Raw genomic sequence first — 55,086 nt, 5'->3', positions numbered from 1 at the left:
GGCGCCCATGGCATGCTGATCCTCAGCCCGCGCGCCGTCGAGCGGCTCGAGACCTACAAGCCCGCATGGCCGCTGCCGAAGATCTTCCGCATGACCAAGGGCGGCAAGCTCATCGACGGCATCTTCGTCGGCGAGACGATCAACACACCGTCCATGCTGGCGGTCGAGGATTATCTCGACGCGCTCACCTGGGCGAAGTCTCTGGGCGGCTGGAAGGCCCTGCAGGCCCGCGCCGACGCCAACCTCAAGGTCCTGGCCGACTGGGTCGAGAAGACCAGCTGGATCGACTTCCTGCCGGTCGTCGAGAACACGCGTTCGAACACGTCGGTTTGCCTGATCATCACCGATCCGGCCATCAAGGCGCTCGACGACAAGGCGCAGGCCGCCTTCGCCAAGGCCGTCTCGACCGCGCTCGACAAGGCCGGCGTCGCCTATGACATCGGTTCCTACCGCGATGCGCCCGCCGGCCTTCGCATCTGGGCCGGCGCGACGATCGAGGCTTCCGATCTCTCCATCGTCACCGAGTGGCTCGACTGGGCTTTTGCCTCGCAGAAGGCCGCCCTCCAGGCCGCCTGATCCAACGCGCTTCCTGGCCGGGGTTCGCCCCGGCCGACATTCCCATTCCCCGTTTGATGCGCCAGCTTGTCCCGTTGGCGTCATCCCCGCGAAGGCGGGGATCCGTTCCGCCCAAGGCTTCGGCTGGATGGATCCCGGATCTCCGCTTCGCTTCGTCCGGGATGACGACTGATGGTGACGGCGGCGAACCCAAAGGAACCATTCACTATGGCACCGCGCGTTCTCATTTCCGACAAGCTCTCCAAGACCGCCGTCCAGATCTTCAAAGATCGCGGCGTCGAGGTCGACTATCTGCCCGACCTCGGCAAGGACAAGGAGAAGCTGCTCGAGATCATCGGCAATTATGATGGCCTCGCCATCCGCTCCAATACTAAGGTGACCGAGAAGGTCATCGCCGCCGCGAAGAACCTTCGCGTCATCGGCCGCGCCGGTATCGGCGTCGACAATGTCGACATCCCGGCCGCGACCGCCAAGGGCATCATCGTGATGAACACGCCCTTCGGCAATTCGATCACCACTGCCGAACACGCCATCGCGATGATCTTCGCGACCGCGCGCCAGATCCCCGAAGCCAATGCCTCGACCCAGGCCGGCAAGTGGGAGAAGAACCGCTTCATGGGCGTCGAAGTGACGGGCAAGACGCTCGGCATCATCGGCTGCGGCAATATCGGCTCGATCGTCGCCGAGCGCGGCGTCGGCCTCAAGATGCGCGTCATCGCCTTCGATCCGTTCCTGTCGCCGGAGCGCGCGATCGATCTCGGTGTCGAGAAGGTCGAGCTGGAGGAACTGTTCCGCCGGGCCGACTTCATCACCCTGCACACGCCGCTGATCGACAAGACCCGCGGCATCATCGACGCCAAGGCGATCGCGATGATGAAGGACGGCGTCCGCATCATCAATTGCGCGCGTGGCGGTCTCGTCGTCGAGAAGGATCTCGCCGAGGCGCTGAAGTCCGGCAAGGTCGCCGGCGCCGGCTTCGATGTGTTCGAGGAAGAGCCCGCGACCGAGAACGTGCTGTTCGGCCTGCCCAACGTCGTCGCCACGCCGCATCTCGGCGCCTCGACCACGGAAGCGCAGGAGAACGTCGCGCTGCAGGTCGCCGAGCAGATGGCCGACTACCTGGTCAAGGGCGCCGTCTCCAACGCGCTCAACATGCCGTCGATCACCGCCGAGGAAGCGCCGCGCCTGACGCCGTTCGTCAAGCTCGCCGAACAGCTCGGTTCGTTCGCCGGCCAGTTGACCGAGACGGGCATCACGGCGATCAAGCTCGAATATGAAGGCGCCGTCGCGGAGATGAATGTCCGCGCGCTGACCGCCGCGGCGCTCGCCGCCGTGCTGCGGCCGCAGCTGCAGACCATCAACATGGTCTCGGCCCCGGCCATCGCCAAGGAACGCGGCATCGCCGTGGAAGAAGTCCGTCGCGAGCAGCAGGGCGCCTATGAGAACTACATCCGCCTGACGGTGACGACGGAGCGCCAGGAGCGTTCGGTCGCCGGCACGGTGTTCGGCGACGTCAAGCCGCGCATCATCCAGATCAAGGGCATCAACATGGAGGCCGAGCTCGGTCCCCACATGCTCTACGTCACCAACAAGGACAAGCCGGGCTTCATCGGCCGCTTTGCCAGCTTGCTCGGCGCCGAGGGCATCAACATCGCCACCTTCAACCTCGGCCGCAAGGCTGCCGGTGAGGATGCCATCGCGCTGATCGAAGTCGACGAGGCGATCTCGGACAGCGTCATCGATCGCGTCAGCGCGCTTGAAGGCGTCGTCCAGGCCAAGCGCCTGACGTTCTGAGACTGGGCTTCATTGCCGGAATGAAGAGGGGCGACGGGCAACCGTCGCCCCTTTTTTTCTTTGCTTTCTGCCGGGGCGGTTGTGGTGGGGATGTGCGGCAGGCGCCGGCGGCTCGACCCGACGCCGCCGTCATCCTCGCGAAGGCGAGGATCCATGCAGCCGTGCCATTGGGAGCTTCATGCATTCGCCAACCCGGCTGAATGGATCCCGGGTCTGCGCCCGGGATGACGGCGAGGGTGGGGAGGAGGGCGAGACAGCTGGAAAGACAGGAAATGAAGGCTACCGCCCGAACGAGCGAATCCTGGCGAGGCTCAGCTGCGCCAGGGCTATGCCGCCGAGGATCAGCGCGTAGCCGGCGCCGTGATACCAGCGCGGCTGTTCGCCGAGGAACAGGATGGCGATGATCGAGCCGAACACCGGCAGCAGGTGGAAGAAGGGCCCGGCGCGGTTGGGGCCGATCAGGGCGACGCCGCGATTGAAGAACATGTAGGCGACGACCGACGGGATCACGACGACATAGGCAAGCACGGCGAAGGTCAGCGGCGTCGCGTGCATGACCTTGCCGGAGACGATCTCCCAGACGCAGAAAGGCAGGATCATCGCGGCCCCGGCTGGGATCGTGAAGCCAAGCATCGACAGGTAATGGATGCGCGGCCCCTTCTTCAGCAGCGCCGAATAGAAGCCATAGCAGCTGATCGCCACCAGCATGATGATGTCGCCGATATTGAGCGTCATATGCAGCAGCACGGCCGGATCGCCGCGGCAGATGATCAGGATGACGCCGCAGAGCGACAGGCAGACGCCGGTGATCTGCGCCGCCGTCATGCGGTCGCGGAACAGGATCAGCGACCAGACGCCAATGACCAGCGGCGCGATCGACTGCATCAGCAGGCCGTTGATCGCCTCGGTATATTGCAGCCCGTAATAGGCAAGCGTGTTGTAGGCGCCGATGCCGGAGGCGGCGAGCAGAAGCATCACGGCGAGGCTGCCGCGGATCGCCGGCCAGTCGCGTTTCAGATGCGGCCAGGCGAAGGGCAGGATGATGACCGAAGCGCCGGCCCAGCGCACCTGCGCCAGCGCAACCGGCGGGATGCTACCCGCGACATAGCGCCCGAGCACGATGTTGATCGCCCAGAACAGGAAGGTGAGGGCGAGCAGCAGATAGGGCCGGTTGAACAACCAGGCGAAGGCCCGCGAAAGCAATGACATGAACTGGCCTCGGACAGCGGAACGTCTGGATAGCGCTGTCGGGTGGTCGCTGCCAAGCGCCAACGCCTCGCCGCGCGGCTGCGATGGTTGTTTACCGGTTTGCAGCGGCGCGGCGGCATGGCTATGCCTTCGCGCTGATGAGGATGGAGAGACGGTTCATGGCAGTTCCGACCAGCAAGGCTGAGCTTCTCGAGGCGATCGAAACCAGCTTCGCCAAGCTGATGCAGGACCTTTCGACCGTGCCGGCCAGTCGGACCGCCGAAAAGACCCTGGAAGGGCATGTGCGGGATACGCGGATCAGCGTGCACGACCTCGTCGCCTATCTGACGGGATGGAACGAGCTCGTGCTGAAATGGCATGCGCGGCGCGATGCCGGCCTGCCTGTCTATTTTCCCGAGACCGGCTACGCATGGAACCAGCTCGGCCCGCTGGCGCAGAAATTCTACGCCGATTATGAGGACGTGCCCTTCGACGCCTTGCTGAGGCGCTTCGCCGATGCCAAGGGCCGCATCGTCGAACGGATCGAGAGCCAGGACGATGCCGCGCTTTATGGCGAACCCTGGTACGGCGCCTACACGATGGGCCGGATGATCCAGTTCAATACATCCTCGCCCTATGCCAACGCACGAGGACGATTGCGCAAATGGAAAAAGGAAAACGGCATCGCCTGAACCGCTGACGTGCCGCTTTTCATGGAATTCGCGCAATTGTGGCGCGGCGATACCACAATCGCGCGTTATGCGGCAGGAAGCGCGCCGGCGGTTCCATGGGTGGCGGCGCTTCATCATGCAGGGGAAGCCCGATGGCCAAGACAATCCTCGCTCTGACGCTGGCGGTGCTGGCCGCCTCCAGTGCGAATGTGCACGCCGCCGACCTGCCGCTCGGCAGCCGGATCACCGCCGTGACCGTGCATCCGCAAGGGGCGGCCGTGCTTCGCGAGGCGGCGTTCTCGGTGCCGCCCGGCGTCAGTGTGCTGGTAGCGGATGACCTGCCGGCCGATATGGTCGCCGACAGCCTGCGGGTCGAGGGCCTAGCGGCGGGCGGCGTCACCATCCGCTCGGTCGAGACGCGCGGCGCCAAGGCGGATGCGGACGCCGATCCCGCCCGCGCTGCTATCCTGGCCGAGATCGAGGTGCTGCGGGATCGGCTCGGCGCGCTCGACGACAAGCGGGCGGCGCTGGATCTGCGCGCAAAGTTCATCGACCAGTTGGCCGAGAGCGTGCCGCAGGGTCTGGCCAAGGGCATGGCGGAGGGCAAGTCGATCGGCGACTGGGTCCAGACTGCCGAAGGCCTCGGCCTCGAGAGGGAGAAGATCGACCAGCAGCGCGCGCAGATCGCCATCGACCGGCGCGGCATCGAGAAGACGCTTGCGACCCGGCAGTCCGCGCTGGACGACTTGCCGGTTGCGGCGCCAAAGCTGGAGGCGCGGATCGAGCTTCTGGCCAATCAGGCAGCGACCGGCAAGCTGACCCTCGGCTATCGCACGCAATCGGCGGGATGGAGCCCGGCCTATGACATCTCGCTCGCGCTCGGCGAAGCATTGGCAGAGCCGAAGCTGGAACTGGTCCGACGGGCCGAGCTGCACCAGGAGACGGGCGAGGATTGGGCCGGCGTGGCGCTTTCGCTTTCCACCAGCCGTCCTGCCGAAGGCACCCAGGCGCCGGAACTCGGCGAAAGCGTCGTGCGCTTCGCGCCGCGTTTCGCCCAGGACGAGGCCAGCGAATCGATGGCGCTGGTGCGCCCGGCGCCCGCGCCCCCGGCGCGCTACAAGATGGAGGCTGCCGGCGGCGGCGCGGATGCGATCGCACAGGCCGAGGCGGTTGCCGATTTCGGCGATTTCCGCGCCGAGTACCGGATTGCGGATCCGGTCTCGGTCTCCTCGGGGGAGGGCAGCCGGTCGGTGCGGATCGCGACGGAAAATCTGGCGCCGACGCTGGAGGTGCGCGCCGTACCGGCGGTCAGCGACGCCGCCTATCTGACGGCGCGCTTCCGCAACACGTCCGGCGCGCCCTATGTCGGCGGAAATGCGGTGCTCTATCGCGACGGGGCTTTCGCGGGGACCGTGCCGCTTGCTTTCACCGCGCCCAATGCGGAACTGACGCTCGGCTTCGGCATCGACGACAAGGTCGCCGTCACCCGCATCACGCTGGAGCGCAAGACCGGCGAGCGCGGGCTGATCTCGTCCGAGAAGACCGACGAGCGGCGCTATCGCATCAAGATCGAGAATCGGCACGCCCGGCCGATCTCGATCGTCGTGCTGGACCAGCTTCCCGTCTCCGAGGCGAAGACCATAACCGTGCAGGCTTTGCCGGAGGCGACGCCGCCGACCGCGAGCGCCGTGGACGGCAGACGCGGGGTGGTCGCGTGGGGCTATGATTATGCCGCCGGCGAAACAAAGGAGATCACCCACGCCTTTGCCGTCAGCTGGCCGGCCGATCAGGACGTATTCTGGGAGAATTGAGGGTCTGACATGCTCCGGCGGGGGTCGCGCCGGGCAGTTGGAGTCTATATAGTCCGCGCGCTTCGTCCTGGCAGCCTGCCGGGACGAAGCCTATCGCGCGCCGCGCATTGCGGCACAAGCAGTGGCTGGACGTCGAAAAAGGAAGTCTCAATGGCGAATGTAGTCGTCGTCGGATCGCAATGGGGCGACGAAGGCAAGGGCAAGATTGTCGACTGGCTCTCCGAGCGCGCCGACATCGTCGTGCGCTTCCAGGGCGGACATAACGCCGGCCACACGCTCGTCATCGACGGCGTTTCCTACAAGCTCAGCCTGCTGCCGTCCGGCGTCGTGCGTCCGGGCAAGATGGGCGTCATCGGCAATGGCGTCGTCGTCGACCCGCATGCGCTGGTGGCCGAGATCGGCCGCCTGGCCGCGCAGGGCGTCGCCGTCTCGCCCGACAATCTCCGCATCGCCGAGAACGCCGCGCTGATCCTGTCGCTGCATCGCGACCTCGACGCGTTCCGCGAGAACAGCAATTCCGGCACGCGCATCGGCACCACCAAGCGCGGCATCGGCCCGGCCTATGAGGACAAGGTCGGCCGTCGCGCCATCCGCGTCATGGACCTCGCCGACCTGCCCGCGCTGCGCGACAAGATCGAGCGCCTGCTGGCGCACCACAATGCGCTGCGCCGCGGTCTTGGCCAGGAAGAGATCCTCGCCGAAACGCTCTATGAAGAGCTCGCCTCGGTCGCCGACAAGGTCCTGCCCTTCATGGATTCGGTCTGGCAGCTGCTCGACCGCGAGCGCCGCGCCGGCAAGCGCATCCTGTTCGAAGGCGCGCAGGGCGCTCTGCTCGACATCGACCACGGCACCTATCCCTTCGTGACCTCGTCCAACACCGTCGCCGGCCAGGCATCGACGGGTTCGGGCGTCGGTCCGGGCGCGGTCGGCTATGTGCTCGGCATCACCAAGGCCTATACGACCCGCGTCGGCGAAGGTCCTTTCCCGACCGAGCAGACCGGCGAGATCGGCGATTTCCTCGGCACGCGCGGCCATGAATTCGGCACGGTCACGGGCCGCAAGCGCCGTTGCGGCTGGTTCGACGCGGTGCTGGTGCGCCAGACGATCCGCACGTCCGGCATTACCGGAATCGCGCTGACGAAGCTCGATGTTCTCGACGGCCTTGAAGAAATCAAGATTTGCGTTGGATATAGGCTGGATGGTCGCGAAATCGACTATCTTCCGGCTTCGCAGGCCGCGCAGGCCCGGGTCGAGCCGATCTACGAGACGCTGGAAGGTTGGAAGGATACGACCGCCGGTGCCCGTAGCTGGAACGATTTGCCGGCGCAGGCCGTAAAGTATGTCCGTCACGTCGAGGAATTGATCGGTGCGCCCGTCGCGCTCCTGTCGACCAGTCCGGAACGGGACGATACAATTCTGGTTCAGGATCCGTTTCAGGACTGAGGTTGTCGATCACAGGCGCCGGTTCGGACGTGTAGTTAGTAGAATGGGACGATGACCGACTATTACGCGGTATTGAAAAAGGCGGTTTCCGGGTTCGAGAGCGAATCCGGCGACGCGCGTCGTTCAGTTTACGACAAGGCGCGCACGGCGCTGATCGGACAGCTGAAGTCCATCGACCCACCTCTGACGACCTCCGAGATCTCGCGCCAGCGCCTGGAATTGGAAGAGGCGATCCGCAAGGTCGAACGCGAGGCCAGCGCCGCGCGTCCGGCCCCGGCTCGTGTCAGCGCCGCGGCGGCCGTCGCCGAAGCGCTTGCGGTTCCCGACGAGCCCGTCTCGCTGGACGAATCCGAATATGCCGAGGAGCTCGAGCACGAGCTGGAAGAGACGGTAGCGCCTCCGCCACCGCCCGCGCCGACTCCGCCGCCGGTTGCACCGCGACCCCGACCGGCCGCGCCGCCGACGCCGCGCGCGCCCGTTGTCGCGCCGACCCCGGCGCCGCCGCCGCGTCCGCCGCAGGATGTCTATCCCGACATCGGCAGCGACGACGAGCACGAGCATCAGCCCGAGCACGAGCCGGAACCCGACTGGCACGAGCCGGAGCCGCCCGCGCCCGTGCGGCAGCCGCCGCCGGTGCAGCCGCAATGGCCGCAGGTTTCGCCCACCAAGCCGAGCGCCTATGACCGCGCCGCGCCGCAGGGCCGCCGCGAGCCGCCCATGGTTGCGCCCGATCCGATCGACGAGCCGCGCTTCGATGTCGATGCGGATCACGATGACGGTCGTCATTTCAGCGCCGATGCCGATTGGGCGCCGGAGCCGATGCGCGTAACGCCCATGGGCAATGACGGCGTCGAGGAGCCGCGGGAGCGCCGGGCGTCGCGCCGCGAGCGCAACCGGGATGCCGAGCGTCCGCCCGTCTATGTCGAACGCACCAAGCCGTCGCGCTGGCCGACCCTTATCCTGCTGGTGCTGATCGGCCTGATGCTGGGCGGCATTGCCGCGCTCGCATGGTCGCAGCGCGGCGTGGTCAAGGACGTCATCGGCGACCTGATCTCCTCGGCCGACACCAGCGCCAAGCCGACGCTGGGCGAGGATCCGATCCCAACCGCATCGGCTCCCGTCAGCAGCAAGAATGCGGATCGCCTGGGTGGCGCTCCGGAAGAGGCGTCGCCCAAGGCGGTGCGCACCGTTGAGGCGCAGCCTGCCACGGACGGCGAAGAGGCGGATCCGCTCGCCGGCGTCATGACGCCGGATGGTACGGGTCCCGTCGCCGCGGCACCGGCGGCGGCAGAGCCCGCGGCCAGCGAGCCTGCTCCGGCTGAAGCTCCCAGCGCGCCGGCCGCCGGCAGCGCCGATGAGTCGCTCGTCGCACAGAAGGCCATTCTGTACGAACAGCCGACCGACGGCAGCCAGAACGTCAAGATCGTGAATGCCAACGTCACGTGGAAGTTCAACGCGAACTCGCCGAACGGTCCGGAGATCCAGGCCAATCTCGACGTTCCCGAAAAGAACATGAAGGTGACGCTGAACATCCGGAAGAACAACGACCCGGCGCTTCCGGCCAGCCATCTCGTCGAGATCGTCGTCGATACGCCGGCCAATTTCGCGGGCGGCGGCATCAAGTCGGTGCCGGCGCTGGTGATGAAGCCGACGGAGGAATCGCGCGGCCAGCCGCTCGATGGCGCCGCGGCGAAGGTTGCCGACGGCTTCTTCTGGATCGCCTTCTCCAACGACGCCGGCCCGCTCGCCCAGAACGTCGCGCTCATGCGCGAGCGCAACTGGATCGACCTGCCGATCGTCTACAACAACGATCAGCGCGCGATCCTGACCTTCGAGAAGGGCACGCCCGGCCAGCGGGTCTTCGACAAGGCCATGACCGCCTGGGGCAACAAGTAATCTCCCACCCGGCAGGATGAACCATGAAGATCCGGCTCATCCTGCATGGCAAGGCGGCGCGGGATCCTCGCGTCCGCGAGGCGGTCGGCGCGGTTCGCGCCGATGGCCATGTCGTTGAGGTCCGCGTCACCTGGGAGGCGGGCGACGCTGGACGTTTCGCCCGCGACGCCGTTGCCGACGCCCATCGCGGCGCGATCGATTGCATCGTGGCTGGCGGTGGTGACGGCACGGTCAACGAGGTCTTCGCCTCGGCGCTTGGCGCGGAGCCGCCGGAGTCCTGCACGTTCGGCATCCTGCCGCTCGGCACCGCCAACGATTTCGCGCATTCCACCAACATTCCCGTCGATGATTTGACCGCGGCGCTTCGGCTGGTCGTCGAGGCGCCGGCCTCGCGCATCGATGTCGGCAGCCTGAACGGTCGGGTTTTCGTCAATCTCGTCTCGGGCGGCTTCGGCTCGCGCGTCACGGTCGAGACCGATCCCGACCTGAAGCGACGCCTCGGCGGGCTCGCCTATGTCGTGACCGGCGTGACGCGGTTTCGCGAGCTCTCCGCCAGTCAGGGCCGCTTCCGCGCCGAGGGCTTCGAGTGGGAAGGCAGCTTCCTGGCGCTCGCCATCGGCAATGGCCGCCAGGCCGGCGGCGGCATCGTGCTGTGCCCCGAGGCCCGCCTCGACGACGGCCTGCTCGATCTCGCCATCCTGCCGGAACTGGCGGGCGACGCCCGCCTCGATGCCTTCACGCAGCTCTTGCTGCAGGGCGCGGCGGCGGTAGAAAGCCTGCAGGTCAAGACGCGAAGTTCCTGGATCGAATTCGATTCGCACGAGGCTCTGCACATCAACCTCGACGGCGAACCCGTGAAGACGCGGCACTTCCGCGTCGAATGCCGTCCCGCTTCCCTTCGCGTCCATCTCGGCCCGACCCCGCTCAACGGCACCGCATAGAAGCTGGTCAGCGAGGGGTCTTGCACCGCGCCGCGTCCTCGGCCATGCTCCGGCCATTCCGAGGGGTGTTCGCGGACGCGAGCTGAGATGGCCTAGGGCCGAACCCTTCGAACCTGATCCGGGTCATGCCGGCGAAGGGACGGGAAGCTGGTTCACGACGTCTGCTCGTCCCCATCGCTATAGGCATGGCCTCGTCCGTATTCCGGAGGAGCGGCTTCGCCATGGTGGCAAGGGCTGAGTTTGAGGCGGGAGACAAGCGGCGCGGCTGGATGGCCGGCGTCCTGCGGGCCCTTATCGTCGCCGTGGCGCTGGTCGCCATCTGGCAGGCGGTGATCCTCGTCTTCGCGCCGCCGCCCTTCATGCTGCCGCCGCCCTCTCGCGTCTGGCGCGCGCTGGTCGAGCGCCCCGATCTCTGGCGGCGCGATGCCGTCACCACCCTCATCGAGACCGTATCCGGGCTGATCACCGGCGCGCTGGCAGGCATCATGCTGGCGCTGGTCATGACCTTCGTGCCGACGATCCGCCGCATCCTGATGCCGCTGCTGATCGTCACCCAGGCCTTTCCGGTCTTCGCCATCGCGCCGCTGCTCGTCCTCTGGTTCGGCTTCGGCATCGGCTCGAAGATCGTCATGGCCACGATCGCCATCTTCTTCCCCGTGGCCTCGGCCTTTCATGACGGTCTGGCCCGCACCGAGGCCGGGCTCATCGACCTGAGCCGGCTCTATCGCGCCAGGCGCTGGCAGGAGATTCTCTATCTACGCGTGCCCGACGCCTTGCCGGCGCTGGCCTCCGGCCTGCGGGTTGCCGCCGTCTATGCGCCGGTCGGCGCGCTGATCGGCGAGTGGGTCGGCGCCTCGTCCGGGCTCGGCTACGCCATGCTGATGGCGAACGGCCGCGCGCAGACCGACGTCGTCTTCGCCGCGCTGGTCATCCTCGCGGCCATGGCCGTGCTGGTCCGCGCCGTGGTCGAGATCGCCACCCGCCATATCGCCCCCTGGGCGCCAGAAACCCTCCGCTAACGTTCTGCATCTGCAAAGGAAAACGCATGAAACCCTTCATCCGGCTCGCGGCGCTCGGTCTGGCAGCGGCTCTGACGATCGGACCGGTCCAGGCGGCCGACAAGCTCACCGTGCTGCTCGACTGGTTCTATAATCCCGATCACGCCCCGCTGGTGATCGCCGAGGAAGCCGGCTTCTTCGAAAAGCATGGCCTCGACGTCGAGATGATCGCGCCGGCCGACGCCTCGGCGCCGCCCAGGCTGGTCGCCGCCGGGCAGGCCGACATCGCCATCACCTATCAGCCCGACCTGATGCTTCAGGTGAAGGAAGGCCTGCCGCTCACCCGCATCGGCACGCTCATCGAGACGCCGCTCAACGCGCTGATCGTGCTCAAGGACGGGCCGATCCGGTCGCTTGCCGATCTCAAGGGCAAGAAGGTCGGCTATTCCGTCGCCAGCCTGCAGAACGCCTATATCGGCGCGATCCTCAACTCGGTCGGCCTGAGCGAGAAGGACGTCGAGATGGTCAACGTCAACTTCAACCTCTCGACCTCGCTGATGTCCGGCCAGGTCGATGCGGTCATCGACGGCTATCGCAATGTCGAGCTGATCCAGCTTGGCATCGAGGGCAAGCCGGGCGTCGCCTTCTTCCCGGAAGAGCATGGCGTGCCGGCATATGATGAACTGATCTATGTGACGCGCAACGAACTGCGCGGCGACCCGCGCATGGCCCGCTTCCTTGCCGCCGTCGAGGACGCGACGATCTTCCTGACCAATCATCCGGACGAGGCGCTGGCGATGTTCGTCAAGTCGCACAAGGAACTGGATGACAAGCTGAACCGCGAGTCGTTCGCGGCGACCCTGCCGCGCTTCGCCAAGCGTCCGGCCGCGCTCGACATCGGCCGCTATGACCGCTTCGCCGCGTTCATGAAGGCGAGGGGGCTGCTGGACACGGTCCCGCCGATCGACAGCTACGCGATCGCACCGCGCTAATCGTTTCAGACGAAACCTTGACCCAGCCCTCAGTCCCAGCAGCGGAGGGCTGGGTTGATCGGCTCGCGGCGCCTAATCGGGAAGGCCCGCCATCTGCAGGCCTTCCATGTATCGGTCGAGCGCCGGGCCGGCGAGGTTCTGGATGCCTGCGCGCACGCCGGCCAGGGTCAGCGCCGGGTTCTCGGCCAGCAGCCGGCGCACGGCATGCCGCGCCAGGCTCGTCTGGCCGGCAAGGGCTGCCGAGGTCGCGAGCAGGCGATAGGCCCAGACCATGCCGGGGCGGCCATGCAGTGCCTGCGCTGCCCAATGCGCCGCCTCGGCATAATGCCCGAGCAAGAAGTGGCAGGTGGCCATGCCGGCGAAGGCATTGAACTGGATCGGATCTTCCGGGCTCAGCGCGATGGCTTTCTCGAAGCTCTCTATGCCCAGTTCCGGTCGCTCCGAATAGGCCTGCGCGTAACCCAGCCGGGTCCAGGCCCAGGCGAAGGTGCTGTCCAGCGCGATCGCCCGCTCGATGAAGAGCAGTGCCCGCGACTGGTCGGTTTGCAGGATGGAGAAGGTGGCGCCGATCGCGGTCATGACGAGCGGGTCCGGCTCCGCCAGTTCCGCGGCCAGTTCGGCGAGCTCGATGGCCTCGGCGCGATCCCGGATGGGATCCTCGGACCAGAGATAGGTGATCTGCTGGCTGAGGCACCAGCCCTTCAGGCTGAGCGCGCCGCTGGAGCGGGGATCGATCGCCAGCGCCTTCTCCAGCAGCGCCAGGGCGGCGGCGTTGTCCTCGCGCCGATGGGCCCAGAAATGCGGCATGGCCTGCAGGATCAGGTCGTGCGTCTTCAGCGTCTCGGCGGTCTTGCGCTTGGCCCGTTCGATCTCGGCCGTCCGGATCGCGGGGCGGAGCGCGCCGGCGACCAGCGTCGCGACATCGTCCTGCAGCGTCAGCGGGTCGTGGATGGTGCCGTCCTTGCGGCCGGACCAGAGATGCGCGCCCGTTTCGGCCTCGACCAGCTGGGCGGTGACGCGCAGCACCTCGCCGGACTGGCGCACGCTGCCCTCGATCACGTAGCGCACGCCGAGATCGCGGCCGAGCGAGCGCACGTCGGTCGGCTTGCCCTTGTAGGTGAAGGCGGAATTGCGGGCGACGACGCGGATGTCGCGCACGCGCGACAGCGTCGCGGTCATTTCCTCGACCACGCCATCGGCGAAGGATTCATGATCGGCGCGCGGCGACAGGTCGTCGAAAGGCAGCACCACCGTGAGCGGGCGGAGATCCGGCGCCTCCGCCGGTTTCAGGGCGGGAACCGCCAGGCTGCCAGGGGTCAGCGTCTGCCCCGCCGTCGGCACCAGGCGCGGCATAGGCTTGCCCTCGGGCATCCAGAACCAGGCTTCGACGGGGTAGGGGATGCTGCGCAGGGACAGGAAACCAGCCGGCTTGAACGCGGCGGCGGGCTCGCCCAGCAGCTGCCAGCGCACGGAATGGGTGATGGCGATGCCGCCCGGCGGGGCGGCCGTCTGCAGCCGCATGGCAAAGCCGATCGCGGCGCCGAAGCGGTCGTCGTCGGTCAGGATGAGGTCGGCCAGGACGATTGCCGCCCGGACTTCGATCGGCGGGCGATCACGCGCCGCATTGCGGGCGGCCATGCCGTTCTGGAAAGCCATCGTCCACTCGACGGCGTCGAGAACGCTGGCGAATTCGATCAGGCCGCCATCGCCCATCGTCTTGATGATATGGGCGCCAAAGCGGGCAATCGTCGGACGCACGAGGTTGCGATAAATCGAGCGGACTTCGCGGATCGCGCCGAGCTCATCCCGCTGGATCAGCTCCGAGTAGCCGACCATATCCAGCGCAGCAATGACGGTCAGTCGACGACGCGCGCGCGCCATGATGGTTCCCCGACACCGAATTGTATGAGCAATGTGGCCCGCCTAAGCTTACGCTGGGGCACGTCCCTATCAGCCGCATACAACATCGCCGTCGCTTTCGCAACGGTTTCGTTTGTCAGGAAAGTCGAAAGTGTCTCGCGTTGGCAGAAATGTCGCCCAACGCGGCAGGACCGGCGCCTGAGCCTCAGGCGTCGGTCGCGGCGAGCTCGTCCTCGCCATGGTTGCGCTCGAGATCCCGAGCGCCCCTTTTGACGGCCTTCTGCACCTTTTCGAAGGCGCGGACCTCGATCTGGCGAACGCGTTCGCGGCTGACGCCGAACTCGGACGAGAGTTCCTCGAGGGTCATCGGGTCCTCGGCGAGGCGGCGTGCCTCAAAGATCCGGCGTTCGCGGTCGTTCAGGACGCCCATCGCGTCGCGCAGGAGCTGGCGACGATTGTCGGCCTCTTCCTGGTTGGCGAGGATGGTTTCCTGGTTGTCGCTGTCGTCGACGAGCCAATCCTGCCACTCGCCGCCTTCGGTGTCGGCGCGGAGCGGCGCGTTCAGCGAGGCATCGCCGCCAAGGCGACGGTTCATCGAGATGACGTCCTCGGTGGTGACGCCGAGCTTGGTGGCGATCTGCTCGACCTGGTGCGGCTTCAGATCGCCTTCCTCAAGCGCCTGGATCTGGCTCTTCATCTTGCGCAGATTGAAGAACAGGCGCTTCTGGTTGGCCGTCGTGCCCATCTTGACCAAGCTCCACGACCGCAGGATGTACTCCTGGATCGAGGCCTTGATCCACCACATGGCATAGGTCGCGAGGCGGAAGCCCTTTTCAGGCTCGAACCGCTTCACGGCCTGCATCAGGCCGACATTGCCCTCGGAGATCACCTCGCCGATCGGCAGGCCGTAGCCGCGATAGCCCATGGCAATCTTGGCGACGAGACGCAGATGGCTCGTCACCAGACGGTGCGCGGCGCTGCGGTCGTCATGTTCCTTGTAGGCCTTGGCCAACATATATTCTTCATCCGGCGCCAGCATGGGAAAGCGGCGGATGTCGTCGAGATAGCGTGAGAGTCCGGCTTCGCCGGACGCGATGACAGGAAGACTTGCTCTGGCAGCCATATGTGCCCCCTCCGTTCTTGCCGGCGTTCCCCGAAAGCCAACACCGGTCGCGGCCATGTTGGCCCGCATGGAGATATATAGGCACGAAATACAAGTTTAACAGGACTCATCGGTCCCAAAGCATCACAGTCCGGTGAAAGCCTCGATCAGATTGGCCAGATCCTCGGGCGGTTCGCTTTCGAAATGCAGGGTTTCGCCGGTTGTCGGATGCTCGAAACCGAGCAGCCAGGCATGCAGTGCCTGGCGGTGGAATGAGGCGATCGCCGAGCGCGCCGGCTCCGGGATCAGGCTCATCTTGGTCAGGAAGCCCTTGCCATATTCCTGGTCGCCGATCAGCGGATGCGCCATGGCCGCCATGTGGACGCGGATCTGGTGCGTGCGGCCGGTTTCCAGCCGCAGGTCGATCAGGCTGGCGATCGGGTTCTTCGGGTCGCCGAAGCGGTCCTGCACCGTATAGTGGGTGATCGCTTCCTTGCCGCCGGTCTTCAGCACGGCCATCTTCAGCCGGCTGGTCGGCGAACGTCCGATCGGCGCGTCGACGAGACCATAGGGCAGGGACGGCACGCCCCAGACGATGGCGCGATAGCCGCGCTCGAGCGGGCCGGTGCGGCCATGGTCGGCGAACTGGTTGGCGAGGCGCTTGTGGGCGCGGTCGTTCTTGGCCACCACCATCAGCCCGGTCGTGTCCTTGTCGAGCCGGTGCACGATGCCCGGCCGGCGCACGCCGCCAATGCCGGAAAGGCTGTCGCCGCAATGGGCGATCAGCGCGTTGACCAGCGTGCCCGACCAATTGCCGGCGGCCGGATGGACCACGAGGCCTGCCTGCTTGTCGATGACGAGCAGGTCGCTGTCCTCATAGACGACGTTGAGCGGGATCGGCTCGCCTTCCGGCTCCGGTGCGACGGCCGGCGGCACGGCGACGCGGATGACGTCGCCCGCGTTGACCGCCTTTTTGGCCTCCACTATGGTCGCGCCGCCGATAGAGACGTGGCCGGCCTCGATCAACACCTTGAGGCGGCTGCGGGAAAGCTCGGCGATCGCGGTGGCCAGATAGGCGTCGAGGCGACGGCCTGCCGCGTCCGGTTCGACCACGAGGTCGACGATTTCCTCGCCGTCATCCGGAAACTGATCCATGGTCAACTCTACTTCCTCTTCGAACCAGCCCGGCGCGCAGCAGCCCGGCGGCGATACGCCCCTCGATCCCGCCGTCGAGCGCGTCCGGCTGAAGCTGAGACGTCTGATCCTGGTATCGAGTTTGACGGTGGTGCTCGGCTTCGTCGCCGTGCTGTTCGCCGTCATCTATCGGATCGGCCCCGGCGGAAGCAAGTCCGGTCTCACGCCATCGTCGGCCGAGCTTCGCATCGAGCAAGCGATTCCGGCCGGGTCGCGGGTCATTTCCTCGTCGCTGAACGGCGACCAACTGGCCCTGACGCTGGATGCCGCCGGCGACACCCGCGTCGTGATCCTCAACATCAATACGGGCAAGGTCCTGCGCAACATCACGCTGGGCGTCACGCCGTAGGATTTCCGCCATTTGGCCTCCCTGCGGCGAAGTTCTGCACAGGGAGATGCGAAGAACCTTGGCGAGATGGCTTGCCAAGGTTCCGATCACCCGGTATATCGCCGTCATCCGCAGCAAACGGATCCGCGCCCATCGTCTAGCGGTCAGGACGTCGCCCTCTCACGGCGAAAGCAGGGGTTCGATTCCCCTTGGGCGTACCAAAATTTGCACCTCCCCCTGAAATGACTGATCTCTGAGTGTTTGTGGCCTCGCACTGTCTTGCGGGCTCTTTCCGTACGCCGATCGCGTGTCAGCCTGCCAGCGGCCTGCCGGCGACGTAGTTGCTGAGCCCCGCGACCAGATGATCGAAGACCAGCCGCATCCGCCGCACCGTGCCGAGATCCTCATGCATCGCGACCCAGCATTCGAGCGGGTAGGCGAATTCTTCCGGCACGAGATGCACCAGATCGGGATCAAGCGCCGCGAGACGGCTCTGGCAGCCGCCAATCCCGAGGCCGGCGCGGATCGCGGCGAGTTGCGTCGTGTCACTGTCGGTGCGCAGGCTGAACATGTCTCGCGTCAGCGGCAGGCCGAGCTTCTGCAGGGCGCGGATGGCCGGGGAATCGCGGTCATAGCCGATCAACGCATGGCCGGAGAGCTCGGCCAGCGTCTTCGGCGTGCCTCGCTGCGCGAGATAGCGCCGATGCGCATGCAGGCCGATATCGACCGCGCCGATGCGCCGCGCCAGCAGTGCCCCCTGGGTCGGCCGCGCCATGCGGACGGCGATGTCGGCCTCGCGCCGCATCAGGTCCTCGTTGCGGTTGGATACCACCAGCTCGATGGCGATATGCGGATGCCGCTCGAGGAAGGGCCGCAGGATGGCCGGCAGGATCTCGGTGCCGACCACCTCGCTCGCCGTCAGCCGGACCGTGCCGCGATCCTCGCGCGCTTCGCCCGAGGCGGCGCGGACAAGGGCATCGGCCGCGGCCGCCATGGTTGCCGCATGCGGTTCCAGCTCCAGTGCCGCTTCGGTTGGCGTCAGGCCAGTGCGGGAGCGCGTGAACAGCACGACGCCCAGCGATTGCTCCAGTTCATCGATGTGACGGCCGATCGTTGGCTGGGTCAGGCGCAAACCGCGCGCGGCCTTCGAAAGGCTGCCATCGCCGAGCACGGCAAGGAACGAGCGGAAATGATCCCATGATGGCGTCATCATTCAAGAATGTATGACTGCTATCCGAAGTTCAACAATTTAGAATAGGAGCTCGGCGCGCGATCTTCTCGTCATCGGAACGACAGGAGATGATCATGACGGATAGCAGGATTGCGTTGGTAGTAGGTGCAACGGGCGGCGTTGGCGGCGCAGTGGCGCGCGTGCTGCTCGTCCGTGGCTGGAAGGTGCGCGGGCTGAACCGGGACCCGGCCGCGGCCAGCCGCAAGCCGGGCGGCGAGGGCATCGAATGGGTACGGGGCGACGCCATGAACGCCGCCGACGTGATCGCCGCCGCGAAGGGCGCCGAGGTGATCTTCCATGGTGCCAATCCGCCCGGCTATCGCAACTGGAAGGGTCTGGCGCTGCCGATGCTGGAAAGCACGATCGCCGCGGCCAAGGCGGTCGGCGCGCGCATCGTCTTCCCGGGCACGGTCTATAATTTCGGCCCGGATGCACGGCCCCTGGTCGACGAGACCGCATCGCAGCGGCCCACCACCCGCAAGGGCAAGATCCGCGTCGCCATGGAGCAGCGTCTGCGCGAGACGGCGGCGGCGGGCACGCCGGTGCTGATCGTGCGCGCCGGCGACTTTTTTGGTCCCCATGCCGGCAACAACTGGTTCACCGCTGGAATCGTCAAGCCGGGCGTGCCCGCGACGACCATCCGCTACCCGGGCAAGCGGGATATCGGCCACGCCTGGGCCTATCTGCCGGACCTGGCCGAGACGATGGTGCAGCTGATCGAGCGCGCCGACGCTTTGGGGCCGTTCGAGGTCTTCCATTTCCGCGGCCATTATTTCGAACGCGGCGTCGAAATGTCGGAAGGCGTGGCGGCGGTGGTCGGAAGGCCGGGCAGCCGGATCCGGGGCTTCCCCTGGTTCGCGGTCTATCTTGGCGCGCCGTTCGTCGAGATGTTCCGCGAGCTGATCGAGATGCGCTATCTCTGGACGGAGCGGCTCGAACTCGACAACCGCAAGCTTCTCGCCTTTATCGGCCAGGAACCGCATACGCCGCTGCCCGACGCCCTGCGCACGACGCTGACGGCGATGGGCTCGATGCCGGGCGTGCGCGCCGGCTGAGCAGTCGTCAGGCGCCCGTGCCGGCGTGTTGGAGGGCGCGGATGCGCTCGGCGAGGCCGGGGGCGGGCGCCGGCGTCTCCTCGGGCGGCGGGGGGAGCAGGGTGACGAGGCCCGGCCCCTCGTTGCGCTCGCTGGCGAGCCGGGCGACCGCGGCGCCGAACTCGATCAGTTTTTCGCGCAGCACGGCGCTTTCCTCGGCGCTGGCCGTACCGCTCCGCTGCTTCCATCCCTCGAGATCGGCCAGGAGGGCGGCATTGCGGCTCTCCAGCGACAGGATCCGCGCCTCCAACTCCATCTTCTGGTCGCGCAACGCCATGCCGCTCATCTCCGCCGCCTCGGCATCGACCAGGCGGACCGACAGGTCCTGGATCTTCGCATGCGCGTCGGCGAGGTCCGTCTCGCGCTGCTTCAATTGGGCGATCGCGGCCCGCATGGTCGCTTCGCTCTCGATCTCGCGCTCCGACTGTGCTTCCACCCGCCGCCGCTCGATCGCCAGATTGGCGCGCAGAGTCGACAGCTCCGATTCAAAGCCGGCGCTCGCCACTTCATCGACGGTGGAACTCATCTTCACGGCCGCCAGCGCATCGCGAAGATTGTCGAGTTCGGTGTCGCGGGCGATGATCTCAAGCCGCTGTTCTTCGCGCTCGGCGGTAATCTTCTCCAGGCTTTCCTCCGCGCTCTCCAGCTTCAGCCGCATCTGCTGCAGGCGCTTCTCGCCCTCGGCGCGGTCCGTCGCGGCGGCGGCGACGGCGAGGTCCGCCTCGGCAACTCGTACTTCCAGTGCGGCGCGGCGCTCTTCCAGCGCGACGATGTCATCGGCGGAGAGCGTGCCCTGCGCGGTCAGGTGCGTGATGACCTCGCGCTTGCGGTTGATGTCGATCAGCTGCTCGGTCACCTGCGTCTTGAGGCGCTCGATGGTCTGGTTGAGGGTTCGCGTCGAGAGGGCGAAGCCGGCGCGGATCTGATCCTTCTCGGCCTGGATCTCGGCGCGGGTCATCGGCAGCGTGCGCTCGATGTTGCGGCGGGTCAGGCGCAAGGCCCGGCGCCAGACCGGCGGCATGACGACCAGGGCAAGGATCCCCGCCGACAGGAAGCCGAGTGCGAAGTACATCAACGCTTCAATCAATGCACCGTCTCCGGATGTCCGTCGCGCCTGAGGACGGGCCGGCAAGGCCCAATCCCGCAGTCATCGGCTTCCCCGCGCCAGCCCACGCGCAGTTTCCCTAATGACATCCTCCGAAGCCCGGAGTCCAGCCACAAGCGCGTGTCGCGGGCCCGGTCGGCGCCGGTTCCCGCGCGGTGTTGCGCCGCCGCCCGCCCTGCGGGCGTTCCAGCCGATCAGAAGGGGTTCCAGGTCTGGCGGTCGGTGAACTTCAGATAGCCGATATTGAGGCCGAGACGGGCGCCCAGGCCGGAAACGATCGGCACGATGAAGACGTCGTCGCGCGAAAGCACCGTCATGCCGACGCCGCCGACCAGGAAGGCCGAGCCGTTGACGCCGCCGAAGCGCGAATAGATCGCGTTGATCGAGGGCAGATTGTAGACGAGCATCATCACGCGCGAGCCTTCGCCGCCAATGTCCCAGCCGAGCGACGGCCCCTGGAAGAAGACCTGATGCTGGCCGGCATTCTTGGTGTAGAGCGTGCCATTGCCATAGCGCAGGCCCGCGAACAGCGCGCCCGAGCCCTGCTCGCCCAGGATATAGCCGTTCGGCATGCCGTATTTGGACACCGCGTGCTCGACGACCGAGGCGAGCCCGCCCGACACTTCGCCGAAGAAGCGATGACCCGTATTGACCAGCTCGTCGGACGAATATTGCTGCGGGTTCTGCGCATAGGCCGGGCGAAGAGCGAGGAGCGGCGCGGCCAGCGCGATCAGCGCGAGACAGAAAGTAAGACGCAGGCTGCGGGTCATGTCGGTCGGCTCCTTGTCGTGGCGGCTGTCATGGCACGGAACCGATCCCCGACGGGTGGCGGAAACCGGCAGCAGGCGCGCGAATCACCGACAAGAGTGTAAGTGAAAAAAGGGCGGCATTCTGGCGTGGTCCCGGCCCGCAAGCTGGCGCGCCGGTTGCAGCCTCGCGCGTGGCGGGCGGTTGGCAGCATCGCTGGGCCGGTGTATCCCCGAAGCACCTATTTTCCATGCGTTGATTCGTGCCAATCAGGGGGATGACCCGTCATGACCAATGAGATCGAACTCGAAGCCCTCGATCTCGCGGCGCTGCTGTGCAGCCGCGTGTGTCACGACATCATCTCGCCCGTCGGCGCGATCAACAATGGCCTCGAGGTTCTCGACGAAGAGACCAATGAGGAAATGAAGGCCTTCGCCTTCGACCTGATCCGCAAGAGCGCCCGCCAGGCCTCGGCCAAGCTGCAATTCGCCCGCCTTGCCTTTGGCGCGGCCGGTTCAGCCGGCGCCGAGATCGACATCGGCGACGCCGAGAAGGTCGCGCGCGGCTATATGGACGGCGAAAAGGCCGAGTTCTCCTGGACGGCGCCGCGCGCGCTGATGCCGAAGAACCAGGTCAAGCTGATCCTCAACCTCGTGCTGATGGCGACCGCCGCCGTGCCGCGCGGCGGTTCGATCAAGGTGACCGTCGAGGGCGAGCCGTCCAAGCCGGACGTGACCTTCCATTGCTCAGGTCCGAGCGCGCGCATTCCGCCCGCCTTCGAAAAGCTCATCCCCGGCACGATCGTCGACGTCAACATCGATGCGCACGCCGTGCAGCCTTATTATGCCGGCCTGCTGGCGCGCAGCTGCGGCATGACCGTGGCGGCGGTGCTGGAGGGCACGGACGTGATCATCACGGCGCGGTCGACCGCTGCGGCGCCGGTGGTCGAGGAAGCTCCGGCGGAAGCCCCCGCAGGCGAGACGATGGTCGCCGAGGCCGTCCCGGACGCGGCCGAGCCGGTCGCGGTCGCCGCCGTGGCGGACGAGGCAACCCACCAGGCCTGATCGGCTTGGCGGCTGCGACCAGCGCAGCCTTCGGAATAAAGACAAGCCGCGCGGATTGATGGATCGGCGCGGCTTTTTCTTTGTCCGGCAAAGGCTTGGAAAGCGGCGGGGGCTTGAACGCGCCATGAGAGGCCGCCGTTTGAGCCAAAGAAAAACCCCGCCGGGGGCGGGGCTTTTCACATTCCAGCCGGGGGAGGACCGGCTATGCGCTTGCGCGCATCTGAACTTCGTCGGGCTCGCGCAGCACGTAGCCCCGGCCCCAGACGGTCTCGATGTAGTTGAGGCCGTTGGTCGCCGTCGCCAGCTTCTTGCGCAGCTTGCAGATGAAGACGTCGATGATCTTCAGTTCGGGCTCGTCCATGCCGCCATAGAGATGATTCAGGAACATCTCCTTGGTGAGGGTCGTGCCCTTGCGGAGCGAAAGCAGCTCCAGCATCTGGTATTCCTTGCCCGTCAGGTGCACGCGGCTGCCATGAACCTCGACCGTCTTGGTGTCGAGATTGACCGTCAGCTCGCCGGTGATGATGACCGACTGGGCATGGCCCTTCGAGCGGCGCACGATCGCATGGATGCGCGCAACGAGCTCGTCCTTATGGAACGGCTTGGTCATGTAGTCGTCGGCGCCGAAACCGAGGCCGCGCACCTTGTCCTCGATGCCGGCCAGGCCGGAAAGGATCAGGATCGGCGTCTTCACCTTGGCGACGCGCAGCGACCGGAGAACCTCGTATCCCGACATGTCGGGCAGGTTCAGGTCGAGCAGAATGATGTCGTAATCGTAGAGCTTGCCGAGATCGACACCCTCTTCGCCGAGATCCGTCGTGTAGACGTTAAAATTCTCGGACTTGAGCATCAACTCGATGCTCTGCGCCGTGGCGCTGTCGTCCTCGATCAGCAGAACTCGCATACCAATCCCCTCAATTGCCTATCCTGGGCTTGGCGCTCCGGCCTCGAAAACCGGTGCTTGGAAAACGGCTCACCCCGATTCGAAGGCTAACGCTTAATGGTTAACAAATTCTGATTCGTGCTCACAAGGGGTTCAGGCGAATTATTCGGAAATCGCCCAAGCTCTTTGAGATTCCGAGCGAATTGGTGTGGATTGCACCCTTTCGCTCAATTGCACGAAATCCGGTAACCAATTGGTCGGACTCACGGAATTAGGATGAAGGCACCGCAGACGGGGTTTACCCGCCCTTAAGCCCTCCTGCGCCATGATTAACGCGAGACGTAAACGAAAGGTTAGCGCGAGGTCCTCGGCTTAAGGTTTTGACAAGTTTGATGGCCGTTAACCACAGCGGCGACGAAAACGTCCCCGAGGCCGTCGGCATCGCAGCGCGTCTACGTCTCAGTGTTCAGGGAGTAACGAGTATGAAGTCGCGTGATAGCATCATTCGGCTAAAGCGTTTCCAGGCCGAGGAAAAACGTCGGCAGGTTAACCAGATCCAGACCATGGTCGCCGAGTTCGAGCGCATGGCGCGCGACCTCGAAGACCAGATCAATGTCGAGCAGGAACGCGCCGGCATCCGGGACACGTCGCATTTCGCCTATCCGACCTTCGCCAAGGCGGCGATGGCGCGGCGCGACAATCTTCGCGCCTCGGCGCAGGACCTCGAGGCACAGCTGGCGGCAGCCCAGGCCGGGCTCGACCTGGCGCTCGACGATCTCGCCAAGGCCGAGCAGATGGCGCTCCGCGACCAGGAGCGAAATGCAGCCGTCGACCTCGCCGCGACGCGGCGCCCGGCTCGCTCGACCGCCGCCGAGCGGCGGTCCTGGTAGGGGGCTGACAGCATCGGCGCTGTTAGCGTTTCGTTAACCCTGCGGTAAGCGCCGGCCTCAGGCCGACGGCGTCGGATCGATCAACGCGACATGCGGGCCCGCCGATCTCGGCAGGTGGCCGTCGAGGCGCGGATCGGTCGAGACCTCGATCGCGAACTTGAACGGCGTGAAGCCGGATCGCTTGTAGAAGCGCAGGGCGGCCGGATGGTCGAACGAGCAGGTGTGGAGCCAGACGCGCTCCGTGCCGCCGTCCCAGGCGACGGCAAGCGCCGCATTCATCAATTGACGCGCCGCGCCGGTGCCGGTCGCCTCGGGCACCACGCCGAACATGGCGATCTCGACATTGTCCGGCCCGCCTTCGCCGCGATGCAGCTCGGCCAGGCCGATCGGCACCCCGTCCTGCTCCAGGAAGTGAATCTCGGTCGACGGCTTGGCGAGCAGGGCGGCGAGCTCGTCATCCGACATCACGGCGCGCGAGAACCAAAGCCAGTCGGTGCCGATGCGGCGGTAGAGGTCGCGATAGGCGGCGAGATCCGGCTTCACGACATGGCGCACCGTCCGGCCGCCCTCCGCCTCGGCGGCCGGGGCAGGGCGGTTCGTCATTTCCAGATAGGTCACGACATTGGCGATCCGGCCGGGCGGCAGGTCGGTATAGCCGTCGAGGTCGAGGGCGATCGTTTCCGTCATTCCAGAATTTCCCGGTCGAGCAGGTAGCGCGCGGCGGCGATCAGCGTCGGGCGGATGTTGCCGCGCGCGGCGAAGACGAGCAGCAGCGGCTCGTTTTCGAGGAAATATTCAAGCACCGCGGCCAGGAAGCCCGGATCGCCGGCCGCATCGCGCAGCGTTTCGGGCCCGAGCCCGACCAGCGCCAGGAAGCGGCCCAGCTCCTCCGGTTCCGATGCCAGGAAGGCCAGGCCTTCGATCGCCAGCCTTTCCGCGCCCTCGAGATCGAGGGGCGGCTCTTTCTGCCGGATCATGCATTTGCCTTTCCGAAACGAATCTTCGCTAAAGTGGAGATCGATACCATCTAGTAGACGCCGTCGACGGGATCGAGGGCTGCAAGAAGGGACGAATGGCAAAGACCGTTCTCGTGGTGGAAGACAACGAGCTCAACATGAAGCTCTTCCACGACCTCCTCGAAGCGCATGGCTATAATATTATCCAGACCCGCAACGGCCTGGAAGCGCTCGAACTCGCCCGCACCCATCGCCCCGACCTGATTCTGATGGATATCCAGCTGCCCGAGGTCTCGGGCCTCGAAGTGACGAAGTGGATCAAGGAGGACGACGAGTTGCGCGTCATCCCGATCATCGCCGTCACCGCCTTCGCCATGAAGGGCGATGAGGAGCGCATCCGCCAGGGCGGCTGCGAGGCCTATCTGTCGAAGCCAATTTCGATCGGCAAGTTCATCGAGACGGTGAAGACCTATCTCGGCGACGCCTGAGGCGACTTTTTCCCAATTCGTGCTGCTGGCCGGAACTGTAGCCATCATCGTGAGGTGCCCGGCGAAGCCGGGCCTCGAAGGAGGGTCCAGCGAACGCCCTTGATCTGGATCGCGAGCGGGTTTCGCCGGACTTTCGGACGTTGTCTGCATACTGGAGTGCCCCGCTGGACCCTCCTTCGAGGCTTCGCTTACGCGAAGCACCTCAGGATGATGGCGGAGCAGGTCGATCGGCCTGATAGACTCAGAGGCTTGGACAACTGCCGCCTTCACATTTGAGACAACAAAAAAGGCGCCGAAACGGCGCCTTTTTCGAAACTTCCGAAACCGATCTTACTTGATCTTGGCTTCGCGGAACTCGACGTGCTTGCGCGCGACCGGGTCGTACTTCTTGGCCGAGAACTTCTCGGTCATGGTACGCGAGTTCTTCTTGGTGACGTAGAAGAAGCCGGTGTCAGCAGAGCTCACGAGCTTGATCTTGATCGTGGTGGCCTTGGCCATGGTCAAACCTCAAAATTGTTGCGCGCAGCGTAGCTGGAACTGGCCCGGCGCCTTTGTGCGCGCACCCTACGGATTCAGAACTGAAAGTCAAGAAAGCTTCTTGGACACTCCCTTGGAAACTGCCTTGGGAAGGCGCGCCAGCCCGATCCGGATGATCAGCATGGCGAGATAGGCGGCGAAGAACAGGCCGATTCCGATGGCGAAGCCGTGCGGATTCCAGACATCCATCGCGACGCCCAGGGTCGCCGGGCCGACGAGTCCGCCCAACGAATAGCAAAAGACGAAGGCGGCGTTGGCGGCGGCGAGGTCCGAGCCGGTGAAGCGCGAGCCAAGATGGGCGAGGCCCACCGTATAGAGCGAGCCGATGACGCCGCCCCAGATCGCCAGCGCGATCATGAGCGGCCAGAACGAGGCGGCCACCAGCGGCAGGATCGCCGCGCCGAGCAGGCCGAAGGCGGCGATGATCATCAACAGCTTCCGCCGGTCCATCCGGTCCGACAGCATGCCCATCGGCATCTGCAGCAGGATGTTGCCGATGGTGACGCCAATGCCGAGCAGGATGACCAGCTCGCGCGTATGGCCGACGCGCTGGCCATAGATCGGCAGCAGCGCGAAGGCGCCGGTCTCGATCGTGCCGAACAGCAGCGCGGCGCCGGTGGCGGCGGGCGCCAGGAACAGGAAGCGGCCGAAGGAGTGCTTTTCGCGGCGGTCGAGCTTGGGCGCGACGGGCAAGCCGCAGAGCACGGGAATGATGCCGAGCGTCAGCACGCCGGAGCCGATCAGGAAGGGCAGCATGCCCTGCGTGCCGGTCAGCGACAGAATCACCGGGCCGAGCGCGAAGCCGCCAGAAAGCACCGAGGCATAGATGCCCATGACGATGCCGCGCCGGGCGGGCGGCGCGGCCGAACTGATCCAGAATTCCGACAGCACGAAGGTGGTGGTGACGGCCGCGCCGCCGACCAGGCGCAGCAGGAACCAGGCCCAGAAGGGCGCGATATAGAAGAGGGGCAGGGCGGCTGCGAGGGTGAGGATCGCCAGCGCCAGCAATTGGGCCGTGCCGATTCGGGCGGCGAGCTTCGAGACGAACGGGGTGACGGCGATGGCGGCCAGGCCCCAGGTGGCGGTGTTGATGCCGATCCAGGTCGAGGAAATGCCCCGGTCTTCCAGCGTCAGCGCCAGAAGCGGCAGCGTGATCGAGAAGCCGAGGCCGACGGCCGCGACGGATCCGATCGCCGCGACGAGGCCGATCGTGCCGCCGCCATCGGTCCGCCGCCCGGATGCCATGGTCATGTATTCGCCTCGGATAGTGAAATGCAGCGCTGTGTCGTGAAAGGACGGCGCCGTTCTAGACGCTGCGCCGGCTGGGGTCGAGAGGGGGAGGCTGGTTCAGCCCGTGTCGGATCGGGAGCAGGAGCAGGGTTCATGGGGTCAAACTTGAACTTCACCTCTCCCGGAGGGAGAGGTCGGAGCGCAGCTCCGGGTGAGGGCTTAGGGAACCATCCGGATAGAACAACATGCGGTCGGGAGCTTGACCTGTGAGGCCGTAAACCCTCACCCGCCGGCTCTGCCGTCGACCTCTCCCTCAGGGAGAGGTGAAGGGGAGCGCTGCTCTTCGAGCCAGTCGGGATCCTGCATGACGGATGGGATCAGGGTGAGGCCGGACTTTGTCCGAAAGCCGGCTTTCGCATTTTAAGACCGTCCGGCCCTTAGCCCGAATCGGCGCGCCAGGCTTCCGGCGCGTGGTCGTCGGCGTCGCCGTCGGGATCGAAGCCGTGCATGTAGAGCGCCCATTGCAGCCCGACGATGGCGCCCTTGATCGGCCGCAGCAGGCCGAGCGTCAGGATCGCCGTCAGCGGCAGCCAGATCGCCAGATGCGTCATGTTGGAGAGATGCCAGGCCATTTCGACGATCAGCATCAGCGGCACCACGATGTGGGCGACGATGGTGATGGTGAAATAGGGCGGGGCGTCGTCGGCGCGCTGGTGCGACAGGTCCTCGCCGCAAGCGTCGCAGGCATCGGCGACGGTGAGATAGCCGTTGAACATCCGGCCCTTGCCGCAGGCCGGGCAGCGGCAGAAGAAACCGCGCGACATCGCCTGCCACAACGAACGCTGCGGGCGGACGGTCGCTTCGGAACTGCTGGTCCACTCGTTCATCGGCTTCTCCTTGAAGCGGCTAATATCGCGCCTGCGCCGGGGGATACAAGCCGACGCGGCAATCCACCGCGCGGCCGGCTCCGCCTTCGCCCGCGCATCTGCACCGTCGGCGCGGCATCAAACCTTCATCTGGCGCGGCGTCGGCGGGCGTGCAAAACACACAGCGAAAGGCCCGCCGGTCTTGTCGCCCGGGGCGGAAGTCAATATAGGGGTCGCTTCAATGAATGAGCTCAAAGCCAGTCCCGCCGCAGTGTTCGCGCATCGCCACCTGCTAGGCATTGAAGGTCTCCTGCCCGCGGAGATCATCGCCCTTCTCGATCTCGCCGAAGAGGCGGTCGAAGTCAGCCGACAGGTCGAGAAGAAGAAGGCCGTCCTGCGCGGCCGCACCCAGATCAACCTGTTCTTCGAGGCCTCGACGCGGACGCAATCCTCGTTCGAGCTCGCCGGAAAGCGCCTCGGCGCCGACGTCATGAACATGTCGGTCGGCTCGTCCTCGGTGAAGAAGGGCGAGACGCTGATCGATACTGCGATGACGCTGAACGCCATGAACCCCGACATCCTGGTGGTCCGCCACCACGCGGCCGGCGCGGTTCACCTCTTGGCGCAGAAGGTCGGCTGCTCGGTGATCAATGCCGGCGACGGCGCGCATGAGCATCCGACCCAGGCGCTGCTCGATGCGCTGACGATCCGCCGCCACAAGGGGCCGATCCACGACCTGACCGTGGCGATCTGCGGCGACATCCTGCATTCGCGCGTCGCCCGTTCCAACATCATGCTGCTGAACGCGCTCGGCGCCCGGGTGCGCTGCATCGGGCCGTCGACGCTGCTGCCGAAGGGGCTCGACCGTCTCGGCGTCGAGATCTTCACCGACATGCGCAAGGGGCTGAAGGATGTCGACATCGTCATGATGCTGCGCCTGCAGCGCGAGCGCATGGACGGCTCCTTCGTGCCGTCCGTGCGCGAATATTTCCACTTCTTCGGTCTCGATGCCGAGAAGCTGGCCTATGCCAGGCCCGGCGCGCTGGTCATGCATCCCGGCCCGATGAACCGGGGCGTCGAGATCGACTCGGCCATCGCCGACGGGCCGCAGAGCCTGATCCGCGACCAGGTCGAGATGGGCGTCGCGGTGCGCATGGCGGTGCTCGAGGCACTCGCCCAGAACCTTCCGAACGGATGAGGGCGAGATGATGCCGGATCGCCTGAAAGAAACCCAACGCCCGCTGGTGCTCGCCAATGCGCGCGTCATCGACCCGTCGCGCAAGCTCGACGCGCGCGGCTCCGTCATCATCGCCGATGGCGTGATCGTGGCGGCCGGACCGGAGGCGGACAACGCCGCCGTGCCGGATGGCGCGGAGATCGTTGATTGCCGCGGCGCGGCCGTGATGCCCGGCCTGATCGACATGCGCGTCTTCATCGGCGAGCCGGGCGGCGAGCATCGCGAGACCTTCGCCTCGGCCGGCCAGTCGGCCGCCGCCGGCGGCGTCACCACCGTCATCATGATGCCGGATACCGATCCCGTGATCGACGACGTGGCGCTGGTCGACTTCATCGCCCGCCGCACGCGCGACACGGCGCTGGTCAACGTCATGCCGATGGCCGCCATCACCAAGGGCCTGAAGGGTCGGGAGATGACGGAGTTCGGCCTGTTGCAGGATGCCGGCGCCGTCGGCTTCACCGATGGGCGGCACTCGATCACCAATGCGCTGGTGCTGCGCCGGGCGCTGACCTATGCGCGCGATTTCGGCGCGCTGATCATGCACCACCCGGCCGATCCGGACCTGACCGGCTCGGGCGTGATGAACGAAGGCGAGACGGCGACCCGGCTCGGCCTTTCCGGCATCCCCAAGGAAGCCGAGATCATCATGCTGGAGCGCGACATCCGCCTCGCGGCGCTGACGCGCGGCCGCTATCACGCGGCGCAGATCTCCTGCGCGGAATCGCTCGAGATCATCCGCCGCGCCAAGAAGGCCGGGCTCGCCGTCTCCTGCGGCGTCTCGGCCACGCATCTGGCGCTGAACGAGCTCGATATCGGGCCGTATCGCACCTTCTTCCGCCTGTCGCCGCCGCTGCGTTCCGAAGACGACCGGCAGGCGATGATCGAGGGCGTCGCCGACGGCTCGATCGACGTGATCGTCTCCAGCCATGATCCGCAGGACGTCGACACCAAGCGCCATCCCTTCGCCGAAGCTGCCGACGGCGCGGTCGGGCTTGAAACCCTGCTCGCGGCGACGCTGCGCCTCGTCAACAATGGCGATGTCGACCTGCTGACCGTGGCGCGCGCGCTTTCGACCCGGCCGGCGGAACTGCTCGGCCTGCCGGGGGGCAAGCTGACGCCCGGCGCGCCCGCCGACATCATCCTGGTGGATCCGGCGATGCCCTGGATCTGCGACGGCGAGAAGCTGCGCTCGCGCTCGAAGAACACGCCGTTCGAGGGCGCGCGCTTCGAGGGCCGCGTGCTCCGGACAATCGTTGCAGGCCGGACCGTCTACGCATACGCTGGCGACTGATTTCACGTTTCCCGGTGGCTGGATTTCCCAGGCACCGCGCCATCTTTTCGAGTTCGGGGGAATCCTGCCATGCCGCAGCCGGTTGGCTGGGACTTAAGCGCGTCGCTCGCCGTGGCGGCGCTGGTGCTTGGCTATCTCCTGGGCTCGATCCCGTTCGGGTTGATCCTGACGCGCTTCGCCGGCCTCGGCGACATCCGCTCGATCGGCTCGGGCAATATCGGCGCCACCAACGTTCTGCGCACCGGCAACAAGAAGCTGGCCGCCGCGACGCTGATCGGCGATGCGCTGAAGGGCACCGTCGCCGTGCTGCTGGCCGGCCATTTCTGGGGGCCGGAAGCGGCGATCCTGGCGGGACTTGGCGCCTTTCTCGGCCACATCTTCTCCGTCTGGCTGCGCTTCAAGGGCGGCAAGGGCGTCGCGACCTATCTCGGCGTGCTGATCGGCCTCGCCTGGCCGATGGCGCTGCTGTTCGCGGCGGTCTGGATCGCGGTCGCCTATATCGCGCGCTATTCCTCGCTCGCGGCGCTGGTGGCGAGCGTGCTCGTACCGATCGTGCTGCTGGCGACCGGCGACATCCCGAAGGGTGCGCTGTTCGCGGTCCTGGCGGTGATCCTGATCCTCAAGCACAGCACCAACATCCGGCGGCTGCTCGGCGGCACCGAGAGCCGCATCGGCCAGAAGGGCTGACATGGCGCGCGGGGAAAATGGTTCTCCCCGCGACGCTGGACGGCCCGCCGACGTCCGCCTGACGGACGATGAACGCACCGCCTGGCTGCAACTGATCCGAAGCGAGAATGTCGGGCCCGTCACTTTTCGCGAGCTGATCCGCCATTTTGGTTCGGCCATTGCCGCCCTTGAAGGGCTCCCGGAACTCGCCGCCCGCAGCGGCCGGCGCGTCCGCATTGCCAGCCGCGCTGAAGCCGAGCGCGAGATCGACCAGCTTTCCCGCCTCGGCGGCCAGTTCGTGGGGATTCGCGAGGCGGGGTATCCCGCCTGGCTGAAGGCGATCGATGCCGCGCCCCCGCTGCTCTCGGTTCGCGGCAGCCTCGCCGTGCTGGAGAAGCCGATGATCGCCATCGTCGGCGCGCGCAGCGCCTCGGTGGTGGGCTGCCGCCTGGCGCAGCGGCTGGCGCGCGATCTCGGCGATGGCGGCTTCGTCATCGCTTCGGGCCTGGCGCGTGGCATCGACGCGGCGGCGCATGAGGCGGCGCTGCAGGGCGGCACTGTCGCGGTCTTCGCGGGCGGTCTCGACCGGCTCTATCCGCCGGAAAACGCCGCGCTCGCTGATCGCATCCTGGCCAGCGGCGGCGCGCATGTCTCGGAAATGCCGGTTGGCTGGGAGCCGCGCTCACGCGATTTTCCCCGTCGCAACCGGCTCGTCGCCGGCATGGCGTCGGGGACCGTCATCGTCGAGGCGGCGCAGCGCTCGGGATCGCTGATCACGGCGCGGCTCGCCGGCGAGCAGGGCAGGGCGGTGTTCGCCGTTCCTGGCTCGCCGCTCGACCCACGCGCCGCCGGCACCAACCAGCTGATCAAGCAGGGCGCGCATCTCGTCACCGAAGCCGCCGACGTGCTGGAGATCGTGGCGCCGATGCTGGGCCGCGCCTTCGCGCCGCAATCGGATTGGCCGATCGGCCGCGGCGACGGCCTGGCCGAGCACCGCTTCGAAGGAGCGTCATTCCTCGATGCGGACGAGGCTCTCGAAGCCGACGCCATGCCGGACGACGAGGCGTCGGCGCGGGAGGGCACAACCCGCCACGCCGCGTCCCGGCCGGGCATGGCGAACGAGGGGCCCCGCGCGGTTGTGCCGGATGCCGCGCAGCACGACCGGGATCGCGACCGGCTGGTCGAGGCTCTGGGGCCGGCGCCGACCGAGATCGACGCCCTGATTCGGTTCACCGGCCTGTCGGCGGCGATGGTGCAGATGCTGCTATTGGAACTGGACCTTGCCGGCCGGATCGAGCACCACGCCGGCCAGCGCATCTCGCTGCTGCACTAGGCCAACTGGGGCCCGGGCGTATCCGTCAGGCGCTTGAGCGACGCGGCGCTATCCGGGATGTGCCGTGCGCTGGCTTTCCTGGCGGGCTTCTTCTTCCGAGACGGCGAGCAGGTAGGAGAGAAACTCCATCCCCGCGCTGGTGGCCATGCTGCGCAGTTCCTTCGTCATTTCGGCGATGTAACGGGCCTTCGCATGACGCAGGTCGGCCGTGGCGATGTTGGGTGCTATGCCGTCGCGGCTGGTATCTTCCGGTTGCCACCCCATATCCATACCTCGATTGTTGCAAGGCGTGCATCGACTCTCATATAGTTGCGTTTGCAACCAAATGCAACCAAATGGTGTAGCGTCGCTTGGCGTGACAGCCTTCATTGACAGTCAGGGTGCTTTCCGGGATTGTCCAGCCCGAATGCGCCCACACCGTGGGCCGGCGGGGTTTCCGCCTTGTTCCAATTCTCGTCGGATCGGGTTTTCGTGGCTCGTCCGGCCTTTTCGTAAATGGCATTGATGAATCTCGTCATCGTGGAATCGCCTGCAAAGGCGAAAACGATCAACAAGTACCTCGGCTCCGACTATCACGTCGTGGCGTCCTACGGCCATGTCCGCGACCTGCCGTCGAAGGACGGCTCGGTGCTTCCGGACGAGGACTTCGCGATGAGCTGGGAGGCGGACCCGAAGTCCGCCAAGCGCCTTGTCGACATGGCCACCGCCGCCAAGGCCGCCGACCGCATCATTCTTGCAACCGACCCGGATCGCGAAGGCGAGGCCATTTCCTGGCACGTTCTCGAAGTCCTGAAGCAGAAGCGGGCGATCAAGGACAAGCCGGTCGAGCGCGTGGTGTTCAACGCGATCACCAAGCAGGCCGTCCTCGAGGCGATGAAGAACCCGCGTCCGATCGACGTGGCGCTGGTGGACGCCTATCTGGCGCGCCGGGCGCTCGACTATCTGGTCGGCTTTACGCTGTCGCCGGTGCTGTGGCGCAAGCTGCCGGGCGCCCGCTCGGCCGGCCGCGTCCAGTCCGTGGCGCTCCGCCTCGTCTGCGACCGCGAAAACGAGATCGAGATCTTCAAGCCGCGCGAATACTGGTCGCTGCTGGCAACGCTGGCGACGCCGCGCGGCGACGAGTTCCAGGCCCGCCTGGTCGGCGCCGACGGCAAGAAGATCAGCCGCCTCGACGTCGGCACCGCCGAGGAGGCCGAGGCGTTCCGCGCGGCGCTCGACGCCGGCCGCTATACGGTCGCCGAGATCGAGTCGAAGCCGGCCAAGCGCCATCCCTTCGCGCCGTTCACCACCTCGACCCTGCAGCAGGAAGCGAGCCGTAAGCTCGGCTTCGCGCCGAACCGCACCATGCAGCTGGCGCAGCGCCTCTATGAAGGCGTCGAGCTCGGCGGCGAGACGGTCGGTCTCATCACCTATATGCGTACCGACGGCGTCGACATGGCGCCGGAGGCGGTTGCCGCTGTCCGCGGCGTGATCGGCACCGATTTCTCGGCCAAGCACCTGCCGGACGCGCCGCGCCGCTACCAGACCAAGGCGAAGAACGCCCAGGAAGCGCATGAGGCGATCCGCCCGACCGACCCGACCCGCCGTCCCCGCGACGTCGCCCGCTATGTCGAGCAGGATCAGGCCCGCCTCTACGAGCTGATCTGGAAGCGCACCGTCGCCAGCCAGATGGAATCGGCGGAGATGCAGCGCACCGCCGTCGACATTCTGGTCGAAGCCGGCGGCCGCAAGATCGACCTGCGCGCCTCCGGCCAGGTCATGACCTTCGACGGCTTCCTCGCTCTCTATAATGAGGACAAGGACGAGGAGGGCGACGAGGACGAAGGCCGCCTGCCGCGCATGGAGAAGGGCGAGAGCCTGACCAAGAAGGCGATCGCCGCCACCCAGCATTTCACCGAGCCGCCGCCGCGCTACAGCGAAGCGACGTTGGTGAAGCGCATGGAAGAGCTCGGCATCGGCCGTCCCTCGACCTATGCCGCGACGCTGACCGTGCTGCGCGACCGGGAATATGTCCGCCTCGACAAGAAGCGCCTCGTGCCCGAGGACAAGGGCCGCCTGGTCACGGCGTTCCTGCAGAGCTTCTTTGCCCGCTATGTCGAATATGATTTCACCGCCGATCTGGAAGAGAAGCTCGACCAGATCTCGGCCGGCGAGATCGCCTGGAAGGACGTGCTGCGCGAATTCTGGCAGCGTTTCGCCGCCGATGTCGGCGAAACCAAGGAACTGCGCGTCACGCAGGTTCTGGACGCGCTGAACGACCTGCTTGGGCCCCACATCTTCCCGGCACGCGCCGATGGCGGCGATCCGCGCACCTGCCCGTCCTGCGGCGCCGGCCGCCTGTCGCTGAAGCTCGGCAAGTTCGGCGCCTTCATCGGCTGCTCGAATTATCCGGAATGCCGCTTCACCCGCCAGCTCGTTGCCTCGGGCGACGATGCGACGCCGGGCGAGAATGGCGAAAACGGCTCGGTGCTCGGCGCCGAGGGTTCGAAGGTGCTGGGCAAGGATCCGGCGACGGGTCTCGACGTCACGCTGCGCAGCGGCCGTTTCGGTCCCTACGTCCAGCTCGGCGAACCCGAAGGCAAGGAGAAGCCGAAGCGCGCCTCGCTGCCCAAGGGCTGGGAAGCCGCGACGCTCGACCTCGACAAGGCGCTCGCGCTGCTGTCGCTGCCGCGCGACGTCGGCATCCATCCCGAGGACGGCAAGCCGATCCAGGCCGGTATCGGGCGTTACGGTCCGTTCCTGCTGCATGACGGCAAATACGCCAATCTCGACAGCGTCGACGAGGTCTTCGTCGTCGGCATCAACCGCGCCGTCGACGTCATCGCCGAGAAGAAGGCGCGCGGCGGACGGCCGGCCCGCGCCGGCGCCGAGCCGATCAAGACGCTGGGCGATCACCCGACCTTGGGCGGCCCGATCACCGTGCACGCCGGCAAGTATGGCCCCTATGTGAAGCATGGCGCCGTCAACGCCACGCTGCCGAAGGCCTTGCCGCCGGAAACCGTTTCGCTCGACGAAGCCGTCGCCCTGATCGCCGAGAAGGCGGGCAAGGCTCCGGTCAAGAAGACGCGCGCGGCGGCGAAGCCGAAGGCGGAAGCCAAGACCACCGCGAAGAAGGCGCCGGCGAAGAAGGCCGCTGCCAAGGTCGCGGATGGCGACGGCGTGTCGGAAGACGCGCCGAAGAAGGCTCCGGCCAAGAAGGCTGCCGCCAAGAAGCCGGCCGCGAAGAAGACCGCGACCAAGAAATCGCCTGCCGAGGCCGACGCCGAGTAGCCGGCCGCCGCGTCACGCATTCTCGAGGCCGGCTGTTGCCAGAATGGACACAGCCGGCCATTCTCATTTCTCCCCCTTGGGAGAGGACGGGCGCAGTCCCGGCCGCACCCCATTCCGAACTGGACATAATTTACTTGGCCAAGAAGCCAGACACTCCCCCCAAAGCCGCCAAGGTCCGGACGCCCGGCGCGAGATCCGCGACGCGTTCCGCAGCCTTCGCCAAGGCCTCCGGCAAGCCGGTCGCCCCCGTCGCCCCGCCTGCCAACGGCATGCCCTCGCGCGAGGCGATCCTTGCCTTCATCGCAGAGCATCCCGGCAAGGCGACCAAGCGCGAAATCTCGAAGCATTTCGGCATTTCCGGCGGCGCCCGCATCGCGCTGAAGCGCACGCTCAAGGAATTGAGCGAGGACGGCCTCGTCGAGAAGAACCGCAAGAAGCTGTCGCGTCCGGGCGATATCCCGCCCGTCACCGTGCTGCTGATCACCGAGCGCGACGAGCATGGCGAATTCGTCGCCCAGCCCGCGCTCTGGGACACCGACCATGGCACCGCGCCGCGCATCCTGATCCGTCTCAATCGCGGCAAGCCGCTGGTCCCGGCGCCCGGCATCGGCGACCGCGTGCTGTCGCATGTCGACGCCGCCGACCTGGAAGAGACCGGCTTCGCCCATACCGGCCGCATCATCAAGGTGCTGGAGAAGCGGGCCGCCTCGATCCTCGGCGTCATCCGCATCACGCCCGGCGGCGCCCGCGTGCTGCCGGTCGATCGCAAGCAGAAGGAAGCCGAAGTCGAGGCCGACGACCTGAACGGCGCCAAGAATGGCGATCTCGTTTCGGTCGAGGCCAAGCGCATGTCGCGCTTCGGCCTGCCGCGCGTGCGCGTGGTCGAGATCATCGGCGACATGTCGAGCGAGAAGGCGGTCTCGATGATCGCCATCCATGCGCACGACATTCCCTACATCTTCCCGCCGCAGGTGCTGGAAGACGCCGAGAAGGCCAAGCAGGCGAAGATCGCCGGCGGCCGAGAGGACTGGCGGCAGGTGCCGCTCGTCACCATCGATCCGGCCGACGCCAAGGACCATGACGACGCCGTCTATGCCGAGCCGGACACCGACCCGGAAAATCCGGGCGGCTTCCTGGTCACCGTCGCGATCGCCGACGTCGCCTGGTATGTGCGCCCGAATTCGGCGCTCGACCGCGAGGCGCTGAAGCGCGGCAATTCGGTCTATTTCCCCGACCGCGTCGTGCCGATGCTGCCCGAGCGCATCTCGAACGATCTCTGCTCGCTGCGCGAGGGCGAGGATCGCCCGGCGCTGGCCGTGCGGATGCAGTTCACCGCCGAAGGCAAGAAGAAGTTCCATTGGTTCCACCGCATCATGATGCGGTCGGCGGCCAAGCTCTCCTACCAGCAGGCGCAGGCCGCGATCGACGGCCGGCCGGACGACAAGACCGGGCCGCTGCTCGGGCCGATCCTGAAGCCGCTCTGGGCGGCCTATGCCGTGATGAAGCGCGGCCGGGACAATCGCGAGCCGCTCGATCTTGACCTGCCCGAGCGCAAGGTCATCGTCGGCGCCGATGGCTCGATCGACAAGATCGTCATTCCCGAACGGCTCGACGCGCACAAGCTGATCGAGGAGTTCATGATCCAGGCGAATGTCGCGGCGGCGGAAACGCTGGAGCGCAAGGGTTCGCCGCTGGTTTATCGCGTGCATGACCAGCCCTCGCTGGCGAAGCTCGAATCGCTGCGGGAATTCCTCGCCACGATCGAGATGAACCTGCCGAAGAGCGGCAATCTGCGCCCGAGCAACTTCAACACCATCCTCGGACGGGTGAAGGACAGCGAGCACGCGGCACTTGTCAACGAGGTGGTGCTGCGCTCGCAGAGCCAGGCGATCTACAGCCCCGACAATATCGGCCATTTCGGCCTCAACCTGCGTCGCTACGCGCATTTCACCTCGCCGATCCGCCGCTATGCCGATCTGATCGTGCATCGCGCGCTGGTGCGGGCGCTGGAAATGGGCGAGGGCGGGTTGCCGGACGGCATGGACAAGGACCTCCCGGCGATCGCCGAGGAGATCTCGACGGCCGAGCGTCGGGCCATGGCGGCCGAGCGCGAGACCATCGACCGTCTCGTGGCGCATTGGCTGGCGGATCGGATCGGGGCCCAATTCCATGGCCGCATCGCGGGCGTCACCCGCGCCGGCCTGTTCGTCAAGCTGGACGAGACCGGCGCCGATGGCTTCGTGCCGATCGGCTCGATCGGCTCGGACTTCTACCAGTTCGACGAGGCGCGCCAGGCCGTGATCGGCTCGCGCAATGGCGAGATGTTCCGCCTGGGCGACAGCGTCGACGTCAAGCTGGTCGAAGTGGCGCCAGTCGCCGGCGCGCTTCGCTTCGAGCTGATGTCCGATGGCAAGCTGCTTCCCAAGGGAGAACGCAAGGTTGTGGAGCGCGAGTTCCGCGGTCGCGGCGGGCGTCCTGCCGGAGCGGCGTTCAAGGGACGGCCGGGGGGCAAGCGGCGCTAGAAAAATCTCAAATCCTTGAGGCAAGACACCGGCGCCTTTTGCCCCTATTAACCTTGGCGGGCCATAAGGGACGCGGGCCGAGGACGGGGCAGGAGACGCATGGTTTCGCCGGATTATGAGACGCACGAAGTCAACAACCAGGTCGCGTTTCGCGTCGGCGCGAACCTTTATGCGTCCGACCCGGTGCTGGCCGCCCTAGTCGAGGGCCTGCCGCGACCGGTGGTCGAGGGGCTTGCAACCCATGGTCAGCAATGGGGATCGGCCGAGATGGCCGATCTCGCGCGGTTGGCCAACGCCGTGCCGCCGGTCCTCAAGACGCATGACGCAGCCGGGCGCCGCGCCGATACGGTCGAGTTCCACCCTGCCTACCATGCCCTGATGCGGCGCAGCGTGGCCGCAGGGCTGCAGGCGTCGATCTGGGACGCCAGCGGCGACGAGGCCAGCGTTCGCGCCGTTGCCCGCGCCGCCCGTATCTACATGACCGCGCAGGTCGAGGCCGGCCATGTCGGCGCGATGTCGGTGACCAGCGCCAGCGTCGCGGCGCTCGCGCACGCGCCGAAGCTCGCCGAAACCTGGCTGCCGATGATCCGTTCGAGGCGCTACGATTCGCGCGTCATCCCCTCGGCGCAGAAGGCGGGCGCGCTGTTCGCCTTCGCCACGACCGAGAAGCAGGGCGGCTCGGACCTTCGCTCCAATTCGACACGGGCCGAGGCCTCGGGCGATGGCAGCTACCGGCTGGTCGGCCACAAATGGTACGTCTCGGCGCCGATGAGCGACGCGCTGCTGGTGTTGGCGCAGACGCTGGAAGGGCTCTCCTTCTTCCTGGTGCCGCGCTTCTTGCCCGACGGCAAGCGCAACCCGATCCGCCTGGCGCGCCTCAAGGACAAGCTCGGCACCCGCTCCAACGCGGTCGCAGAGGTCGAATTCCCCGGTACGACCGGCTTCTTGGTCGGCGAGGCCGGGCGCGGCGTCTCGACCATCAACGAGACGGTGACGCTGACCCGCGTCGACAGCGCCGTCACCTCGGCCGGAATTTCGCGCGCAGCCTTGGCGGAAGCGGTGCATTATGCGCGCCACCGCAAGGCCTTCGGCGCGCCGCTGCTCGACCAGCCGCTGATGACCCGCGTGCTGGCCGACATGGCGCTCGACGTCACGGCGTCGGCGGCGCTCGCCTTCCGCCTGGCGGAAGCCGTCGACCGCTCGCATGACGATCCGCTGGAGGCCGCCTTCGCGCGGCTGATGACGCCGGTGGTGAAATACTGGATCACCAAGGTGACCCCGTCCGTGGTCGCCGAGGCGATCGAGTGCACCGGCGGCAACGGTTTCGTCGAGGAAAGCCATCTGGCGCGGCTCTATCGCGACGCCTTGGCGCCGGCGCTGGCCGACGGCCCCGGCAACGTGCTCTGCCTCGACGTGCTGCGGATCCTGCGCCGCTCCTCGGATTCGCTCGAAGCAGTGCTGCGGGTGATCGAGGACGGGCTCGGCCAGGCCGCCCGCTCGACGCTCAACGTGCTGCGCGCCGCCACCGCCGTGGCGCTGGCCGACGAAGGCTCGGCCCGAATCCTGGTCGAACAGCTGGCCATGACGGTTGCCGCCGCCGCGATGCGCCGCCGCTTCCCGGCGGTGATCGCCGACGCGTTCCTGGAATCGCGCCTCGGCAAGCCATGGCGTTCGACCTATGGCATGCTCGACGCGCGCTTCGATGCGCGCGCCTTTGTCGACTATATCTGCCCGAAAGGCTGATCGTCCTCGAGATCGCGCGCGTCCTGGATGTCGCGCGTGATCTTCTGCATGCGGTCGAGCGCGCCCTGCAGGATGAAGGCGGCCGCCATCTTGTCGACCAGCTCGCCGCGCCGCTTGCGGCTGGTATCGGCCTCGAGCAGCGTGCGTGTCACCGCCACGGTCGACAATCGCTCGTCCCAGAACGACACCGAGATGTCGATCTTCGGCAGCAGATTGCGCACGAAGGCGCGCGTCGCCTGGGCGCGCGGGCCTTCCGAGCCGTCCATGTTGAGCGGAAGGCCGATGATGATGCCCGCGACCTGGCGCTCGCGGATCACCTTGGTCAGCGCCTCGACGTCCTGGGTGAACTTCACGCGGTTGATCAGGACCAGCGGCGAGGCGATGCGCCGGCCGAGATCCGAGATCGCGACGCCGATCGTCTTGGTGCCGAGATCGAGGCCGATCAGGGCGGCGGCCGGCGGCAGCGCCTGCTGCAGTTCCGCGAAATCCAGGATGGTGCCGGTCATGGTCGCCTTCAGATGTAGATGACGGCGACGAAGCCGAGGATGACGACGATCGTGCCGACGATCATCACCGTCGAGAAATGCCGGTCGATGATGGCGCGCGCCTGCGGCCCGAAGGTATAGAACAGCCCCGCCACCAGGAAGAAGCGCAGCCCGCGCGTGATGATGCAGGCGATGATGAAGGTGGCGAGGTTCAGATGCGCCACGCCCGAGGCGATCGTCACCAGCTTGAACGGGATCGGCGTCAGCCCCTTGGCGACGATGATCCAGCCGCCCCATTCGTCGAAGCGCAGCTGGAAGGTATGGAAGGCTTCCTGCAGATTGTAGAAGACGATGACCGGCTGGCCGATCGCCTCGTAGAGCCCGGCGCCGATGGCATAGCCGGCAAGGCCGCCCAAAACCGAGAAGACCGTGCAGACCAGGGCCGCGATCCAGGCGCGCTCGCGCCGCGCCAGCACGATGGCGGCGAGGATCGGATCGGGGGGAATCGGGAAGAACGACGCTTCGGCGAAGGACACCACGGCCAACAGCCAGAGCGCATGCGGCCCGGCCGAGAGTTCCATGCATCGGTCGAAGAGCCGCTTCATCAGCCCTGGGCGGGCGGCCTTCGGCGCGGTTGCTTCCATGTCCGTCACGTTCCCTCCGGTCGGTTCACCCGCCCTTATCACGGATCATGCCGCGCGCGGCAAGCAAGCCCGCCGGGGCGCGGCAAGATTGCGCGCCCGCGGGGGTGTTTAATCGGCCCGCCGCCGCCATATTGGAGCTGAAATTCGACAGAAGGATGAATCTCTCCATGCAGCTTACCTGGCTCGGCCATTCGGCCTTTCGCGTCGAGATCGACGGCGCCGTCATCCTGATCGACCCTTTCTTCACCGGCAATCCAAGCTTTCCCGGCAATGAAGAGGCCTGGACGCGCGGCGTCACGCATATCCTGCTGACGCATGGCCATGGCGATCATCTGGGCGACACGGTCGCGATCGCGGCGAAGACCGGCGCCAAGGTGGTGGCGGATGCGGATCTCGCCAGCTATCTCGCCCATAAGGGAGTCGCCAAGGTCGACCCGATGAACACGGGCGGGACCACCGACCAGGGCGCGTTCCGCGTCTCGATGACGGTGGCGCACCATTCCTCCGCCACGCTGGACGAGAACGGCGTCTCGCATTCGCTCGGCCATCCACATGGCCTGGTCATCGCGGCCCCCGGCGAAAAGACCCTATACCTCGCCGGCGATACCGACATCTTCTCCGACATGGCGCTGATCGACGAGATCTACCAGCCGAAGATCGGCATTCTGCCGATCGGCGACCGCTTCACCATGGGCGGCAAGGTCGCGGCGCTCGCGGCGCGACGCTTCTTCCATTTCGAGACGGTGATCCCCTGCCACTACGCCACCTTCGGCCTGCTCGACGCGACGGCGGACACCTTCGTCGAGGCCATGCAGGGCGCCGACACCAAGGTGGCGGTCCCGGCGATCGGCGAGACGCTGACGCTCTGAGGGGGCCGCCTTCGCCCGCCCCACGCTCTCGGTCATCCTGGGCGGAGACTCGGGATCCATCCAGGGAGGCGTTGGGCGCCAGATGGCTGAAGCTTCGGTCGTATGGATCCTCGCTTCCGCGAGGATGACGGCGGAGGGTGGGGATGCGGCTTTAATTCTTTCGGAGGAGCCTCCTTGCAGAGGCTCCAAGGCCGCCACGCAGTCCACTGCGCCCAGGCAGGTCGTCGCCCCGGCGCAGGCCGGGGCCCATAAACACCGGCCAAGCAAATTTGGTCCGACCTTCTGGTCCAAGCCGGTGGGTCTGGATCCCGGCCTTCGCCGGGATGACGGCGGAGGGTGGCTCCCGTGGGGAGGGTCTCTGTTGAGTCGAAAGGCGAACAGGTGCCCCGGCCAACCGACCGGCGAGACGTTGAAAAAATCCAAAAGAAAAGGCCGGCGTTGCCGCCGGCCTCTTGGTGCTTTTGAAGGTCAACCGGTGGCCCGGTTGCCCGATCTACTGGCGATATTGCTGAATCCGCGTCGTCCGCAGCCCGGCAAGGCCGTGCTGGTCGATCGATTGCTGCCAGGAGATGAATTCCTCGACGGTCAACGTATAACGCTGACACGCCTCTTCAAGGCTGAGCAGGCCCCCCCGCACCGCCGCGACAACTTCTGCCTTACGGCGGATAACCCAACGTTTCGTGTCCCGCGGCGGCAAATCGGCAATCGTAAGCGGACTACCGTCCGGTCCGATAACATATTTGACGCGCGGACGCATTTGATCGGTCATTCTACTCTCACACACTCAACCTGACCTTGTCGAAGGCGAGACTACGACGTCGGCTTTAAAAATTGACTAAGCCCCCGGCAACGCTTCGGTAAGGTTTGCAACCGCCTGCAGCCGCCCGAAATCAGCGCGGGCGCGACGGCCGGTCGCCTCAGCGCCGCAGCCATTCCGGGCATCCGGGACGCTCCCATTCCAGGTTGTGGCGACGCTTGCGCCTTGAAGATGACGCGATCGCCGCTATAGTCCCGCCCTTAACGCGGCTCTGCCGCCTCCTGCGTTTCTGCCGCGGCCTGAAACCTGTTCGTGCGGCATCCCGGCAAGGCATTCCCACCATGCTCAACAGTCTCGATCTTCCCGGCCGCCCCGAGGACACGCGCATCGTCGTGGCCATGTCGGGCGGGGTCGATTCGTCGGTTGTCGCGGGATTGCTGAAACGCGAGGGCTATGACGTCGTCGGCATGACGCTGCAGCTCTACGATCATGGCGAGGCGACGCACCGCAAGGGCGCCTGCTGCGCCGGGCAGGACATCCACGACGCCCGCCGCGTCTCGGAGAGGCTCGATATCCCGCACTACGTGCTCGACTATGAGGAGCGCTTCCGCAAGTCGGTCATCGACCGCTTCGCCGAGAGCTACATCGCTGGCGAGACGCCGATCCCCTGTGTCTCCTGCAACCAGACCGTCAAGTTCTCCGACCTGCTGACCACGGCGCGCGAGCTGGGCGCGGCGGCGCTCGCCACCGGCCATTATGTCCAGAGCCGGCTGCAGCCGAACGGCCATCGCGGCATGTTCCGCCCCGCCGACCTCGACCGCGACCAGAGCTATTTCCTGTTCGCGACGACGCCCGAGCAGCTCGATTTCATCCGCTTCCCGCTCGGCCATCTGACCAAGCCGGAGACGCGCGCCATCGCCCGCGAGCTCGGCCTGGAGATCGCCGACAAGCATGACAGCCAGGACATCTGCTTCGTGCCGAACGGAAAGTATTCCGACGTCATCGAGCGGCTGAAGCCGGGCGCGGCCGAGGGCGGCGAGGTGGTGCATATCGATGGCCGCGTGCTTGGCCGGCACGAGGGCATCATCCATTACACGGTCGGCCAGCGGCGCGGGCTCGGCATCGCCTCGGCCGATCCGCTCTATGTCATCCATCTCGACGCGCGGCGCGGCCGGGTCATCGTCGGCCCGCGCGAGGCGCTCGCCGCCCGCCGGCTGGTGCTGCGCAACGTCAACTGGCTGGGCGATGCGCCGCTGGAGGCGATCGGCGCCGACGGGATGGAGATCTATGCCCGCGTCCGCTCGACGCGCGCGCCGCAGCGGGCGCAGATCGTGCAGAAGGATGGCGAGACCCAGGTCTCGCTGATCGACGGCGAGACAGGTGTCGCGCCGGGCCAGGCCTGCGTATTCTACGCGGGCCAGGGAGAGGGGGCTCGCGTCCTCGGCGGCGGCTGGATCAGCCGGGCCGAACGCGACGCCGAGGCGGAGCAGGCGCTTCGCCGCCTGATCGTGACGGATACCGTCGCCGCAGCATGAGGGAGAGCAATGCCGGAATTCTTTGAAGACGTCGCCCGCAAGTGGAAGTCCTTTGCGAGCAAACGCCGTTCTTCCAACCGGATCGACGAGAACGCCGTTCGCAATACCTACGCCCGCTGGGCGCCGGTCTACGACCGGGTATTCGGCTATGTCTTCGAATCGGGCCGGCGCGCCGCCGTCGCCTTCGTCAACGAATTGCCGGCCGGTCGCATTCTCGAATGCGGCGTCGGCACCGGCATCTCGCTGCCGCATTACAGCACCGGCCATCGCATCACCGGCATCGACCTGTCGCCGGAAATGCTGGAGATTGCGCGCGAGCGCGTCACGGCGGGCAAGCTCGACCATGTCGAGGCGCTGGAAGTCGCCGATGCCGGCGACCTGCAGATGGCGGACGCCAGCTTCGACACGTCCGTCGCCATGTTCGTGCTGACCGTGGTGCCGGATCCGCGCGCCGTGATGGGCGAACTCGCCCGCGTCACCAAGCCTGGCGGCGCCGTCGTGCTGGTCAGTCATTTCCCGGAGCAGAAGGGCTGGCGCGGCTGGCTCGGCGAGCGTCTGGCGCCGCTTTCCGCAGCGCTCGGCTGGCACATGGATTTCGACATCAGCCGCATCCTGGGCCGCTCCGATCTGCGCCTGGTCGACCGCCGGCGGGTGGGTCCGATCGGGTTTTTCACACTGCTTGTGTTTGAACGGGCCTGAAGCGTTCTGGCTGCTTGACAGCCCTCGGCCCGGCTCCCTATAAGCGGGCCATTCCAGCCGGCGCCCCAAGCGCCGGTCCTGGGGCGGAGTAGCTCAGCTGGTTAGAGCAGCGGAATCATAATCCGCGTGTCGGGGGTTCAAGTCCCTCCTCCGCTACCAAAACCCCCCACGCTAGTTCGCCGACGTTCAAGACGCGGCATCATCCGTTGATTTTCCGCCATTTGTCGCCCAGAGCAGTTCCTGGGTGTCCCCCCGGGTAGCCAAGAGCTCGATAGGGGATCGGGCAGGGTACTGAGGCCATCCTCGCAGAGTTTGGTACCCTGCGGAGGATGCGATGGTGCTTACGGATGCCGCCACACGCCCTTGGCGTCACTCACCTAGATCTGGTTCGTCCGGACGGCCGAGAAGACAGTTGATGGGGCGACTTCGCGCGACGGCATATTTGAGGCAACCACTGCTCGAGGCCGGCGCTCAGTTGTGATGTGCCGGGAGTGGTCTGTCGCTCTTGGCCGGAGAGCGGACGCTCCGAGCATCAGCGCATGGAAATGCAGCTCTTCTCGCTGGGTCGGTTTGGCTGTGCGACGGAGAGAATCTCGAGTTCGTGGTTGCCGAGTTGAACAACGTCACCGACGCGTTTACCGAGCCAGGCGATAGCCACTGGCGAGCCATGCGATATCGAACCTTGTGATGGGTCGGCCTCGTCCTCGCCCACGATCCGGAAAGGTCTGCTGGCGGCCATCGTCGCGCTCGAAGGAGACGGCGTGACCGAAGGCAATCAGGTCATTCGAAGTCGGAGGGGGAGACACCTGGGCCATGCGGACCCGCTCCGCGTAGTAGCGGTTATCGCGAACGGGAAGTGCCGACAGCCGACGACTCTCATTGACGTCTTCCAGCGCATCGCCCGCATCAAGAGCCGCTCGCGCCCTGACTAGTATCACTCTGCAGGAGACGGAGGTCTGCCTCCGTGACAAGGTTGATGGGATCGGAGATGGGGGCGCGCGGGCAGAATCGTCTCCGACGCGGCCTCGGAGCTCTCCTCTTTGACAAACGCCACACTCACGGGATCGATTTCCTGTCCGGGTCTTTCGGGACTCGATTAACGGATAGTCCGGGATAAGGCTGCACCAAATCGGTGGCTTCGCGCCGGCGCCCTGCTTTGTCTGCGAAGGAGACTTCCGAGAGCGGAGCCCCGCTCACCGATCGCGAGCAGCCAACGTCAGCCCGCGCATCGCGAGGAGCGCCGTCGTTCGAAGCTCGGCCATTGTCGCGCCGCCCCGAGCCGCGACCTTGAGCCCGGATCGCAAGGCGAGAAGCATGCGACCAGCCTCATCAACGTCGAGATCAGGATCGAGCACGCCGGCGGCGATGCCCTCGCGAACCCGCTCCGCGAACGATGCAATCACGGCTGCGCCGGCCTTGTCGTTCAGGGCGGTGATGTCTTCATCCTCGCGACTGAACTCAATGATTGACCCGACACCCAGGCAGCCACTTTCGATGTCTCGGCTGGAGCCGAGGCCGACCAACAAGGCTGCCTCTATGGACTCGGTGACCGGTCCCTCCGCCAATGCGTCCTTCATCTGCTGAAGCGAGTCTTCCGAATAGCGACGCAGTGCTTCGAGAAAAAGGCCGCGTTTGTCGCCGAAGGCGCCGTAGAGGCTTTGCCGGCCGATTCCCATGCCCTTGATGAGGTCGTTCGTCGAGGCAGCCTCGAAGCCGTGCCGGGCGAACACCTTGATAGAGCGGGCGATCGCCTCGTTGCGATCGAATTCCGGAGGTCTGGCCATGGCTGCACTCTATCATTCTTGAACGGCAAGTCCAGAATTTTCTTGACTCTCCAGTCCATAACGGTGAGGAATTGTGGACTGATCAATCAATAACGGAACTCTCGCATGTCCTCTTTTTTCTCCGACACATCGCCGGCCCTCGTCTTCGGCGGTTCGCGCGGTATGGGCGCTGCCATTGTCCGTCGCCTCGCGGCGGATGGCCGCCCGGTTGCGTTCACCTATGTGAGTTCGCCGGCCATGGCAGCCGCGCTCGCAGCGGAAATCGAGCAGGAAGGCGGCTCTGCTTTCGCCATCGCCGCCGACAGCGCCGATCCGGAAGCAGTCCGTCTCGCTATAGAAGCCACCGTTGAGCGCTTCGGCAGTCTTGGCGTGCTAGTTGTCAATGCCGGCATCCTAATCGGCGGCACCATTGACCGCTTCACCATCGCCGACTTCGATCGTATGGCCGCCGTTAATGTCCGCGGCGTGTTCGCAGCGATTCATTATGCGGCGCCGCATCTGCTCGACGGCGGCCGCATCGTCACGATCGGCAGCAACACTGCTGAGCGGGTCGGCTCCGCGGGCTCCAGCGTCTATGCGATGACAAAGGCTGCCGTGGCCCAGCTCGTGCGTGGAGCCGCCCTCGACTTCGCTCCGCGCCAGATTACTGTCAACAATATCCAGCCAGGCCCAATCGAGACAGATATGACGGCGGATCTGATGGAGTACATAGTGCCGAAGCTGCCGCTGGGGCGGATCGGCAAGGCTGACGAGATTGCCGATCTCACCGCCTGGCTGACTGGCGTCGGTGCCGGCTATATGACAGGCGAAAGCCTCACCATCGACGGCGGCTGGACCGCCTGAGGCGAACGCCCGCTGCATTCCTCCCTACGATTGCGCGAGCGTTTCAGGATCGATACGTTATGGCCGTATGATGCTCGCTTTTGATGAGGATTAGCGGAGCGGCCGCGACCGGGTACCGCCGATGACCAGGGGTGAGCTCGGTGCCTACCGTGGAGACGGTGAGCGACGCGCCCGCCTACCGTCCGCGCCCAAAAGCATGTGCAAGACGCCCGACCCCGCTAACCGGTTGCACGAGAGGATGACGCTGCATCGCCCGGACCTTCTTTTCCGCCACCATACGGGCGATGTCACGGCGCTCCAGGTCGTCAACCTCGATCTTTTCGTCGGTGACGGTTTGCAGGAGCCGAATGGTGCCCATTCGGGTGATCTCGACGCCTTTCACCTCAAGGTCGGCCTTGGTTGCAGTGCGTATGGCGCTTGAGATCCACTTCTGTGAACGTTGCGGCCCGCTGCCCCATCACGTCTCTCCCTTCGGCGCGGGAGAGGCGAGATAACGAAGCTCCCAAGTCGGGTGGTACGGGAACGAGTTCTTGTGGCCGTCGAGCCTGATTTCCAGACGTTGGCCCAGCGCGCCAGTGATCGTGCCTAGCTGCTTCTTGCCGGAACCGGTGTATTCGACACGGCCACCAACTTTTGCCGGCACGCCGTAATAGCTGCAGATGTAGTCGATGCTCATTGGTCCTCTCCCTTCGGCGCGGGAGAGGCGAGAGAGCGGATGCGGTCGCCGGATGCGAATGGCGGCTTCAGATCGACCCATGGCCCTGTATTTCTGCCCCTCGGTCTTGGCCGCTTGCCCGGCTGCGATCGCCGCATAGTTCTCATCTAGAGCCACATGGGCGGCTTTCTCCAACCCCTTCAGCTCGCGCTTCGGCTCGAGAACGGTCCAGAATTCTTCTATGAAGCCATCCAGAGTCTGGCACCGCGCCTTAATCCGCTCGGCGTCGATGGCGATGCGCTGACGCTCCGCCTCAGACGCTCTCCTCGCCCTCTCCGCCCTGATCTGCCTCCTCATCTCCGCCGGCGGCACCGGCAAGCGGACCGAAGAGAGCTTCGAGGCGGTTGAGGTCATTGTCGCTCATGTGGCGGGAGCGACAGGAAGGGCACATGGGGCGATCCGAGAGCATTGCGATCGGGAAGTCCGCGCCGCGTGTCCAGAGCAGCGTTCACATATCAAGGTCGACCTGCTGAAGGCAGGGCTTCGTGCCGTTCTTCGGTCTCGCATTGCGCCCCTTGCAGCGCGCCGAGACGGTCCAGCCTGCGCGCCAAGCGTCTCCGAGCGTCTCGACCGACATCAATCATTCCGACAGGTAATTGCGGGCAGACATCCCCGCACGAAACCAAAAGAGACGCGCTCCGCCCGCGCATCCACGGCGAGCAGAAGCGTTTCGATCACGACGAGCGGATCCCCGTTGTGGGATGCCAAGAGGCTTCTCACACACTTGTCCAGTGCCTCTTGCACCAGGTCGACATTCTCGGCCGGGTCGCCCATCGCTACTCTCCGCACGCTGATGTTCTTATTTTGTTCTCATGTGCGAGAGAGTCAATGAGACTAGGAGTTGAATCCTATGCTCGCTTTCGAACTTCCGAGGCTGGGCTTCCCTTTTTGCGCAGCCTCGATAGGCTCGTGGCATGTGCAACCTCTACTCGATGACCCGGAACCAGGATGCCATCCGCGCAATCGCTCGAGCGATGCGTGATCAAACCGGCAATCTTCCGCCGATGCCGGGCATCTTCCCCGACTATCCCGCGCCGATCGTGCGGAACGCCCCAGACGGGGTTCGCGAGCTGGCGCTCGCCCGGTGGGGCATGCCGTCGTCTCAGTTCGCCCTCATGGAGGCAACCAAGAAGCGCGCTGCCAAGCTCGAGGCGAAGGGCAAGGCAGTCGACTTCACGGAACTGCTGCGGATGGAGCCGGATACCGGCACGACCAATATCCGCAACATCGGCAGCAAGCATTGGCAGCGCTGGCTCGGCATCGAGAACCGTTGCCTCGTCCCTTTCACCTCATTCTCGGAATTCAACCGAGAGGCTGGTGGCGACATCTGGTTCGCGCTCGCCGAGGATCGGCCGCTCGCCTTCTTCGCCGGCATCTGGGCCAACTGGACGAGCGTACGGAAGGTGAGAGAGGGAGAGACCACCAATGACCTGTTCGGCTTTCTGACGACGGAGCCTAATGCGAGGTTGGCGCCATTCATCCGAAGGCGATGCCCGTCATTTTGCGGACCGAGGACGAGATCGAGCGGTGGATGACGGCGCCGGCGAATGAAGTGCCCGGCATGCAGAAGCCGCTGCCCGATGGCGCTCTTCAGATCGTCGCGCGGGGAAGCAAGCAGGATGGATAGCGCCGCTATGACCGGGCTGGCCTCCTCGCCCATATGGGTCGACCGCTATGTCAGTAAGGATCACTGCGCGTTCTGCCAAGAAGGGGCGGAACTGCGGGCGAGCCACATCTTACCGGCGTTCGTCTTCAGGTGGCTTAAGAAATCTGGCGGCACAGGCCACCTGCGCAACGCGCGGACACCCAACCGCCGCGCCCAGGACGGAATCAAGATCCGGCTGCTTTGCCGCGATTGCGAGCAGCTCTTCAGCGGCTTCGAGCGCCAGTTCGCCGACAAGTTGTTCCTTCCGTACACCAAGGACGACGGCCTCAAGCTCGTCTACGGGGACTGGCTGGCGAGGTTTTGCGCGAGCCTTTCGTGGCGCGTTCTCGTGCTTCTGATACGGGAAAACCGCCTGCAGAGCATTACGGCCGCCCAGTCGAAAGCCGCACGCGCCGCCCTTGCCACGTGGGAGAGCTTCATTCGCGGAGACATCAGCAATCCAGGCGTCTTCGAGCAGCACATCCTTCCCTTCCCGGGCATCTCCGAAACAACTATCCAGAACCTACCCAACAACATGAACCGCTACGCGCCGGGCGGTCGAGATCGATTTTCCCAGCGCCGAGCCGAGCGGCATGGCCATGACGTTCGCCAAGATCGGGCCGCTTTCCATCTTCGGTTACGTGGTGCCGCCTCATAATAGGTGGCTGGGGACGAAGATCGCGGTGAACCGAGGCACGTTCGGCCCAGGCCAGTTTGTGCTGCCGGTGGAACTGCTGGACTATATAAAGTCCCGCGCCGTCAACGCCGCCGAAGTTAACGGCCGGATTTCTCCTGCCCAGCGGGCCATCATTGAGGCCGACCTCCGAGCCAACATTGACCGCTTTCGGTCGTCGGGCCAATTCCAAGCCATGATGGAAGATATTGAGTTGTTTGGCCGCGACGCGATCATAGATCGCGACCAGTGAGCTATCGGCCCTGCAGCTGGTCGACGCCGATTTCAACCCGCAGCGCCATCGGGGCGACTACCGAAGGCGTGATCGTGTTGGCCGATGCCATGGACATCACCGATGCCGGCATCTGGTGCGCCCTTATGGTGAAGAAGGGTGTTGCCGGCCTCGTCACCGACGGGGTGATGCGCGAAGTGGCCGGGGGTGCTGGCCACGATCCTGCCCGTCTGGCGCAACGGCGTGGCCGACCCGCCGTCCGCAATTCTATCGATCCAGCGGACCGCCGACGCGGAGCCTTTTCTCCAGCCACAGGCTGTAGCGCGAGGCGGCATAGCTCAGGCTGAAATAGACCAGCGCCGCGACGGTGTAGGCCTCGTTGTAGGAGCCGTTCCAGTTGACGTCGGTCGCCGCCACCCGCGCCGTATTCAGGAAGTCGAACAGGCCGATGACGATCACCAGCGTCGTATCGAGGAACAGTCCGATGCCGAGATTGACGAAGGCTGGAATGACGGCACGCAGCGCCTGCGGCAGGACCACGAGCCGCATCATCGCGCCCCAGGACAGGCCGAGCGAGCGCGCCGCCTCATACTGGCCGGCCGGCAACGATTGCAGCCCTGCTCGAACGATCTCGGCCATGTAGGCGGCGACGAACAGGATGATGGCGATCTGAGCCCGGGCGAGCTTGTCGATCGCCGCGCCTGCCGGCAGCATCAGGGGGAAGATCAGCGTCGAGACATAGAGCACGGCGATCAGCGGCACGCCGCGCATCACCTCGATGAAGGCGATCGCCATCCAGCGCAGCAGGCGCATCTCCGATCGCCGCGCCAGTGCCAGTCCGATGCCGAGCGGAAATGCGCCGGCAAAGCCGATCACCGAGAGCAGCACCGTCAACGGAAAGCCGCCCCATTTGTCGGTCGGCACCAGCTGACCGGTAAGCGCGCCGGACATCACGGCCAGCGCCGCGCCGAGCGCCGCGAGCCACACCAGGACCAGGCGGCGGTTCCAGAAGCGCGGCATGCCGGTCACGACGACCAGCGTTCCCACCAGCGCCACCGACAACGCCGCCTGCCAGTCCCGGTCGTTCGGATAGAGGCCGAACAGGATGAACCTGCCCTTCTCGGTGATGAAGGCCCAGCAGGCGCCGGATCGCTCGGCGCAATCCTTCGCCGTGCCGAACCAAGTGGCATCGACCAGCGCCCAGCGCAGGAAGGGCGCGACCACGAACCACACGAAGACCAGAAATGCCACCGTGATGGCGAGGTTGACCGGCGATCCGAACAGGCCGCGCCGCCAGAGCGACCACCGCTCGGCCCAGGTGAGAGGCTTGCGGCCTGCGGCGCGGCCGATCAGTTCCGACAGCGCCATCGTCATCGTCCGAGCCCCTTGAGGGCGTAGCGTTTGTTGTAGCGGTTTATGGCGAACGAGACGGCGAAGCTGATGGTGAGATAGACCGACGCCATGATCAGGATCGTCTCCAGCGCCTGCCCGGTCTGGTTCGCGGCAGTGTTGAGGATCGAGACGAGATCGGGATAGCCGATGGCGACCGCTAGGCTCGAATTCTTGGTCAGGCTCAGATAGGTCGACGTCATCAGCGGCGTGATCACCCGCAACGCCTGCGGCAGCACGATCTTGGCGAAGATCAGCCCGCGAGGCAGGCCGAGCGCGCGAGCCGCCTCCCATTGTCCCCGGGGCACCGACTGGATGCCGCTGCGGACGATCTCGGCGATCAGGGCGGCCGCATTGACGACGAGGCCGACGAGCAAGGCGGCAAATTCCGGCGTCAGCGACAGGCCGCCCGTGATGTTGAAGCCTTTCAGCGACGGAATTTCTGCGCGCATACCGCCGGTGGCGGCGAGCGCGGAGATCACCACCACGAGGCCGATCACCGAGACGGCGGATGCGGTCGGTGCGGAAAGCCCGATGCGCTTGCGCCGCCAGAGCAACAGCAAGGCGATGGCAAGGCTGGCGAGAGCCACCGTCGCGGCGAGCCCACTCTCGAAACGCAGCGCCGGGATGTAGATGCCGCGATTGCTGAGATAGACGCCGGCGACCGGCTCGAACGCCTTCCGCGCGGCCGGCAGAGCGTGAAACGTGGCGCTCCAGAAGAAGAGCTGCAGCAGCAGCGGTGTGTTGCGGATCAGCTCGACATAGGCGCGGACCGAGCCGGAGAGCAGCGGATTGTCGGACAGGCGGGCAAGCCCGAGGGCGACGCCCAGCACCGTCGCCAATATGCAGCCGACCGCCGAGACCAGCAGTGTGTTGAGCAGGCCAACCAGGATGGCGCGGGCAAAGCTGCTCTGCGACGAGTAGGCGATCAGCGTCTCGCCAATCTCGAAATTGGTCGGACGGGCGAGAAAGGCGAAGCCCGGCGTGATGCCGACGCGACCCATATTGGTCGCCATGGTCTGGCCGAGGAAGCCGAAGGCGGCGAGCACCCCGACAAACAGGAGAATCTGGGTGAGCGGACGCTCACCCAGAAGGTTCTTCAGGAGGGGAGAGCCGGGCGCCGGAGCGTCCGGACCGAGCGCGGTCATGGACCCTTGGCGCCTAGCGGAACGGCGGCGAATAGAGCAGGCCACCCTGGGTCCAGGGCTGGTTGTAGCCGCGCTCGAAGCCGACCGGCGTCGACTTCCCGATGTTGCGTTCGAAGATCTCGCCGTAATTGCCAAGCGACTTGATGATGTTGTAGGCGAACTTCGGGTCGAGGCCGATCGCCCCGCCGAGCGACGGGTCGACGCCGAGGAAGCGCTTGATCGCCGGGTCTTCGCTGGTCAGGAAGCTGTCGACATTTTCCTTGGTGATGCCGAACTCTTCCGCCTGGATCGTCGCATAGACGGTCCAGTTGACGATCTCGAGCCACTGGTCGTCGCCGGCGCGGATGGCGGGCGCCAGCGGCTCCTTCGACAGGCGCTCCGGCAGCAGCAGGAAATCATCCGGCTTGGCGAACTGCGCCCGCTTCAGGGCGAGATCCGAGGCGTCCTGCGTCAGCGCGTCGACGCGGCCAGTCTCCAGCGCCGAGACGAATTCCTTGGTGTCCTCGATGACGACAGGGGTGAACTTCTTGCCGTTCTTGCGGAAGAAGTCGGCGATGTTCAGTTCGCCCGTCGTGCCGCTCTGCACGCCGATGGTAGCGCCGTCGAGCTCCGAACCCTTGCTCACGCCGAGCGACTTGGCGACCAGCAGGCCCTGGCCGTCATAGAAGATAATCGGGCCGAAATGGAAGCCGAGCTTGAACGAGCGGGTGATCGTCTGCGTCACGCCCGATAGCAGCACGTCGAACTCGCCCGCCTGCAGCGCGGGCAGACGCTGCTGCGGCGAAGATGAGGTGAATTCCACCTTGTCCGGGTCGTTGAAGACGGTGATCGCCAGGGCGCGGCCGAAATCGATGAAGAAGCCCTGCCACTTACCATTGCTGTCGGGCGAGAAGAAGCCGGGCAACGTTCCGACGCCCACCTTGATCTGGCCGCGCGACTTGATCTTGTCGAGCGTCTCGCCGGCCTGCGCCGCGCCGGCCAGCATCGAAGCCGAGACCAGCAATGCGCCAAGCGCCGCGACAGTCTTATTCACAATAGTTTTATTAGAAATCGCCATGATTCATCATTCCTCGAACGAGTCCTGCCCGTCTGGGTTCAATTCATTGTCGTTATTCTGCAATCGTGCGGTTCAGCCCCGCGAGACTTCGATGATCATTCCATCAACATCGATGAATGGCGAAGCATGACTGCTTACGAAACAGGCAGAATGCGGAAAAATCCATTTCAATTCTTCCCGCCCAACTGTGTTCCCGTTTCCGTTGATCCAGCCGTCGCCACCACCAGCTGGAAGGCGCCGGCGGCCAGCGTCAGCGCCGCGCCGACCCAGAACAACCCCTCCCAATAGCGAGGGATGCCGAGCCAGTGGCCGGAGCCGCAGAGCGACATCGCCAGCGAGCAGAGGTCAGAGGTGTTGATGAGGCAGGGCACCGCCGCCGGGATTGTCAGGCTGGTGTTTTCAGCGACGTTGACGAAGACCAGCGCCCACCAGGCGAGCGCCGCGAGGAGCGCCAGGATGCCGGCGGCGAGCAGCCCGGTACCCAGGGCGTCGCGGGAAAGCAGTCTTTGGCGGGAAATCCATTGCCGGCTCATATCGCCTCGCTGACGCCAAGAAGCTGCAGGATTTCGCGCCGCAGCGCGATCAGTTCCGTGCCCGCACGATTGCGGGGGTGGGGAAGCGCGACCCGACGCTCGCCGACGATGCGGGCCGGGCGGTCGCTGAA

53 protein-coding genes, 2 tRNA genes, 3 pseudogenes and 1 riboswitch (2 of these 59 running past the window's edge) are annotated in these 55,086 nt (G+C 66.0%); of the genes and pseudogenes, 32 read left to right on the top strand and 26 right to left on the bottom strand.

Going from position 1 to position 55,086, the window contains the following annotated elements; genetic code table 11:
- Both ABIE08_RS12165 and serA read left to right on the top strand, forming a co-directional pair.
- Positions 1-576 carry the final stretch of a phosphoserine transaminase gene (locus ABIE08_RS12165; protein ID WP_354551248.1) on the top strand. 597 nt of this gene lie to the left of the window's left edge, so 576 of the gene's 1,173 nt are visible here — the last part of the coding sequence; its start codon lies beyond the left edge, outside the window; it ends in the stop codon at positions 574-576.
- Positions 577-783: 207 nt separating this feature from the next.
- A complete protein-coding gene (gene serA, locus ABIE08_RS12160; protein ID WP_354551247.1) occupies positions 784-2,370 on the top strand; it encodes a phosphoglycerate dehydrogenase in 1,587 nt (528 codons plus the stop codon).
- Between the two features lie 279 nt (positions 2,371-2,649).
- On the opposite strand, the gene ABIE08_RS12155 is transcribed toward serA, so the two are convergent.
- Complete coding sequence (locus ABIE08_RS12155) at positions 2,650-3,579, bottom strand: DMT family transporter (protein WP_354551245.1); 930 nt, start codon at positions 3,577-3,579, stop codon at positions 2,650-2,652.
- A 158-nt stretch (positions 3,580-3,737) separates the two neighbouring features.
- Here ABIE08_RS12155 and ABIE08_RS12150 point away from each other — a divergent pair, with 158 nt between their 5' ends.
- The 7 genes from ABIE08_RS12150 (at position 3,738) to ABIE08_RS12120 (ending at position 12,310) form a co-directional block, all read left to right on the top strand.
- Positions 3,738-4,250, top strand: a complete 513-nt coding sequence (locus ABIE08_RS12150; RefSeq protein ID WP_354551243.1) for a ClbS/DfsB family four-helix bundle protein — start codon at positions 3,738-3,740, stop codon at positions 4,248-4,250.
- A 131-nt stretch (positions 4,251-4,381) separates the two neighbouring features.
- Positions 4,382-6,040, top strand: a complete 1,659-nt coding sequence (locus ABIE08_RS12145) for a mucoidy inhibitor MuiA family protein (RefSeq protein WP_354551241.1) — start codon at positions 4,382-4,384, stop codon at positions 6,038-6,040.
- A 150-nt stretch (positions 6,041-6,190) separates the two neighbouring features.
- A complete protein-coding gene (locus ABIE08_RS12140; RefSeq protein WP_354551239.1) occupies positions 6,191-7,483 on the top strand; it encodes an adenylosuccinate synthase in 1,293 nt (430 codons plus the stop codon).
- A gap of 51 nt (positions 7,484-7,534) precedes the next feature.
- Complete coding sequence (locus ABIE08_RS12135; protein WP_354551237.1) at positions 7,535-9,379, top strand: hypothetical protein; 1,845 nt, start codon at positions 7,535-7,537, stop codon at positions 9,377-9,379.
- Between the two features lie 23 nt (positions 9,380-9,402).
- Positions 9,403-10,320: a lipid kinase YegS gene (gene yegS / locus ABIE08_RS12130; protein ID WP_354551235.1), complete on the top strand. Its 918-nt coding sequence runs from the start codon at positions 9,403-9,405 to the stop codon at positions 10,318-10,320.
- 51 nt (positions 10,321-10,371) lie between these two features.
- A riboswitch (TPP riboswitch) is annotated at positions 10,372-10,477 on the top strand.
- Positions 10,478-10,589: 112 nt separating this feature from the next.
- Positions 10,590-11,339 carry an ABC transporter permease gene (locus tag ABIE08_RS12125; protein WP_354551684.1) on the top strand — a complete coding sequence of 250 codons (750 nt, stop codon included), beginning with the start codon at positions 10,590-10,592 and terminating at the stop codon, positions 11,337-11,339.
- A gap of 26 nt (positions 11,340-11,365) precedes the next feature.
- The gene (locus ABIE08_RS12120) at positions 11,366-12,310 is read left to right on the top strand and encodes an ABC transporter substrate-binding protein (RefSeq protein ID WP_354551233.1); all 945 of its coding nucleotides are present in this window, start codon (positions 11,366-11,368) and stop codon (positions 12,308-12,310) included.
- A 72-nt stretch (positions 12,311-12,382) separates the two neighbouring features.
- Here the strand turns inward: ABIE08_RS12120 and ABIE08_RS12115 are convergent, their stop codons facing one another.
- From ABIE08_RS12115 to ABIE08_RS12105, 3 genes are all read right to left on the bottom strand, one after another.
- On the bottom strand, positions 12,383-14,191 hold the full coding sequence (locus ABIE08_RS12115) for an adenylate/guanylate cyclase domain-containing protein (RefSeq protein ID WP_354551232.1): 1,809 nt from the start codon (positions 14,189-14,191) through the stop codon (positions 12,383-12,385).
- Between the two features lie 184 nt (positions 14,192-14,375).
- Positions 14,376-15,293 carry an RNA polymerase sigma factor RpoH gene (rpoH, locus tag ABIE08_RS12110; protein ID WP_354551230.1) on the bottom strand — a complete coding sequence of 306 codons (918 nt, stop codon included), beginning with the start codon at positions 15,291-15,293 and terminating at the stop codon, positions 14,376-14,378.
- Between the two features lie 123 nt (positions 15,294-15,416).
- Positions 15,417-16,427 carry an RluA family pseudouridine synthase gene (locus ABIE08_RS12105; protein WP_354551228.1) on the bottom strand — a complete coding sequence of 337 codons (1,011 nt, stop codon included), beginning with the start codon at positions 16,425-16,427 and terminating at the stop codon, positions 15,417-15,419.
- Between ABIE08_RS12105 and ABIE08_RS12100 the strand changes: the two genes are divergently transcribed.
- Both ABIE08_RS12100 and ABIE08_RS12095 read left to right on the top strand, forming a co-directional pair.
- A complete protein-coding gene (locus tag ABIE08_RS12100) occupies positions 16,426-16,815 on the top strand; it encodes a hypothetical protein (protein WP_354551226.1) in 390 nt (129 codons plus the stop codon). The genes ABIE08_RS12105 and ABIE08_RS12100 overlap by 2 nt on opposite strands.
- A 125-nt stretch (positions 16,816-16,940) precedes the next feature.
- Positions 16,941-17,015, top strand: a tRNA-Glu gene (locus tag ABIE08_RS12095).
- A gap of 89 nt (positions 17,016-17,104) precedes the next feature.
- On the opposite strand, the gene ABIE08_RS12090 is transcribed toward ABIE08_RS12095, so the two are convergent.
- On the bottom strand, positions 17,105-18,007 hold the full coding sequence (locus ABIE08_RS12090; RefSeq protein ID WP_354551225.1) for a LysR family transcriptional regulator: 903 nt from the start codon (positions 18,005-18,007) through the stop codon (positions 17,105-17,107).
- Between the two features lie 92 nt (positions 18,008-18,099).
- Here ABIE08_RS12090 and ABIE08_RS12085 point away from each other — a divergent pair, with 92 nt between their 5' ends.
- Positions 18,100-19,080 carry an NAD-dependent epimerase/dehydratase family protein gene (locus ABIE08_RS12085; protein WP_354551223.1) on the top strand — a complete coding sequence of 327 codons (981 nt, stop codon included), beginning with the start codon at positions 18,100-18,102 and terminating at the stop codon, positions 19,078-19,080.
- A 7-nt stretch (positions 19,081-19,087) separates the two neighbouring features.
- On the opposite strand, the gene ABIE08_RS12080 is transcribed toward ABIE08_RS12085, so the two are convergent.
- Positions 19,088-20,191 (bottom strand): hypothetical protein, encoded by a 1,104-nt coding sequence (locus tag ABIE08_RS12080; protein WP_354551221.1) that lies wholly within the window; start codon positions 20,189-20,191, stop codon positions 19,088-19,090.
- A 227-nt stretch (positions 20,192-20,418) separates the two neighbouring features.
- Positions 20,419-20,994 carry a DUF1134 domain-containing protein gene (locus ABIE08_RS12075; RefSeq protein WP_354551219.1) on the bottom strand — a complete coding sequence of 192 codons (576 nt, stop codon included), beginning with the start codon at positions 20,992-20,994 and terminating at the stop codon, positions 20,419-20,421.
- A 264-nt stretch (positions 20,995-21,258) separates the two neighbouring features.
- On the opposite strand from ABIE08_RS12075, the gene chpT reads away from it, so the two are divergent.
- A complete protein-coding gene (gene chpT / locus ABIE08_RS12070; protein ID WP_354551218.1) occupies positions 21,259-22,035 on the top strand; it encodes a histidine phosphotransferase ChpT in 777 nt (258 codons plus the stop codon).
- A gap of 202 nt (positions 22,036-22,237) precedes the next feature.
- Here the strand turns inward: chpT and ctrA are convergent, their stop codons facing one another.
- A complete protein-coding gene (gene ctrA, locus ABIE08_RS12065; protein ID WP_266330150.1) occupies positions 22,238-22,939 on the bottom strand; it encodes a response regulator transcription factor CtrA in 702 nt (233 codons plus the stop codon).
- Positions 22,940-23,400: 461 nt separating this feature from the next.
- On the opposite strand from ctrA, the gene ABIE08_RS12060 reads away from it, so the two are divergent.
- Positions 23,401-23,808 carry a flagellar export protein FliJ gene (locus ABIE08_RS12060; protein ID WP_266330149.1) on the top strand — a complete coding sequence of 136 codons (408 nt, stop codon included), beginning with the start codon at positions 23,401-23,403 and terminating at the stop codon, positions 23,806-23,808.
- Positions 23,809-23,865: 57 nt separating this feature from the next.
- Here the strand turns inward: ABIE08_RS12060 and ABIE08_RS12055 are convergent, their stop codons facing one another.
- Positions 23,866-24,495 (bottom strand): GNAT family N-acetyltransferase, encoded by a 630-nt coding sequence (locus tag ABIE08_RS12055; RefSeq protein WP_354551215.1) that lies wholly within the window; start codon positions 24,493-24,495, stop codon positions 23,866-23,868.
- Positions 24,492-24,785, bottom strand: a complete 294-nt coding sequence (locus ABIE08_RS12050) for a DUF3572 domain-containing protein (RefSeq protein WP_354551214.1) — start codon at positions 24,783-24,785, stop codon at positions 24,492-24,494. The genes ABIE08_RS12055 and ABIE08_RS12050 overlap by 4 nt, the downstream gene beginning before the upstream one ends.
- A gap of 95 nt (positions 24,786-24,880) precedes the next feature.
- On the opposite strand from ABIE08_RS12050, the gene ABIE08_RS12045 reads away from it, so the two are divergent.
- A complete protein-coding gene (locus ABIE08_RS12045; RefSeq protein WP_354551212.1) occupies positions 24,881-25,252 on the top strand; it encodes a response regulator in 372 nt (123 codons plus the stop codon).
- Between the two features lie 330 nt (positions 25,253-25,582).
- Here the strand turns inward: ABIE08_RS12045 and rpmG are convergent, their stop codons facing one another.
- From rpmG to ABIE08_RS12030, 3 genes are all read right to left on the bottom strand, one after another.
- On the bottom strand, positions 25,583-25,750 hold the full coding sequence (rpmG, locus tag ABIE08_RS12040) for a 50S ribosomal protein L33 (protein ID WP_018181260.1): 168 nt from the start codon (positions 25,748-25,750) through the stop codon (positions 25,583-25,585).
- Between the two features lie 87 nt (positions 25,751-25,837).
- A complete protein-coding gene (locus tag ABIE08_RS12035; RefSeq protein ID WP_354551210.1) occupies positions 25,838-27,040 on the bottom strand; it encodes an MFS transporter in 1,203 nt (400 codons plus the stop codon).
- A 416-nt stretch (positions 27,041-27,456) separates the two neighbouring features.
- Positions 27,457-27,906 (bottom strand): DUF983 domain-containing protein, encoded by a 450-nt coding sequence (locus ABIE08_RS12030; protein WP_354551208.1) that lies wholly within the window; start codon positions 27,904-27,906, stop codon positions 27,457-27,459.
- A 220-nt stretch (positions 27,907-28,126) separates the two neighbouring features.
- Between ABIE08_RS12030 and ABIE08_RS12025 the strand changes: the two genes are divergently transcribed.
- The 4 genes from ABIE08_RS12025 to dprA all read left to right on the top strand — a co-directional run bounded on the left by ABIE08_RS12025 (position 28,127) and on the right by dprA (position 32,412).
- Complete coding sequence (locus ABIE08_RS12025) at positions 28,127-29,083, top strand: aspartate carbamoyltransferase catalytic subunit (RefSeq protein ID WP_266330142.1); 957 nt, start codon at positions 28,127-28,129, stop codon at positions 29,081-29,083.
- A gap of 7 nt (positions 29,084-29,090) precedes the next feature.
- Entirely contained in the window at positions 29,091-30,413 is a 1,323-nt protein-coding gene (locus ABIE08_RS12020; protein WP_354551206.1) for a dihydroorotase, read from the top strand.
- A gap of 69 nt (positions 30,414-30,482) precedes the next feature.
- Positions 30,483-31,100, top strand: a complete 618-nt coding sequence (gene plsY / locus ABIE08_RS12015) for a glycerol-3-phosphate 1-O-acyltransferase PlsY (protein WP_354551204.1) — start codon at positions 30,483-30,485, stop codon at positions 31,098-31,100.
- A gap of 1 nt (position 31,101) precedes the next feature.
- A complete protein-coding gene (gene dprA / locus ABIE08_RS12010; protein WP_354551202.1) occupies positions 31,102-32,412 on the top strand; it encodes a DNA-processing protein DprA in 1,311 nt (436 codons plus the stop codon).
- A 48-nt stretch (positions 32,413-32,460) separates the two neighbouring features.
- On the opposite strand, the gene ABIE08_RS12005 is transcribed toward dprA, so the two are convergent.
- Complete coding sequence (locus tag ABIE08_RS12005) at positions 32,461-32,676, bottom strand: hypothetical protein (protein WP_354551201.1); 216 nt, start codon at positions 32,674-32,676, stop codon at positions 32,461-32,463.
- 240 nt (positions 32,677-32,916) lie between these two features.
- Between ABIE08_RS12005 and topA the strand changes: the two genes are divergently transcribed.
- From topA to ABIE08_RS11990, 3 genes are all read left to right on the top strand, one after another.
- A complete protein-coding gene (gene topA, locus ABIE08_RS12000) occupies positions 32,917-35,682 on the top strand; it encodes a type I DNA topoisomerase (RefSeq protein ID WP_354551683.1) in 2,766 nt (921 codons plus the stop codon).
- 134 nt (positions 35,683-35,816) lie between these two features.
- Positions 35,817-38,204: a ribonuclease R gene (rnr, locus tag ABIE08_RS11995; protein WP_354551199.1), complete on the top strand. Its 2,388-nt coding sequence runs from the start codon at positions 35,817-35,819 to the stop codon at positions 38,202-38,204.
- A gap of 99 nt (positions 38,205-38,303) precedes the next feature.
- Complete coding sequence (locus tag ABIE08_RS11990; protein WP_354551197.1) at positions 38,304-39,947, top strand: acyl-CoA dehydrogenase family protein; 1,644 nt, start codon at positions 38,304-38,306, stop codon at positions 39,945-39,947.
- Here the strand turns inward: ABIE08_RS11990 and ruvX are convergent.
- Positions 39,926-40,453 carry a Holliday junction resolvase RuvX gene (gene ruvX, locus ABIE08_RS11985; protein ID WP_354551195.1) on the bottom strand — a complete coding sequence of 176 codons (528 nt, stop codon included), beginning with the start codon at positions 40,451-40,453 and terminating at the stop codon, positions 39,926-39,928. The genes ABIE08_RS11990 and ruvX overlap by 22 nt on opposite strands.
- A gap of 8 nt (positions 40,454-40,461) precedes the next feature.
- Positions 40,462-41,076: a YqaA family protein gene (locus ABIE08_RS11980; protein WP_354551681.1), complete on the bottom strand. Its 615-nt coding sequence runs from the start codon at positions 41,074-41,076 to the stop codon at positions 40,462-40,464.
- 167 nt (positions 41,077-41,243) lie between these two features.
- On the opposite strand from ABIE08_RS11980, the gene ABIE08_RS11975 reads away from it, so the two are divergent.
- The gene (locus ABIE08_RS11975; RefSeq protein ID WP_354551193.1) at positions 41,244-41,945 is read left to right on the top strand and encodes a metal-dependent hydrolase; all 702 of its coding nucleotides are present in this window, start codon (positions 41,244-41,246) and stop codon (positions 41,943-41,945) included.
- Positions 41,946-42,438: 493 nt separating this feature from the next.
- On the opposite strand, the gene sciP is transcribed toward ABIE08_RS11975, so the two are convergent.
- Positions 42,439-42,714: a CtrA inhibitor SciP gene (gene sciP, locus ABIE08_RS11970; protein WP_026303994.1), complete on the bottom strand. Its 276-nt coding sequence runs from the start codon at positions 42,712-42,714 to the stop codon at positions 42,439-42,441.
- A 329-nt stretch (positions 42,715-43,043) separates the two neighbouring features.
- Here sciP and mnmA point away from each other — a divergent pair, with 329 nt between their 5' ends.
- The 3 genes from mnmA to ABIE08_RS11955 all read left to right on the top strand — a co-directional run bounded on the left by mnmA (position 43,044) and on the right by ABIE08_RS11955 (position 45,095).
- Positions 43,044-44,237, top strand: a complete 1,194-nt coding sequence (gene mnmA, locus ABIE08_RS11965; RefSeq protein WP_354551191.1) for a tRNA 2-thiouridine(34) synthase MnmA — start codon at positions 43,044-43,046, stop codon at positions 44,235-44,237.
- A 9-nt stretch (positions 44,238-44,246) separates the two neighbouring features.
- Entirely contained in the window at positions 44,247-44,936 is a 690-nt protein-coding gene (locus ABIE08_RS11960; protein WP_354551189.1) for a class I SAM-dependent methyltransferase, read from the top strand.
- 82 nt (positions 44,937-45,018) lie between these two features.
- Positions 45,019-45,095, top strand: a tRNA-Met gene (locus tag ABIE08_RS11955).
- A gap of 373 nt (positions 45,096-45,468) precedes the next feature.
- Here the strand turns inward: ABIE08_RS11955 and greA are convergent.
- Positions 45,469-45,996: pseudogene (gene greA, locus ABIE08_RS11950) on the bottom strand (transcription elongation factor GreA).
- Positions 45,997-46,129: 133 nt separating this feature from the next.
- Positions 46,130-46,720: a TetR/AcrR family transcriptional regulator gene (locus ABIE08_RS11945; protein WP_354551187.1), complete on the bottom strand. Its 591-nt coding sequence runs from the start codon at positions 46,718-46,720 to the stop codon at positions 46,130-46,132.
- 105 nt (positions 46,721-46,825) lie between these two features.
- Here ABIE08_RS11945 and ABIE08_RS11940 point away from each other — a divergent pair, with 105 nt between their 5' ends.
- Complete coding sequence (locus ABIE08_RS11940) at positions 46,826-47,563, top strand: SDR family oxidoreductase (RefSeq protein ID WP_354551186.1); 738 nt, start codon at positions 46,826-46,828, stop codon at positions 47,561-47,563.
- 238 nt (positions 47,564-47,801) lie between these two features.
- Entirely contained in the window at positions 47,802-47,984 is a 183-nt protein-coding gene (locus ABIE08_RS11935; RefSeq protein WP_354551184.1) for a hypothetical protein, read from the top strand.
- Between the two features lie 36 nt (positions 47,985-48,020).
- Here ABIE08_RS11935 and ABIE08_RS11930 read toward each other — a convergent pair whose 3' ends face one another.
- Entirely contained in the window at positions 48,021-48,632 is a 612-nt protein-coding gene (locus ABIE08_RS11930; protein WP_354551182.1) for a hypothetical protein, read from the bottom strand.
- 222 nt (positions 48,633-48,854) lie between these two features.
- Complete coding sequence (locus ABIE08_RS11925) at positions 48,855-49,052, bottom strand: hypothetical protein (RefSeq protein WP_354551180.1); 198 nt, start codon at positions 49,050-49,052, stop codon at positions 48,855-48,857.
- A gap of 140 nt (positions 49,053-49,192) precedes the next feature.
- Here ABIE08_RS11925 and ABIE08_RS11920 point away from each other — a divergent pair.
- From ABIE08_RS11920 to ABIE08_RS11905, 4 genes and pseudogenes are all read left to right on the top strand, one after another.
- Positions 49,193-49,905, top strand: a pseudogene (locus ABIE08_RS11920) (SOS response-associated peptidase).
- A 7-nt stretch (positions 49,906-49,912) separates the two neighbouring features.
- Complete coding sequence (locus ABIE08_RS11915) at positions 49,913-50,581, top strand: hypothetical protein (protein WP_354551179.1); 669 nt, start codon at positions 49,913-49,915, stop codon at positions 50,579-50,581.
- Positions 50,523-50,849, top strand: coding sequence for a hypothetical protein (locus ABIE08_RS11910; protein ID WP_354551177.1), 327 nt, complete (start codon positions 50,523-50,525; stop codon positions 50,847-50,849). The genes ABIE08_RS11915 and ABIE08_RS11910 overlap by 59 nt, the downstream gene beginning before the upstream one ends.
- Before the next feature lie 8 nt (positions 50,850-50,857).
- Positions 50,858-51,089: pseudogene (locus tag ABIE08_RS11905) on the top strand (ribonuclease activity regulator RraA); the annotation flags it as partial.
- 6 nt (positions 51,090-51,095) lie between these two features.
- Here ABIE08_RS11905 and ABIE08_RS11900 read toward each other — a convergent pair.
- The 5 genes from ABIE08_RS11900 to ABIE08_RS11880 all read right to left on the bottom strand — a co-directional run.
- A complete protein-coding gene (locus ABIE08_RS11900; RefSeq protein WP_354551176.1) occupies positions 51,096-52,202 on the bottom strand; it encodes an amino acid ABC transporter permease in 1,107 nt (368 codons plus the stop codon).
- Positions 52,199-53,365 (bottom strand): amino acid ABC transporter permease, encoded by a 1,167-nt coding sequence (locus tag ABIE08_RS11895; RefSeq protein ID WP_354551174.1) that lies wholly within the window; start codon positions 53,363-53,365, stop codon positions 52,199-52,201. Before ABIE08_RS11895 ends, ABIE08_RS11900 begins: the two co-directional genes overlap by 4 nt.
- A 13-nt stretch (positions 53,366-53,378) precedes the next feature.
- The gene (locus tag ABIE08_RS11890) at positions 53,379-54,350 is read right to left on the bottom strand and encodes an amino acid ABC transporter substrate-binding protein (RefSeq protein ID WP_436409549.1); all 972 of its coding nucleotides are present in this window, start codon (positions 54,348-54,350) and stop codon (positions 53,379-53,381) included.
- Between the two features lie 239 nt (positions 54,351-54,589).
- Complete coding sequence (locus tag ABIE08_RS11885; protein WP_354551170.1) at positions 54,590-54,955, bottom strand: hypothetical protein; 366 nt, start codon at positions 54,953-54,955, stop codon at positions 54,590-54,592.
- A protein-coding gene (locus ABIE08_RS11880; RefSeq protein WP_354551169.1) for an ABC transporter ATP-binding protein crosses the window boundary here: on the bottom strand, positions 54,952-55,086 show its 3' end. The gene runs 660 nt beyond the window's last position; 135 of the gene's 795 nt are visible here — the last part of the coding sequence; its start codon lies beyond the right edge, outside the window; its stop codon occupies positions 54,952-54,954. The genes ABIE08_RS11885 and ABIE08_RS11880 overlap by 4 nt, the downstream gene beginning before the upstream one ends.

The sequence above is a fragment of the Kaistia defluvii genome (assembly GCF_040548815.1).
In the GTDB taxonomy this organism is placed as follows: Bacteria; Pseudomonadota; Alphaproteobacteria; order Rhizobiales; family Kaistiaceae; genus Kaistia; species Kaistia defluvii_A.
This window is presented reverse-complemented; position numbering and strand designations above follow the sequence as displayed.

Coding starts and splice junctions, on each gene's coding strand:
- serA (WP_354551247.1), top strand. CDS start 784: ATGGCACCGCGCGTTCTCATTTCCGACAAGCTCTCCAAGACCGCCGTC.
- ABIE08_RS12155 (WP_354551245.1), bottom strand. CDS start 3,579: ATGTCATTGCTTTCGCGGGCCTTCGCCTGGTTGTTCAACCGGCCCTAT.
- ABIE08_RS12150 (WP_354551243.1), top strand. CDS start 3,738: ATGGCAGTTCCGACCAGCAAGGCTGAGCTTCTCGAGGCGATCGAAACC.
- ABIE08_RS12145 (WP_354551241.1), top strand. CDS start 4,382: ATGGCCAAGACAATCCTCGCTCTGACGCTGGCGGTGCTGGCCGCCTCC.
- ABIE08_RS12140 (WP_354551239.1), top strand. CDS start 6,191: ATGGCGAATGTAGTCGTCGTCGGATCGCAATGGGGCGACGAAGGCAAG.
- ABIE08_RS12135 (WP_354551237.1), top strand. CDS start 7,535: ATGACCGACTATTACGCGGTATTGAAAAAGGCGGTTTCCGGGTTCGAG.
- yegS (WP_354551235.1), top strand. CDS start 9,403: ATGAAGATCCGGCTCATCCTGCATGGCAAGGCGGCGCGGGATCCTCGC.
- ABIE08_RS12125 (WP_354551684.1), top strand. CDS start 10,590: ATGGCCGGCGTCCTGCGGGCCCTTATCGTCGCCGTGGCGCTGGTCGCC.
- ABIE08_RS12120 (WP_354551233.1), top strand. CDS start 11,366: ATGAAACCCTTCATCCGGCTCGCGGCGCTCGGTCTGGCAGCGGCTCTG.
- ABIE08_RS12115 (WP_354551232.1), bottom strand. CDS start 14,191: ATGGCGCGCGCGCGTCGTCGACTGACCGTCATTGCTGCGCTGGATATG.
- rpoH (WP_354551230.1), bottom strand. CDS start 15,293: ATGGCTGCCAGAGCAAGTCTTCCTGTCATCGCGTCCGGCGAAGCCGGA.
- ABIE08_RS12100 (WP_354551226.1), top strand. CDS start 16,426: ATGGTCAACTCTACTTCCTCTTCGAACCAGCCCGGCGCGCAGCAGCCC.
- ABIE08_RS12105 (WP_354551228.1), bottom strand. CDS start 16,427: ATGGATCAGTTTCCGGATGACGGCGAGGAAATCGTCGACCTCGTGGTC.
- ABIE08_RS12090 (WP_354551225.1), bottom strand. CDS start 18,007: ATGATGACGCCATCATGGGATCATTTCCGCTCGTTCCTTGCCGTGCTC.
- ABIE08_RS12085 (WP_354551223.1), top strand. CDS start 18,100: ATGACGGATAGCAGGATTGCGTTGGTAGTAGGTGCAACGGGCGGCGTT.
- ABIE08_RS12080 (WP_354551221.1), bottom strand. CDS start 20,191: ATGTACTTCGCACTCGGCTTCCTGTCGGCGGGGATCCTTGCCCTGGTC.
- ABIE08_RS12075 (WP_354551219.1), bottom strand. CDS start 20,994: ATGACCCGCAGCCTGCGTCTTACTTTCTGTCTCGCGCTGATCGCGCTG.
- chpT (WP_354551218.1), top strand. CDS start 21,259: ATGACCAATGAGATCGAACTCGAAGCCCTCGATCTCGCGGCGCTGCTG.
- ctrA (WP_266330150.1), bottom strand. CDS start 22,939: ATGCGAGTTCTGCTGATCGAGGACGACAGCGCCACGGCGCAGAGCATC.
- ABIE08_RS12060 (WP_266330149.1), top strand. CDS start 23,401: ATGAAGTCGCGTGATAGCATCATTCGGCTAAAGCGTTTCCAGGCCGAG.
- ABIE08_RS12055 (WP_354551215.1), bottom strand. CDS start 24,495: ATGACGGAAACGATCGCCCTCGACCTCGACGGCTATACCGACCTGCCG.
- ABIE08_RS12050 (WP_354551214.1), bottom strand. CDS start 24,785: ATGATCCGGCAGAAAGAGCCGCCCCTCGATCTCGAGGGCGCGGAAAGG.
- ABIE08_RS12045 (WP_354551212.1), top strand. CDS start 24,881: ATGGCAAAGACCGTTCTCGTGGTGGAAGACAACGAGCTCAACATGAAG.
- rpmG (WP_018181260.1), bottom strand. CDS start 25,750: ATGGCCAAGGCCACCACGATCAAGATCAAGCTCGTGAGCTCTGCTGAC.
- ABIE08_RS12035 (WP_354551210.1), bottom strand. CDS start 27,040: ATGACCATGGCATCCGGGCGGCGGACCGATGGCGGCGGCACGATCGGC.
- ABIE08_RS12030 (WP_354551208.1), bottom strand. CDS start 27,906: ATGAACGAGTGGACCAGCAGTTCCGAAGCGACCGTCCGCCCGCAGCGT.
- ABIE08_RS12025 (WP_266330142.1), top strand. CDS start 28,127: ATGAATGAGCTCAAAGCCAGTCCCGCCGCAGTGTTCGCGCATCGCCAC.
- ABIE08_RS12020 (WP_354551206.1), top strand. CDS start 29,091: ATGATGCCGGATCGCCTGAAAGAAACCCAACGCCCGCTGGTGCTCGCC.
- plsY (WP_354551204.1), top strand. CDS start 30,483: ATGCCGCAGCCGGTTGGCTGGGACTTAAGCGCGTCGCTCGCCGTGGCG.
- dprA (WP_354551202.1), top strand. CDS start 31,102: ATGGCGCGCGGGGAAAATGGTTCTCCCCGCGACGCTGGACGGCCCGCC.
- ABIE08_RS12005 (WP_354551201.1), bottom strand. CDS start 32,676: ATGGGGTGGCAACCGGAAGATACCAGCCGCGACGGCATAGCACCCAAC.
- topA (WP_354551683.1), top strand. CDS start 32,917: ATGAATCTCGTCATCGTGGAATCGCCTGCAAAGGCGAAAACGATCAAC.
- ABIE08_RS11990 (WP_354551197.1), top strand. CDS start 38,304: ATGGTTTCGCCGGATTATGAGACGCACGAAGTCAACAACCAGGTCGCG.
- ruvX (WP_354551195.1), bottom strand. CDS start 40,453: ATGACCGGCACCATCCTGGATTTCGCGGAACTGCAGCAGGCGCTGCCG.
- ABIE08_RS11980 (WP_354551681.1), bottom strand. CDS start 41,076: ATGGAAGCAACCGCGCCGAAGGCCGCCCGCCCAGGGCTGATGAAGCGG.
- ABIE08_RS11975 (WP_354551193.1), top strand. CDS start 41,244: ATGCAGCTTACCTGGCTCGGCCATTCGGCCTTTCGCGTCGAGATCGAC.
- sciP (WP_026303994.1), bottom strand. CDS start 42,714: ATGACCGATCAAATGCGTCCGCGCGTCAAATATGTTATCGGACCGGAC.
- mnmA (WP_354551191.1), top strand. CDS start 43,044: ATGCTCAACAGTCTCGATCTTCCCGGCCGCCCCGAGGACACGCGCATC.
- ABIE08_RS11960 (WP_354551189.1), top strand. CDS start 44,247: ATGCCGGAATTCTTTGAAGACGTCGCCCGCAAGTGGAAGTCCTTTGCG.
- ABIE08_RS11945 (WP_354551187.1), bottom strand. CDS start 46,720: ATGGCCAGACCTCCGGAATTCGATCGCAACGAGGCGATCGCCCGCTCT.
- ABIE08_RS11940 (WP_354551186.1), top strand. CDS start 46,826: ATGTCCTCTTTTTTCTCCGACACATCGCCGGCCCTCGTCTTCGGCGGT.
- ABIE08_RS11935 (WP_354551184.1), top strand. CDS start 47,802: ATGACGCTGCATCGCCCGGACCTTCTTTTCCGCCACCATACGGGCGAT.
- ABIE08_RS11930 (WP_354551182.1), bottom strand. CDS start 48,632: ATGACCTCAACCGCCTCGAAGCTCTCTTCGGTCCGCTTGCCGGTGCCG.
- ABIE08_RS11925 (WP_354551180.1), bottom strand. CDS start 49,052: ATGGGCGACCCGGCCGAGAATGTCGACCTGGTGCAAGAGGCACTGGAC.
- ABIE08_RS11915 (WP_354551179.1), top strand. CDS start 49,913: ATGACCGGGCTGGCCTCCTCGCCCATATGGGTCGACCGCTATGTCAGT.
- ABIE08_RS11910 (WP_354551177.1), top strand. CDS start 50,523: ATGACGTTCGCCAAGATCGGGCCGCTTTCCATCTTCGGTTACGTGGTG.
- ABIE08_RS11900 (WP_354551176.1), bottom strand. CDS start 52,202: ATGACGATGGCGCTGTCGGAACTGATCGGCCGCGCCGCAGGCCGCAAG.
- ABIE08_RS11895 (WP_354551174.1), bottom strand. CDS start 53,365: ATGACCGCGCTCGGTCCGGACGCTCCGGCGCCCGGCTCTCCCCTCCTG.
- ABIE08_RS11890 (WP_436409549.1), bottom strand. CDS start 54,350: ATGCTGGCCGGCGCGGCGCAGGCCGGCGAGACGCTCGACAAGATCAAG.
- ABIE08_RS11885 (WP_354551170.1), bottom strand. CDS start 54,955: ATGAGCCGGCAATGGATTTCCCGCCAAAGACTGCTTTCCCGCGACGCC.